This is a genomic window from Collinsella sp. TF10-11AT (assembly GCF_003437565.1).
Classification (GTDB): domain Bacteria; phylum Actinomycetota; class Coriobacteriia; order Coriobacteriales; family Coriobacteriaceae; genus Collinsella.
Window position 1 is genome coordinate 1 of record NZ_QSQW01000012.1, and the last position, 57,043, is coordinate 57,043.

The window sequence follows — 57,043 nt, forward strand, 5'->3', positions numbered from 1 at the left end:
GGGCTCCTGTCGTTTCCGTGCCCCTGGATTGGGTCATAGTGTCTGTCCGTCCTCTACCTGCGGCGTTGTCTTGCTCCGGATGCGGCAGTTAGGGACGTTCCTTTTCTGCCGGCAGTCTGGGACATTCCTTGAGGTAGTCGTTGGGGACGCTCTTGTTTGACCAGTCGTTTAAGAACGTCCCCAATGACTATCTCTCCGCCCCCGTGGGATCGGGGGTCGTCTACCGAATGGTTGATGCGGCGGCCCTGCGGCCATGTCACACTCAGAGGTGGCCTGACCCAACCCGGAAGGAGCCTCCATGAGCCTTGACAACGTAGCCCTGCGCGCCACCACACTTGATGACCTGACCGGCATCGCCGCCATCTACAACCAGCTGTGGTGCAACACGCTGCGCAACCGCGGCGACGTCGAAGCTGCCGATTTCTGCGCGCGCTTTAACATCGCCATGCAGCTGCAGCGCTCCCCCATCGCGCTTGTCGCCGAGGCCGAGGGCCGCATTATCGCCGCCTGCTGCATCGGCATCTTCGAAGACGGCAAGCCGCGTACCAACCCCACGTGGGTACCCTGCTACGACGAGATGTTCGCCCAGGCAACCGAGATGGCGAAGACCGCCGACGCCAAGCTCGAGGGCTCGCTCTTTGGCGACAGCCGCGAGAAGGCCACGGCCGACCGCTTTGCCGCCACGGGCAATGAGTATGCCCAGGGCCAACTCAACCTCATCATCATCGTGCCCGAGTGGCAGGGCAAGGGGCTCGGCCGCGCGCTCATCGACCTTGCGCGCGCCGAGCTCGCCCGGGCAGGCTGCACCAAGTTCTTCCTGATGAGCGACTGCAGCTCCGACTGGCAGTTCTACGAGCACCTCAACATGAAGCGCATCTTGGAAGATCACAGCCAAGACACCGGCGACGGCTTTATCGTCTACATGTACGGAGGCGACACGCAGGATTAGCTTGAGTGCCGCCTCACGGGCTTTCTCCAAGACAGCCCAAAGCAATCAGCCACGCCAAAAGGGACATGCCAAAAAGGGACAGGTTTATTTTGGCAGGTTTTATCTGGGTAAACGCCAACCGCCGCGAGGAAGTTGCCTTCCCTCGCGGCAGTCTTCTAGCAGCCAAAACCAAGTGAGTAGACTTTTTGCAGGAGGCCGAGCACACCCCGAATCGCCACAGCGCTGACCTGCGGTTTTATTGAGCACTTGTCGTGATATGCTCGGCAGATCCAAAAAAGCCTACTCACTTGGTTTTGAGGCGCTCCAGATAGGCGAACAACCGCCGCGAAAGGGATCCGATCCTCTTCGCGGCGGTTGTTCGCGCTGGTTTTGAGGCGGTTTTGCCCGCTTGCTACTCGCTGCAGCGGGCAGCGATGACAGTTCGCACCATGCCGGCGCTCATAAGGCAGGCCCCCGACGACTACAGCAGCACACGCAATAATCTGACAGTATCATTTGCCATAATCTTGCAGTAGTGTTTTCCATAATCTAATAGTGGCCCAGTTCAGAGGCGTTATTGGATAGTGACATATAACCGTTTTAGAACGTCCCCAACGACTGCCCGGGAGCGATAACAGGTATTATCTGGTCAAACACCAAAACCACCACAAAGGTGCCTGTCCCCTTTGTGGTGGTTTGGAGCTCTCCTCGGCGGAATGCTAGACTGGCGGCGTATACATTCGCGCCAAAACACGGGTCGCATGCAAGAAAGGAGATGCCATGGCGCCTATCGCACCGCTCAAGATGCTCGTCGCTCCTGCCGCCAAGACCATCGCCCGCCTGAGCGACTCACTCACCTACGAAGATATCCCCTGCGTCGTCGAATCACGCGAGGACAGCTGCCCCTACCTGGGCCACGTCCCCTACTTTGCACCCAAGCTCGCATCTGATCCCGAGCAGCGTGAGCAGTAATCCAAGATGCATCTAGCACCGCACAACTCGCGGCGCTACTGTTTTGGTGCAAAGCGACCTGTCCCCCTTGCGCCAACGCCGGGATTGTCGATGCTGCGGCCGCGGCGCGATATGAGGCGCGAAACCTCGCCCAGCAACACGCCGATCACCACACCCATGAGGATCGGCAACTTTGACATCTCGGCGGGCGAGCTGTTAAGCGGCACGGTTGTCGCAACAATCGAAAGCACGAGCTCTACCACCGGCACCGCAAGCGCTACCGCAAGCACCTTGCCCTCGAAGAGCGCGCGAAACACACGCGGGCGGTCGTCGTATTTACGCAGGCGCCAAAACGCCGGGAACATCGGGATATAGCTCATGAGCAGAAAGACGACGTTCATCGAGAAGAAGACCCAAAAGACGTCGGAACCTTCACCCAGCGGAATCTGAAGTAGCAGCACCAAGCTGGCAAAACAACCGTTAATGAGTGCCGAGCCGTTGGGCATGCCGGTCTTCTTGGACACCAGCGCAAAGGGACGCGGCATGTTGCCATGGCGCGCGGCATAGCTCGCCACGTTGTTGACGCCAAAGCTCCAACAGATCATGTTGGCAAACAGCGTTACCAGAAAGGCCACGCCCACGACCATCGTCAGCGGGTGAGCGCGCCCCACCATGGCGGCAACCGCGTCCACAATGCCCGAATCGAGTGAAAGCTGCTCGGTGGGAACCGCGGCTCCAATACCGATGCCACAGATAATGTAGATCGCCGCGATGGCAACGCCACCGGCGATAACCGCCTTGGGGATATCGCGCGATGGGTTCTTCATCGTGCTGGCAAAGGTCGCGACCACCTCAAAGCCCATAAAGTTGAATAGGATGATTGAAAGATACGTCAGTGAGTTAGTGTCTCCCAGATCGGGGACAAAGGTCTTAAACGACATATCGTTGGCAAAGCCGTTGTTGCAGGCAAACCAGATGCCGATGATTCCCACCACGGCGGTAATGAGCACCTTGATGACGGCGCCGCCATCCATGACCCAATCGGCCTCGGCCACCGGCTGCATTGCCATGACCGTGACGCCCCACACAAAGGTAAGCTCGATGGCAATTCGGACCCCAAGCGAAAAATCGATGCCCCATACCGCATTGATGACACTGGGAAACATGCAGGCGATACTTGCCACCCACAGTGGAAAGTTGACCCAATAGCACCAGGAGCAGCGGGCGCCCCAACGGTCGCCCAAGCCCAGACGAACCCAATCGTACAGGCCGCCCTCGGAATCGAACGCCGTACCGAGCTCGGCCACCACCAGGCCATAGGGAAGCAAAAACGTAATGATGAGGAAGATCCACCAGAAGAACTGCACGTTACCCATGGCAGATGCCGGAGCCGCCGCCTCGATGGTAAAAACGACGCAGATAACCGAGAGGATGACCTCGAACAGGGAGAACTTTTTACCTGCCACGGCACGCTCCCCCTACAGCAAAAAGGATGGCATCTGTACCGAAGGCGCAGCCCAAGGTAGGGTTGCAGGCCGCGTCACCGGTGCAGGTGCCATCCCAAAGAGAAGAGAGGATGCAATTGTTGGACCAACGCTCGCGGAACAGGCGCGTGTAGATAACGATACGCTGGTACATAGATACTCCGATCAAAACGGTCGCGCTCGCAACCGGAAACTATCAGCAATTGAAGACGCGTCTGACCTGGGAAATTCAAGCGAACAATTGGCCTAACCCGCAATAAATCCCAGATCAGACGCGTACTCAATCAAAGAGGCGGACACTCCGAAGTGGAGGCAACGGAGTGCCCAAAGAAAAACCCAGCCGACCAAGACATCGAATAAACCGACCATCAATGCCCCGAGATGGTCCGATTCACCGACCGTCCGATTGATCGGCTGGGTTTCTGAGGTGCGGCAGATTCCCGTGAAAGAGGAGCGCCGCGTACTTTGGTACGCAAGCGACGAATGAACGGGAAGGTGCCGTGCCTCGGGAAGACAGACAATTACGCGGACGGCTCCTGCTGAGTAATGCAGTGGATGTTGCCGCCACCGAAGACGACCTGCTCGGACTGAACGCCGACGCACTTGTAGACACCCTCGCCCCAGACCTCGTCGTAGATCTTCTGGAGCGTGTCGACGGCCAGCTGGTCGTTCTCGTCGCCGTACTGCGGGACGATAACGCCGTGGTTGGTCACGAGGTAGTTCATGTAGGAGGCGATCAGCGGCTCGTCGGGGACGCGCGGCTCGGCGTTCTCGTCGGCGTCGATGGTGTCGCAGGAAGCCTGGTCCATGAACAGCGGGTTCACGGGCATGCAGAGCTTGTAGACCTTCATCTTGCGGCCCTTGGCGTCGACGGCGTTGGAGAGGGTCTCGTAGGCAGCGTGGCACTGCTCGTAGAACGGATACTCGGGATCGTCGGTCCAAATGCAGGCCATGACGCCCGGCGCGATGAACGTGGCGACGTCGTCGATGTGGCCGTTGGTCTCCTCGGGGTCGATGCCCTCCTTGACCCAGATGACCTTCTCGACACCCAGGTAATCCTTGAGGTGCTCGTCCATGTAGGCGCGAAGCTCCTCGCTCCAGGGCTCAAACTTCTTGTGGAACTTGGGCCAGATGGACTCGGGATCCTCTTCCTCCTCGAGCACTGCAGAGCAGGTGCGGCCCGGGGAAAGCAGGCACTGGTCGGTCACGACAAGGGTGCCCTCGCCGTCAACGGTGATGGAGCCGCCCTCGAGGATCATGTCATCGGGACGATAGCGGCGGCAGCCGGAAAGCTCAGCCATCTTAAGGGCGATCTGCTCGTCCTTGTCCCACGGGAAATAGAGGCCGTCGACGAGACCGCCGTAGGCGTTGAAGTGCCAGTGGTTGGCGCGCTTCTCACCCTTGCCGTTGATGACGTAGGTGGCGGCGGTGTCGCGGAACCAGGCGTCGTCGGTGGTCATCTCGATGACGGTGACGTTCTCGTCCTCCTCGAAGACGGCCTTGCAGTTGGCATAGTCGACCTGGTTGGCGCACATGGTAACCGGGGTGAACTCGGCGATGGCGCGGGCGATGGCGGCATACTGCTTCTGAGCCGGCTTGGCGCCGTGGGCCCAGGTGTCGGTGCGGTGGGGCCAACCCATCCACACGCGATCCTGCGGGGCGAACTCAGCGGGCATAAAGAAGCCGTCGGCCTTGGGGGTGGACTCGGACTCGGTGATCGTACGCATAAGATATCCTCCAAATCGAACGATCGCTTGCTGCGGGCGGGTTACCCGCAGCCTAAAACCAAGAGATGGTAGGCGCCCGTTCCCCGGCAAGGGTCGGGGCGCCCGGCGCCGGTTTTCACGGAGTCGCACCGGCAAGCGACGACGTAACCAAGTGCGCGGAGACAAAACGCACGAAGGATACGGAAGAGAGATTGGGGTGGGCGGTGGTTACCGGAGCTATCGCTCACACCCACCCCGGGGAATGGTTAGCAAACCTGTCGCTTGGGCACGTCTCCGAAGAGGCTAGAGTGCCCGGAGTCGGGAGCGACAAGCCCGACGAAGCGCGCGTTGGTACACGAGGAGGGTTGGAGCCCCAGAACCGGGTGCTCTAGTTCTCCTCGGCCTCGGCGGCCTCCTCAGCGAGACGCTGAGCTGCCAGCTCGGGAGTGAGGCCCTTGTACTCGGTCTCGCGGCCCTTGGCGCTGACGACGCGGACAACCTCGCCGATGAGCAGAAGCACGATGAAGATAACGATCATCGGGAGCTTGTCGCCAATCTCGGCGGCGGAGAGCGGCACCAGCGTTGCAACGATGGCCAGGATCAGCTCGATGCAAGGGATGGCCAGCATGACCTTCATCATGGCACCCTTAAACGGGAACGTGAAGATGCGCTCGCGGTCGGGGTCGTTCTTGCGAAGGTTGAGGAACGCCGGGAACATCGGGATGTAGGTCAGCAGCAGGAAGACGACGGAGGTGCCGAAGAGCATCCAGAAGACGCCGTTGGAGATGGCGTCGATGGGAACGAGCTGCAGGCACAGCACCAGGGAGGCAACGACGGCGTTGACCAGGTTGGCGCCGTTGGGCATGTCATCATCCGAAATCATCGAGGCGAAGACCTTGGGCATGTTGCCGTGCTCGGCAGCGTAGCGGGCGACGGAGTTGACGCCGAAGGACCAGGCGGCCATGTTGGCGAACAGGGTGATCAGGAAGGCGATGCAGATGACCCTGAAGATCATGGAGTCGCCCACCATGGTCTGGACTGCGACAATCATGCCATAGTCGGGGTCGATGGAATCGGCCGGCACAGCAGCGCCGATGCCAAAGCCAGCGAACAGGTAGATCACGGCGATGGACAGGCCACCGACGATGATAGCCTTGGGGATATCGCGAGCGGGATCGGCCATGTCGTCGGTCATAGTGCAGATGACCTCGAAGCCCATGAAGTTAAAGATGATGATCGACAGGTAGCCGAGAGCGTTGGTGTTGGTGAGCTCGGGCAGGAAGGTGGCAGCGGACATGTCGTTCGCAAAACCGTTCTCCATGGCATACCAAATGCCCAAAGCGCCAACGATAACGGCGACGGCGACCTTGATGATGGCGCCACCGTTAAGGACCCACTCGGAGTCGGCCGCCTTGGAGCGGCCCATGAGGTAGACGATCCACACAAAGGCAAGATCGATACCCATCTTGGCGATCAAGTTGAACTCGACGCCAAAGACCATGCCCAAAATGTCGGGGAACATGGTAGCCAGCGAGGCGATCCACAGCGGGTAGTTGACCCAGTAGTAGTACGAGATGCGGGCGCCCCATTTGTCGCCCAGGCCATCGCGTACCCAGTCGTAAATGCCGCCCTCGCCGTCATAGGTGGTACCGAGCTCGGCGACAACCATGCCGTAGGGAAGCAGGAAGGTCAGGATCAGGAAGATCCACCAGAAGAACTGCTGGTTGCCAATGGCAGCAGCAGGAGCGGCGGCCTCGCAAACGAAGACGACGCAGATGATGGTCGAAATGACCGTCAAGAAGGAAAGCTTTTTCTTTCCGTCGCTCATGATGAGCTCCTTCGCTCAGTCTTGGACAGATCCGAGGCCCTAAGGTATTAAGGCAATTGCTTGGGCCTCGGTGAGCGGGCGACAGGAGACGAGCATCCGCCGCCCGCAAACGTGCTTTTAGAAGCCTTGAGGCTTAGAGCTGCTCGAGAGCCTCGAGAGCGGCGTGGAGCTCAGCCTTGGCGGAGTACTCGACACCCTCGTCGTTGAGCGGGGTGCGCTTGCCCAGGGCGGCAAGGAGAGCACGGATGGAGTGCTTGCGGTTCTCGGCCTCGACCCAGCACAGGGAGCGCTCGGGATCGTCCATGACTTCGTCGACGACCTCCTCGTTGCGGGTGGCCGGCAGGCAGTGCATGAACTTGGAGTTGGGGCCGGCAAAGTTCATCATGTCCATGGTGACCTGATACTTGGGATAGAACACGTCCATGTAGTTCTCGCCCGAGACCTCCTCGTCGTACAGGCCATACCACACGTCGGTGTAGATGAAGTCGGCGCCCTTGATGCACTCGATGTCGTCGGAGATGACGACAGAGCCGCCGGAGACCTTGCAGTTCTCCTCGGCGATGGCCATCATCTGCTTGCCGAACTCGGCGCGCTCCTCGACGGTGCCAACGTGCAGGCCGCCGTCGGGGATCTGGTGGCCCTTAGGTCCAAACTGGACAAACTTCATGCCGACCTTGGAGGCGATGAACATGAGGGAGACGCAGACCTGGGTGGCGTCGCCGATGAAGGCCAGGGTGCAGTCCTCGATCTTCTTGCCCTCGGGGAGGTTCTCGAGCATGGTCATGAGGTCGCCCATCTCCTGCGTGGGATGGTTGAACTCGGACATGCCATTGATGACGGGCACAGCGGAGCCCTCGGCGAGGCCGACGACGTCCTTGTGACGGTCAACGCGAGCCATCATGATGTCGAGCAGCGAGCCCATAACGCGAGCGGTGTCGCCCAGGGACTCGTGACCGCCGAGCTGGATGGTGCCAGGGCCATAGAACTGAGCATGGCCGCCAAGGTCGGTCATAGCGGTCTCGAAGGAAAGACGGGTGCGGGTGGAGACCTGCTGGAAGATCATGCCAAGGCTCTTGTTGCGGAGCAGGTGCGGATAATAACCGTCAACCTTGATGGCCTTCTTCATTGCCAGGCCAAGATCCTCGATAGCCAGGATCTGCTCTTTGGTGAAGTCGTTGGTGTCGATGAAATCCTTAGGCAGTGCCATGTCGATTTCCTTTCCGCCGGTCTTGCCGACTATTACTATGAGACGCTCGAACATCACGCCTCGTGTTGACAAGACCATCATTCACCCGTATGCAATTTTTACCTAGTTTATTCGGGATTAAAGACCGTTCACGGAGTTACACCCCCTCTAAACCAATATAAACCCGCAGGTAGCGAGCTTGCAGGGGGTTTACTATCTGGAACCGCGAACGGTATATCGCTATGCTGTAACTCGGCGCCTAATCCGCAATGAAACGATGGGTTGAGGCGTCTATATCCCGCAAGATATACAGGGCTCGGCCATAGACGAAATGAGATGGGACGGTGGCAGATGAACACTCTGATGTTCTTCTATACCCTAGCGATACTCCTGATTTGTATTGTGACGGCAGTGCTTTCGCTTGCCGCCTATGCCTCGTCTCGTCGACGGTTCTTTATCTATGGCAGCGGCGTATTTATCTGCTATGCCATCGAGATGACCGAGATTTTCTTTTTCGAATACACGCTGCAAAACCAGAGTTTTCCGGCCAGCGACTATTACTCAATTACCATGCCTGTGTTGCGGACCCTTGTGGCGACCGCTTCACAAGCTTTTATCTGGCTCATTGCCATGGACTTGCTCGACAAACATTCAAAAAAGCAGTTTGTTATTCCCGTCGCAACGTTCTTCCTGAGCGAGCTGCTGATCATTGTCGCTGTCCCCTACGGCCCCATGCATCAATGGCTCTACTACACGATACGTCAGGCATTCCTTGTATTTGTGGGGCTCTATATCTTTTGGACGGCGCATAAAAGCACGCAGGTCGAGCTTAAGGCGCGCGTCAACAATCAACGAAAGCACCTCATTATCGGCGCCATTCTGGTCGGTTGCATCGTTGCCGAGGATTTCTACAACATCCTTGTTGTTCCCATGAGCCTGGCACCCTCCTGGCTGCAGCTGTACCTATCCGAGCGCAACTTTAGCGAGAACATCTTTGCGTGCTACTTTGCGATTCTGCTGATTATCTATGCCTATCACGTGCTTTCGATTCGCATGCGGGAGGCACCCGAGGAAAAGAACGTCAGCGATCTTGATCGACACATCGAAGAGCAGATGCCCTTCTACCGCAACGCCTACAAGCTCTCCAACCGCGAGACCGAAGTCATGCGCCTGGTTGTGCTGGGCAAATCGAACCAAGAGATCGCCGACGAGCTATTCCTTGCCGTGGGCACCGTCAAGACCCACATCCACAACATCCTGGTCAAAACCGAGCAGCAAAACCGCACGACGCTGATCCTCCACTTCTGGAAGCGATAACCTACCAAAAAGGGACAGGTTTATTTTGGCAGGTTTTATCTGGGCAAACGTGAAGGCCGTCGCGAGGGAACTGCTTTCCCTCGCGACGGCCTTCTAACAGCGAAAACCAAGTGAGTAGGCTTTTTGCAGAAGGCCGAGCACGCCCCAAATCGACACAGCCCTGACCTGCGGTTTTATTGGGCACTTGTCGCGGTGTGCTCGGCAAATCCAAGAAAGTCTACTCACTTGCATCTGAGGCGCACCAGAAAGGCAAAAAACCGCCGCGAAAGGGGTCCGAACCCCGTTCGCGGCGGCTGTTCGCAGTGGCTTTGCGATGGTTTTACCCGTCTGCTACTCGCTGTAGCGGGTGGCGATGGCAGCTTGTACCATGCCGGCGCTCATGAGGTACGTTACCAGGAAGTAGCCACCATAGGCCGCCAGGAAAATCGCGCAGGTGAGGCCCACGGTGCCGGCGATGCTTATATCGCCGAATACGCTCACCAGCTCGATGATCACCTTGAGCGCCACAAAGGAGTGCGCCAAGCCCACTGCCAGCGGGAACAGGAAGAATACCGCTTGCTGCGCCATCACCGAATGACGAATCTGGCGGTCGTCACAGCCGATCTGTGCCAGCACACGATAGCTGCGGCTGCCGTCGGCCACATTGGAGAGCTGCTGGATCGATAGGATTGCCGCGCACGCAACGACCAGTACAAAGCCAATGTAGATGGCCAGATAGCTAATCATGCCGTTCATCTGCGCTGCTTGCGTGTACATCTCGGAACGCGTGATGAAGACTCCCCACGACCCCGGCTCCTTGCCGTCAACGAGCAGATTATCGAGCAAGGTGTATTTAATGCTCTCGTCTGCCTCGGTCGTATCCATACCCTGTTTGTAATTAACGAGCAGATTACTGGAATACGGCTGCAGATTAAGCTGGGACAGCAGTTCATCGGCTACGACCACGGTACCGGGATTGCTGCCCATCGCCGAGTTGGCGATGGCCGCCGTGTCCTCGTCCGACTTATCGGTTGCGGGCTTGAGCTCATGCCCGCCCAAGGTGAGGGTATGGCCGCCGGCCATGTATTTGGTGTACAGGTCGCCCAGCTCACCGCCCATATCACACGTGAGCAAATACTGGTCGCGGCCAATGCTCACCGGCTCCTCGCCCATCATCTGGCGCAGTTTGTTGTACTGGCTCGCCGGCGTCACATACAGACCCATCGCATCGGCGTTGCTTCCCTCGAGCGCCTTGGGAAGCTTTTCGCCCATGGCCTTGCACATCTCGCCCGCCACCACCGAGGGGCCCGAGCCGCCAAGCGGGTAACTCAGATACGAATCGATCTGCACATGCTCACCGGCAACATCGGCGATATTGACCTTTTTGCCGGTCTCGTCGTTGTTGTCCGCCGACTTGCGCTCGCCATGCCATGCAGCGTACAAATCGACCGTTGCATCGGCCAGCACCATGCGATCGGCCTCAGACGGATTGACATACTCCTTGTAGTAGTCGAGCGTTTCGGGCGTGTAATAGACATACGTCTGAGACACGTCAACAGGGTTATAGCGCTCCAGGTTTTCGTTCATCACATTGGCAATAGACATACCGCACGTCACCGAGGTAATGGCCAAAAACAGAATCATCGCGATGACGCCCATCGAAAAGCACACCGTGTTGACCTTGGCCGCAAGCTGGCGCACGGTAAACATGTTAAGTCCGCGCCAATACACGCCGCGCAGGCTCTGCAACAGCTTGATAAGCATGCCCGAGAGTCCCCAGAACAGGGCAAAGGTGCCCACTGTAACCATAGCGGTCGTAATGCCAAACTGGTTCATAGCCTCTTGCAGCTTGCTGTCCGTCGCGGTTAGCGGGAACCCATCACGTAGCAGACGGTAATAGGCCACGCCCACAAGCACCACGCCCACGGCAAAGATGGCAATCGCGATCCAGGGGTTGCGTGTCTTGATGCTCTCGTTGCGACGCTCGGCACCCATAAGCTCGATGAGTTTGGTACGACGCACGGCGCGAAGGTTCAGCAGTAGCGTGAGCACAAACATCACGAGCATGCAGGCAAGGGTCAGGTTGAACGCATGCGCCGAGAAGAAAAAGTGGAAATTGGCAATCTGCGTCTTAAAGAGCGAGGCCGTAAAGAACGTCATGAGCTGGGAGAGCCCCACGCCCAGCACAATGCCGGCAACAAAGGCCACGACCGATACTATCACGGTCTCGAGCGCCATGATCGTGGCGACGCGCCCGCGCCCCATGCCGAGCACCTGGTACAGGCCAAACTCCTTCTTGCGGCGTTTCATGATGAAGTTATTGGCATACACCATCAAAAAGGCCATGACACCGGCCAAAAAGTACGTCAGGTAGCCGAGCATGCTGCCCATAACCTGCGCCAAGCCCTTTTCATCGATTCCGGCGATGTCAACCTGCATCGAGATGGTGTTAAAGGCATAGAAGACCGTGACGCCCAGGGTGAGCGTCAAAAGGTAGACGAGATAGTCGCGGCCGGCGCGGCGGACGTTGCCCCAAGCGAGTTTACAGAGCATCGGAGCCCTCACCGCCCATCATGGCAACGACCTCCATAATGCGGTCGAAAAACTCTCGGCGGTCGGTGTCGCCGCGGCGCAACTCGGTGAAGATTTTGCCGTCGCGAATAAACAGTACACGACTCGTGTAGCTGGCGGCAAAGCTGTCGTGCGTGACCATGAGCACGGTAGCGCGTAGGCGGCGATTGAGGGCCTCCAGGCTCTCGAGCAGCAGGCGAGCGCTCTTGGAATCGAGGGCGCCGGTGGGCTCGTCGGCCATGATCATGGTGGGATCGGTGACGAGCGCGCGAGCCGCGGCAACGCGCTGCTGCTGACCGCCGGACATCTGATAGGGATACTTGTCGAGCACCTGACTGATGGACAGGCGCGCTGCCACATCCTGCACGCGGGTCGAGATCTCTGCCGAGTTTGTGCGGGCGATGGTGAGCGGCAGGGCGATGTTCTCGCGCGCCGTGAGCGTATCGAGCAGGTTGGAGTCCTGGAAGATAAAGCCCAGTTCCTCGCGGCGGAACTGCGAGAGCTTGGCCTGCTTCATGCGCGTCACGTCCTGGCCGTTGATGCGGATCGTGCCACTTGTGGCGCTATCGATGGTCGACACGCAGTTGAGCAACGTCGACTTGCCCGAGCCCGAAGCGCCCATGATGCCAACAAATTCGCCGCGGTTGACGGTAAAGCTGACGTCGTTGAGCGCGCGGGTCACGTTGCCCAGCGCTCCATATACCTTTTCGAGATGCGCGACCTCCAGTACCGGGGTCGCCATGTGCGTGGTTTGCATACCGAGTCCTTTCTTGCGATTAGTCTACGGCATCTATAGTCGCAAGAAGCCGAGTCGGCTACCATCGATATGACTTACGCTTGCCTTACCGTTGTGTAAGGTACGGGTAGCTAGCCTGTCACGTGTTGATGTTGAGAGAGGACTCCTGTTGAAGACTGTTCATGTTGCCGCCGGGATCATTCGCAAGGAAGGATCCGACGAGCTGCTGGCCGTGCAGCGCGGCTACGGCGACATGCAAGGACTTTGGGAGTTCCCGGGTGGTAAGCTCATGCGCGGCGAGTCGCCCGAGGACGCCGTACGCCGCGAGCTTATGGAAGAGTTGCAGGTAAAAGTCACCAACCTGCGCGATTTCTACACCGTTGAGTATGACTACCCCGATTTTCATCTCTCCATGGAGTGCTACTACTGCTCGCTCGCCGATGAATCCGATGAGCCTCAGAAGCACGACCGCCAGCTCGATATCCGCTGGATTCCGCGCACCTCGCTTGCCACCGTTGAGTGGATGCCCGCCGACAAGGGGCTCATTGATGCCCTGATTGAGCTGAAGGAAGACCGGCTTGAGGCAAGCGCCGCCGATGACGCCGCGCCCAACACAGCCGCCAAACCCAGGCGCAAACCTAAGCGCCGCAGCAAAAAGCGCCCCAAGCCCGGCCTGCTGGACGGCATCGATACCTCGGACCTCTCCGCTGACGAGCGCGAACTGGTCCGCCGGCGCGCCGCCATCAAAAAGTCCATGAAGGGCAACAAGCGCGCCAACACCAAGCCCGAGCTGCTCGTACGTCAGCGCCTACGGGCCGCGGGCCTTACGGGCTATCGTTTGGAATGGAAGGTACCCGGCAAGCCCGACATCGCCTTCCCCGGCCGCAAGATCGCCATCTTCGTCAACGGCTGCTTTTGGCACCGCTGCCCCAAGTGCAACCCGAGCCAGCCCAAGCGCAATGTTGATTTTTGGGAGGCAAAGTTCCGTCGCAACGTCGAGCGCGACCGCGCTGCCGTGGCGGCACTCACTCAAATGGGCTGGACACCCATAACCATCTGGGAATGCGAGCTCAAAAAAGACCGCATCGACGCCACGATGGAAAAGGTCATCGAGCAGGTACGGGCTGCAGAGCCGCAGCGCTAACAGCGAGCATTCACACGCCCCACACAGGCGAGCCACATCCACGTCACAAACCTTAGAAAGCCCTTAAGCCCAAAACCTTTCAAGAGTGTTACTCAATAGCCTTGACCTGCGGTTTCATCGTAACACCAAACCAGGTTAAGCCTTTCTTTAGCGCTTCTTTGAACGGTCCGCTGCATAATACTGCCAACGCACGGGACCTAGCAGCACACCCTGTGCGCAACCTTTTGGTGGACATCGAGGAGGCCGCATAAGCATGCATTCTTCCAATGACGCAACACAGCAGCCATCCCTAACACATGCAGACCTTTTCTCCTTCCCCCCGACACAGAGAAATGGCCTCCTCGACTCCCCCACCACAAAAGCAAAACGCTCAACCGACCAGAACCTCAACTTGCGAGCATCGTTCGAAAAGCTCCAAGCATCCCTAAACAAGGCGTTCCCCGAACAGGCAAGAGCAATCTAAGCCCATCGCGCTTTATACTGATGCCATGCGAAACATGGATCACATAGAATTGCACCGCGGAGGACGCGAGGAAGCGTTTCCCGAGACCGCCGATGACTGGCCCTATATTGCCGAACGCGCAGAATTCGCTCGCTATCCGGGCAATTCCGTCCCCTGGCACTGGCATTCCGAAGTTGAGCTTTTCTACATGGAGCAGGGAGCGATTGACTATCGAACGCGCGCGGCTCATGAGCACGTACGCTTTGAGGAAGGGTCCGCCGGCTTTATCAACGGCGGCGTTTTGCACAGCACGCTGCAATCACCCAATTCGGCACCAGCCATTCAAATGTTGCATATCTTTCAGCCGTCGATGCTCGGCGATCCCGCGGGACGCCTTCAAAAGCGCTATATCAATCCTTTACTGCAATGTCGAGGCGTCGATGTGCTCAAATGGTCGCCCACCAACCCCGACGATATGCCCTTTATCGATTTGCTAAAGAGTTCCTTTAACCACGACCTTCAACGGCCGCAGAACGAGATGGCGCTTCGGAATAGCTTGTCAGAGCTCTGGATTCAGATTTACGCCAAGGCCGAACCGCTCTTTTCCTCCGACAACGCCTCTTGGATGACCAACCGCGACGTACAGTTCAAGGCAATCCTGGACTATATCCGCGCGAACTATGCAGCCGCTATAGATGTGCCCCAGATGGCATCTGCAGCCGGCGTAAGCGAAAGAGAGTGTTACCGCATTATCGAAGCTTGCGCAGGAACGACCCCGGCGGCATATCTGCGCGCATACCGCGTAAACCGTGCTTGCGAACTTTTGACACACACCACGCGAACGGTCCAGACAGTCGCGCGCCAATGCGGCTTTGCGACAGCAAGCCATCTTGGCCAGGTATTTAAAGAACAAATGGGATGCACTCCTTCGAGCTATCGAGCAGCGAGGCAGAATCTCGATAGCACCAGGCAGAAATCCCGCTAGCCTTTCTTCTGTCACCGCATCAAACTTGCAGGCAAACAACAGAGAGGAGCAATCATATGAAGCACTTTGACCATATCGTATTTGACGTTGATGGGACATTGGCAGATACAGAAGAAAGCGTTCTATCATCGCTTGTCCAGATTGTCCAAGAAGAGACCGGCAAAACGCTCCCCCGACACGAGCTTGAATTTGCCCTCGGCATACCCGGCAAGGATGCCCTTGAGAAACTTGGAATCTACTCGCAGGCAACGTTGGATCGCTGGTGCCAAGTTGCCGCCAGCTTTAAAAGCACCATCAGCGTGTTTCCAGGTTTGCTTGAAGTCATCGCAACACTCGCCGATAGCGGCTGCAAACTTGGCATCGTCTCCTCACGTGCGCGCGACGAATACACAAAAGAAATTGCACCCCTTGGTTTCGATAAGTATTTTGAGCACATCATCCTTGTCGAAGACACAACCGAACATAAACCCGCACCCGCACCCATGCTCGAATATCTCCGGCGTACGGGCGCGAATCCTGGCAACGTCGTCTACGTTGGCGACACCGTCTACGACGAACAATGCGCAACTTCGGCAGGGGTCAGTTTTGCCAGAGCGGCATGGGGATCACACCAAGACATCCCAAACGCCACCTACAACCTCAAAACCCCCAACGACCTACTAACCCTAACAACCAAATAACCCACGCGTCCCACCCTTTCAGCCCCAACACCACAAGGGCGATTGAGCAGAACGGCTTGGGCGGGTCCCCGTACTTAGTTTCCAAAATCATTCCGCAGCGCGAAGGCTTCTTATTATTTTCCGCCCTAACGCCACAAGGGCGACGACCTCGAGTAGGTCAACCTGGGAGGGACGAGGGCTTAGTTCCCCAATCTTTCCGCAGGGGGCAAAAAGCCTCGCCGCACGAAGTGCGCAGCGAGGCTTTTTGCATGCCCGAGGACGATTGGGGAACTAAGCCCCCGTCCCTCCCCGGGATATGTAGCGAGTCGGAGTACCCTTGCTGTTACTCTGCCTTGCCCACAGAGTTGAGGTTGGTCATGCGGATCTTAACCAGCTCGGTGATCTCGCGCATGCCCTCCTTGGCCGGCTTCTTGGGATCGAAGCAGGCGGGGTTCTCGGCCATGTAGGCCATGAAGCCCTTGGTGAAGGCCTGACGCAGCTCGGTAGCGTAGTTAACCTTGCAGATGCCGTTCTTCACGGCCTCGGCAACCTGCTCATCGGGCACACCGGAGGTGCCGTGCAGGACCAGCGGCACGTCGACGGCGTCGCGGATGGCCTTGACCACGGACTGCTCGATGTGCGGATCGCTCGTGTACACGCCGTGGCTGGTGCCAACGCCAATAGCGAGGGAGGTGCAGCCAGTGCGCTCGACGAACTCCTTGGCCTCGGCAGGATCGGTGTAGGGGCTCTCGCCCTCAACCGCGGGACCGTCGTCCTCCTTGCCGCCGACCTTGCCGAGCTCAGCCTCGACGGGCACGCCCATGGCGCGGCCAGCATCGGCGACGGACTTGGTCAGGGCGATGTTGTCCTCGAAGGACTCGTGCGAGCCGTCAATCATAACGGAGGTGTAGCCCGTGCGGAAAGCCTGCATGCAGCGGTCATAGCCATCGCCGTGATCGAGGTGCAGAGCGACGGGCACGGAAGCGCGCTCGGCGGCAGCCTTGACCATGCCGTAGAAGTAGTCCAGACCAGCGGTCTTGATGGTGCCCGGGGTGGTCTGCATGATGACGGGGGACTTGGTCTCCTCGGCAGCGGCCAGAACGGCCATAACAAACTCGAGGTTCTCGACGTTGAACGCGCCGACGGCGTAGTGGCCGGCCTGAGCGTCCTTGAGCATCTTTTCGGTGGTAACAAGTGCCATGAGCGTTTGCTCCTCTCCCTCGCCCGCATCTGGACATCGGGCGTAGTTGTTCACAAGGCGTTTTACCTTGCGTTTTGCTGCGCTCATTGTATGAAATTCAGCGGCTTTGCACGTGCGAGATATTGTCATCGCGCGAGGTTCAACCTTCATTTTTGAAAAGCAAACGGAAGGGATCGAACCCGAGCGCGCGTGTTCGATATTGAGTTTTGAGCCTTGATCGTCTTTCTTTTATAGAAAAGATAAGTAATCGAAAGGTATTTTCTTACTCAAAAAGAAAATGAACGAAAATAGAGTCAACACAATTCCTGCAAATTTCAGACGATGATGGAGCAGATATGGCCCACGCAACAACCCGAGCTTTCGCCGACGAGCGTCGTTCCGCCATCATGGAGATGCTCGATCATAATGCCTCGGTGCAGGTAGCAGAAATCGCCCAGACCTTTGGCGTGTCCTCCGTCACCGCCCGAGCCGACCTGGACGCGCTCGCCGAAGCAGGCAAGCTGCGCCGCACGCATGGCGGTGCCGTATCGCTCCACAAACGCCTGACCGTTTCCACGCAGGATCGCCGCATCAATGTCAACGTCGCCGCCAAGCAGGCCATCGCGCAAAGCGCCATTGAACTCGTCGGCAATGGTGACACTCTGCTCGTCGACTCGGGCACCACAGCGCTCGAGTTCGTCCGGCTCCTCGACCAGCGCGATGGCATCACCGTCATCACGGCCGACATTACCATTGCCGATTACATCGACGAGAGCATGCCCTTAGTCGATGTCGTCATGCTGGGCGGGGCACTGCGCAAAGGCCATCGCTATCTGCACGGCCCACTTACCATGCAGGCGCTCCAAATGGTCCACGCCGATCTTGCCGTCATGTGCCCTGGCGCTTTTGTTCCCGGCTGCGGCTTTACGACCGACTTTCCGCAGATGGCCGAGACCAAAGCGGCTATGGTCGGTGCCGCTCGTCAAAGTGTCGCCCTCATGGACGCCAGTAAGGTCAACGGACGTGGCATGTACCGCTTTGCCGAGCTGACCGACGTCAACGCCATCGTAATGGACCGTGACCCCGATCACGCCGTCGCCATCTCAATCGCCGAGATCGCCGACGACACCCGCCCAAATCTCGTCATCGCCGGCGCTTAAACAAAAACCACCACAAAGGTCTCCTTTGTGGTGGTTGAGCATCAGAAGTGAATGTGTCGCTACTTGGACAGCTCGTCGGCGAGAACCTCGATCTGAGCGCGCGAGGCGTCGTTGAGCGAACCCAGGACGGTCACCTTATTCTGCGTCAGCGTGATGTCTTTCATACCCTCGAGCTCCTTGGTCATAACCTTAGCGGCGGCAGGTGCCCAGGAACCGGCCTCGACGAGCGCCACGGTGCGGTTCTGGTAGGCATGCTCGGCGAGCGTGTGGATGAAGGTGCTCATAAACGGGAAGATCTCGCCCTGATAGGTGATGGAGGCGAGCACCAGACGGTCATAGCGGAACGCGTCCTCAACGGCCTCGGCCATGTCGTCGCGAGCCAGGTCAAAGACGGAAACCTTCTGGCCGCGAGCCTCAAGCGCAGATGCAAGCTCCTCAACGGCAGCCTTCAGATGGCCGTAGACGCTCGCGTAGGCAATGGTGATGCCCTCGTCCTCGGGCTGATAGCTCGACCAGGTGTTGTAGGTGTCGAGGTAGTAGCCCAGGTTCTCGGTCAGCACGGGGCCGTGGAGCGGGCAGATGATCTGGATGTCCAGATCAGCGGCCTTCTTGAGCACGGCCTGCACGAACTTGCCGAACTTACCAACGATGCCAAAGTAGTAGCGGCGAGCCTCGCAAGCCCAACCCTCGGGATCCTCGATGTCGTTAGCGCCAAACTTGCCAAAGCCGTCGGCACTAAAGAGCACCTTGTCGGTAGACTCGTAGGAGAAGATCACCTCGGGCCAGTGAACGTTGGGGGCGCCGACAAACGTTAGGCTGTGACCGCCCAGATCGAGCACGTCGCCCTCTTTGACGACCATCTTGCGCTCGGGGTAGTCGGTGCCAAAGTAGTTAACCATCATGCGGAAGGCGCCCATGCTTGCCACAATCTGTGCCTGGGGATAGCGCTCCATAAAGGCGGCGATGCCGGCGGAGTGATCGGGCTCCATGTGATGGATGACCAGGTAGTCGGGCGTGCGACCGTCGAGTACAGCCTCGAGGTTACCGAGCCATTCGTCGACAAACCCGCCATCGACTGAATCGGCGACAGCGATCTTTTCGCCCAAGATAACGTAGCTGTTGTATGCCATACCGTTCTCGGACACATCGTACTGGCCCTCGAACAGGTCAATGTCGTGATCGTCGACGCCAACGTAGCGGATATCCTTGGTGATCTCCATCAGGCAAAGCCTCCTAGATAGACAAAAGAGCCCGTCTATCATAGCACTCGGCTGCATCCCAACAGCTATCTGCCGGCATCCTTACCGATTGTTATTAAAATGCGATAAATCGCCGTTTACCAGCACAAACTATGAGCGCGGTATCGCCGTGCTATGTCGAATGATGAGCTGGCCGGGAATACGAATGGCAACGGTTTTGCCCACCGTACCCGCCTCGGGAACCGCATGCTCAAACACCTCGCGCCCACGCTGATGCAAGTCGAATCGAACGGTCGTGAGCTCGTTGTGTGCTACAAAATCATCGAGCGAATCATCGACGCCCACCACGCTCACGTCCTCGGGCACGCGCAAGCCGCTATCGCGCAGCGCGGCGATGGCACCGTTTGCCATTTGGTCGTTTGCCGCGTAAATCGCCGTCATGGTGCGGTCGTGCTCGGCCAGATATCTGCCGGCTTCGTATCCGCTGTTGGCAGACCAATCGCCCTCGAGCGGCGCCTGCGGCTTAATGTGCTTACGCTCGAGTGCATCCTGCCAACCGGCGCGACGAAACCGCTCGTCGACCGAGAACGACGGGCCGCCAATATAGCGAATCTGATCGTGTCCCAGCTCAAACAGGTGATCCATAAGCAATAGCGAGCAGCCGTAATGGTCGGAATCGACTGTGGTCACGCGCGGATGCGCGTACATGGTAACGATGACCGTGCCAATGCCCGGCAACGGATCAAACGTCTCAAAATCGGGTGCCATGCGACTCATGCCGATAATGATGCCGTCCACGGGCAGCGCGGCCATACGACGCGTGGCCTCGGCAAGCGAAAACTCCTCGGTCTTGGACATCTCGACCAGCGTGATGGCGCAATTATGCTCGCGAGCAGCGCTGGCGATGCCGTCGATCATTGAGAGGTTGCCAAACTTGGTGACATCGTTGACGCACAGGCCGACCGAATGGTAACGGCCGTCGCGCAGCGAGCGACCGGCATAACTCGGACGAAAGCCGAGCTCTTGCATAGCGGCCTGCACGCGCTGGCGCGTCTGCTCGTTGACGTTAGGCAAACCGTTGGCGACGCGCGAAACCGTCTGCTGCGAAACGCCAGCAGCGCGGGCGACGTCGGCCATGGAGACCGGACGCGTACCTGTATCGTTGGACGGGCGCCTTGCCACAGGATCACCTTCACCCTTGCGAGATCTGAATAGCGTGAATGCCGGCCTGGGCAGAAACACGCCCTGCACCGAGGCCCGCTATCGTCGGACGCATGTTAACGTACTCTACTTTTTCTATCTGCATCTTTTCTGCTTTATAAGTCCATACGACAGTACCGTTCACGGCTGTATTTCTACCGATTACCAGATTCTCAAAAAGTGACAAGCGATGTGTTATGAGTACGTTAACATAGCCCGTAACGTGCGGTATCGTGGACACTTGGTTCATGCCGCTTCAAGTTGTTAACGTACTCATAACGACGCAAAACTCACCCGTGCGCGCCAAGGAAAGGACTCCCATGACCACCCCCGACGAAAAGACACTCGCCACGCTCACCAAGCTGTTTGAGGAGGAGTTTGGCCCCATCGGCGACCGCCAGGTTCTCTATGTGCACGCGCCCGGCCGCTCCGAGATCAGCGGCAACCACACCGACCACGAGGGTGGCCACGTTATCGCCGGCTCGCTCGATGTCGCCGTTGACGGCATTGCCGTGGCGACCGATTCCAACAAGGTTCGCGTCGCCGACGAGGGTTATCCTACGTTTGAGATCACGCTCGACACGCTGGATATTCAAGAGTCCGAGAAGGGCACGTCCGCAAGCCTCGTGCGCGGTATGGCCCACGAGGTCGCAGGTCTCGGCGTTGAGCCCCAGGGCTTCGACTTTGCCTTTACCTGCTCCGTCCCCTCGGGTGGCGGCCTTTCTAGCTCCGCCGCTGTCGAGGCGGCTTACGGCCGCGCCATGGAGACGCTCTGGGGCGCGCCCGCCATTGAACCCGTCGCACTCGCCCAGATGAGCCAGCGCACCGAGAACAACTACTACGGCAAGCCCTGCGGTCTGATGGACCAAGCTGCCGTGTGCCTGGGCGGCCTCGCCTACATGGACTTTGAGGACCAGGCTCAGCCTAAGACCCAGAAGCTCGAACTCAACTTTGAGGATCACGGCTATGCGCTCGTGCTCGTCAAGGTCGGCGCCGACCATGTGGCAGCCACCGACGACTACGCCGCTGTTCCGCGCGAGATGCAGGACGTCGCCGCCGAGTTTGGCAAGGCACGCCTGTGCGAGGTAAACGTGGCGGACTTTGACGCCAAGCTCCCCGAGCTGCGCGCCAAGCTGGGCGACCGCGCCTGCCTGCGCGCCGTTCATTACTGGTACGAGAACGGCCTGGTCGATAAGCGCTGGGCGGCCCTGAACGCCGGCGACATTGACCAGTTCCTGGTCCTGACGCGTGAGTCCGGCGCCAGCTCCGCCATGTACCTGCAGAATGTTGTTGCCAAACTGGGTGCCGAGCAGCCTTCCATGTACGCGCTTGCTCTTGCCGAGCATGTGCTCGACGGCCGTGGCGCCGTTCGTATCCACGGCGGCGGCTTTGGCGGTACCATCCAGGCCTTCGTGCCGCTCGATCTGGTCGACACCTTCATTGCCAAGATGAACGGCTGGCTGGGCGAGGGCTCTGCCCGTCACTACGCCATCTCTGACAAGGGGGCTTACGCGGCATGGCTGTAATGACTGACGTGCGAGAGGCCGCGCAGAACCTGATCGAGTACGCCATCCACCGATCGATGATCGGCCAGGACGACCGGATCTGGGCATACAACACCATTTTGGAGTGCATCGGCGCCACGGGCCCCGCACTCGACATGGCTTGGGCACTCAAGACCGAGAAGATTTCGCTCTTGCACCCCGATACACTCCCCGACTTTGACCTGGAGGGCACGCTTGCCGCGCTTTCCGAGGCCGCCGTTACCAACGGTGCCGCCGAGGACACGGCGTCAGGCCGCGACCGCATCGCCATGCGCATCATGGGTGCGCTCATGCCAAGGCCTTCGGTTGTAAACGAGGAGTTCAACGGACGTATGGGCGTCAACGAGCCCCGCGCCGCAACCGACTGGTTCTACGGCCTGTGCTGCGACGCCGGCTACGTGCGCCGTGCCGCCATCGCGCGCAACATCAAATGGAGCACCCCCACCAACTGGGGTGACCTGGAGATCACCATCAACCTGTCCAAGCCCGAGAAGGACCCACGCGATATCGCTGCCGCCGGCGCCGCAAAGAACACGGGCGAAAAGTACCCCGCCTGCCAGCTGTGCATCGAAAACGAGGGCTACCCGGGACGCTCCGCCGCAGCCGACGGCGGCGCCCACCCCGCTCGCCAGAACCTACGCGTTATTCCCATTCAGCTTAATGGCGAGCGCTGGGGCTTCCAGTACAGCCCGTACGCCTACTTTAACGAGCACTGCATTGCCATGAGCTCCGAGCATCGTCCGATGCACGTCGACCGCAAGGGCTTGACCTGCCTGCTCGACTTTGTGGACCTGTTCCCGCATTACTTCATCGGCTCCAACGCCGACCTGCCTATCGTGGGCGGCTCGATTCTGTCGCACGACCACTTCCAGGGCGGCGCGCACGAGTTCCCCATGATGCATGCCGCCGAGGTCTCGCAGTTTAGCATGCCCGGTTTTGACCAGGTCACCGGCACTGTGCTGCAGTGGCCGCTCTCGGTGCTGCGCCTGCGCTCGCATGACCGCGCTCAGCTGCTCGACGCTGCCGAGAAGATTATCCTCGCCTGGCGCGAGTGGACCGACGAGTCTGCGGGCGTTATCGCGCACACGGCCGACGGCGTAGCGCACAACACCGTGACGCCCGTCATCCGCCGCGTCGACTCCCGCGGCAACGCCGGCGGCGAGATTTACGAGGCCTACCTGGCGCTTCGCTGCAATATCACGACCGACGAGCATCCGCTGGGCGTTTTCCACCCGCATGCCGAGTATCACCACATTAAGAAGGAGAACATCGGCCTGATCGAGGTTATGGGCCTGGCTATTCTTCCGCCGCGCCTGGTTCCCGAGCTCGGCGCTGTCCGCGAGCACCTGCTGGCAGCCAAAGCCGATACCAGCTACGACCTTGCCGCAGCGCTCGAGGGCGACGACCTTTGCCGCAGCCATGCCGCGTGGGCCGAGGACGTCTATGCCCGCCGCGCCGACGAGCTTACGGCGGACAACGCCATCGACATCCTGCACGAGGAGGTCGGCGTAGTGTTTGGCCACGTGCTCGACAACGCCGGCGTCTTTAAGTGGGACGAAGCCGGCCGCGCCGCCCAGCAGCGCTTTATCGACTCACTGTAATGATCCCTTGGGGACGGAGGAAAACGGACTATTTCGTCTTCAAGACAACGGCGCCCGCCGGCAACATCGCCGACGGGCGCCGTTTTTGAGTGTAGTCATTGGGGACGTTCTTAAACGACTAGTCAAACAAGAACGTCCCCAACAACTAATGACTCGAGCGTGGAAAATCCCCCACTTTGAACTCGTATGGGCACCAAAAGCGGGAGATTATCCACGATCATTCTATTAGGAGTCGCAACCGCTACAACTCTACGACCTCAACGTTGCTGTAGATCTCGTCCCAGCGGTCCATGATCAGGTGGCCGGTCTTGGGATCCATGGCGTTGAGCTTACCGCAGGTATTGGCGGTCTTGAGCACCGTGACGTCGTCGGCACCAGCAGCAATGGCATGCGCAAAACCGGCGATGGTCGAGTCGCCGGAACCCGTTGCGTTCACAGCCGCAATCGCGGGCGTCTTGGCGCGAAACGCGCGACCCTCATGGAAGCCCACCGAACCGGCAGCGCCCATCGAAACGACAACCCAGGGAATACCGGCAAAGCGGCCATCGGCGGCAAGCGCCTCGCGCAGGGCATCGACATCATCGGTCGTAAAGGACGTACCCAGTAGGCCGTTAATCTCGGTCAGGTTGGGCTTTACGAGCTCGGGCTTAGCGTCGGACTCCAGCGCTGCCTCCAGCGATGCACCCGAGGTGTCGAGCAGCACCTTGGCGCCCGCCTCCTCGGCGATCTTGACGAGCTCGGCATAGTAGCCGGCATCGACGCCACGCGGCAGCGAGCCCGAAAGCGTCACAACGTCCGCCTTCGCCGCGAGCTCGGCGAACTTGGCCGTAAAGGCCTCGAGCTCGGCCGGGGCGATCTGCGGGCCGCTCTCCAGCAGCTCGGTCTGATTACCCTCGTGCAGAATATTCAGGCAAATGCGCGTCTCACCGGCGATGGGCACAAAGTCGTTCTTGACGCCGTCGGCATCCATAAGCTCGGCCATATAGGCACCCATGTGGCCGCCAAGCAGACCAGTCGCGAGCACGTCGTCTCCCAGTTGCAGCAGCACACGGCTCACGTTGAGGCCCTTGCCGCCAGCGGTCTTTTCGGGCGTGACGCGGTTAACGTCGTCAATGATCAGCTTGTCGAGCTGATAGCGCGTATCAATCGACGGGTTCATGGTGACGGTCAGAATCATATTGAACTCCTGTTCCGGGGCGGCATGACCCGCCCCAAACATACGATAACTCGTTAAAGGATCTCGATCTCAAAACCGCGAATGACGGTCTCCCCCGGCTTGGCAACCAGGCAGCCACGCTTGTGCTCCAGAATATCGTCCTCATCGGAGCAGGTAGACAGGCCGCCCCACGGTTCCACGGCCACAAAGTCACCCTCGGGCTTGCTCCACACAATCAGGTATGGCATATCGGGGAACGTCAGGCGCACGCCCTTGTCCTCGGTTTTCTTGGTCAGCGTAACCACGCGGCTCTCGAGCACGTCAAAGATGGTCTCCGCGAAGTCGAAGAGTTCGTGGGCAAGCGGCAGGTTCTGGTCGATCATGGGGTTCTTACTGCGATGCTCAACATCAATCAGGCCCGTCGAGGGAACGGCAGTACAGAGCTCGGCGGCCTCACGCTGATCAAAACGAAGCTCATAGTCGTCATAGGACTCGTCCTCGTCGAGCGGGCACTTAAAGCCGGGGTGGCCACCCACAAAGAACGGCATGTCCTCGGTGCCCTCATTGGTCACCTCGTACGACACGGCCACCTTTGCCGCATCGATCGTGTAACGAGCAACGATCTTAAACGGATACGGGTACTGCTCGAGCAGCTCGGCATGGTCGGCAGAGCTTAGGCTCAGTGCAACCATGTTGTCGCTCTGTTCCTCGAGCTTCCACTCCTGTTTGCGCGCAAAGCCGTGGCGGGCGAGCCTAACCTCGCGGCCGCCCATGGTCATTGCGTGACCGTCGCGAAGGCCGCCGCAGATCGGGAAACAAATGGGTGCCTGGCCCGACCAGACCGCCGGGTCACCCTGCCACAGGTACTCACGGCCGTTGGCCGCAATAGAAGTGAACGATCCGCCAGCCGTGCTCAGTGCTACGCGGATAGAACCGTTATCAAGAACAAACTCCATAGGAGCCTTCCCTTTCTTACGACAGCCCGCCAAGTCAGTGGGGCTGATAGAAAACCGGCCCGCGCCCCCTCACAGAAACGCGAGCCGTCAATTGAAAAGCTGCAGAATGCCGGGGGCCGCCAAAACGAAGCACTCAAGCCAAGCAAGCAAACGTGTTATCGGAGCAACTTGCCATACCAGAACGCTTCGCAACAACAGCGGTAACCCCACAGGTCACTCAGACATCAGCGAGAAGCCAGCTGGCGAGGCAAGGTGCCGTGAAGCGAGACGGCATTGACCTTCTGGTCATGCCGTCGAAGCTGAGCGGCAGATTGCCCGCCAGATGGCTTCGCAGCGTCGACCGGTCCGGCGTTTGTTAAAACGCCGGAACCCCCTTAGTCGTGATACTCGCCGCGGTCCCACTTCTCGAGGAACTCGTCAAAGAAGTGCGGGTCAGCCTGAGCCTCGGCGTCGGCCTTATTGCAGGCGTCGATCTTGGCAATCAGGGCATCGTGCTCGGGAGTCTTCTCGTAGGGCTCCTCCAGGAAGGCAAGCATGATATCGGCCATCAGGAACTCGCCGGTGATCTTGCCGCCAAAGCCCACGATGTTGGCGTTGAGCTCGCGACGGGCATACAGGGCAGAGGTCATGTCGCGAACCAGGGCGCAGCGAGCGCCGGGAACCTTGTTGACGGCGTTGGTGATGCCGATGCCGGTGCCGCACAGGGCCACGCCAAAGTCGGCCTTGCCGCTGGCAACAGCCTCGCCCACGGCCTTACCGTAGATGGGATAGTGCGTACGGGTGTGGCTGTAGGTGCCGCAGTCGAGCACCTTGTAGCCAGCCTGCTCCAGGCGGTCGGCCAGATAGATCTTCTCGTCCGTAACGATATGGTCGCAACCGATTGCGATGGTCTTCTTCATCAGAACGTCCTTTCGTCTGAATTCACAAGTTGAGATAGAAGTTCGAGTTCTCGGTGGCTCTCGTTAGGCCATCTTGTTGAGCATGTCGACACGGATCTGGTGACGGCCGCCGGCGTACTGGGCGCGCAGGAACTCGCGGGCGATCTTCTTGGCGACCTCGGTGCCCACAACGCCCGGGCCCATGGTGACCATGCGCGAGCCGTTGTGCTCGCGGGTCATGTAGGCGGAACGCTCGTCGGAAATGTTGGCGACGACCATGCCCTTGATCTTGACGGCGGCCATATAGGAGCCGACGCCGTACTTATCGAATGCGAAGCCCTGGGAATCCTTGTGCTCCAGCAGGTCCTTGGCAACGGCGGTCGCGGAATCGACAAAGTCCGCAGCAGGGGTCTCGGAATAGTCGACGACCTCGTGACCGTCAGCGATGAGCATCTCCTTGATGGACTCCTTCATCGACATACCGTCGGCATCGGAAGCGATTACAACCCTCATGACATCCTCCTTGAGAGATACGCAGGTGCGTAGTTTCTGTTTGGAAGTGTTGAATCGCGTTCAGGTCCGGGCATCTGAATGTGCGGTTCTTCACTGTTCATGTTTATTTGAACACATTCGAACATAGGTTGCAACCATTATTTGTTTAACTTTGTTCTTTTTTGAACAAATACCGTTTACGGTTGATTGCCGACCGTTTGAGCCCGGCGCAGACGTAGCGACCATGTGTTCAACAAACAAAAGGGCGGCCGAGAACGTGTCTCGGCCGCCCTTCTTACGGTTGATCTTCCAAAGATCGCTTTGCCGCCTACTCAGACTGCCCGCTCTTCTTGGCATGTTTGGACGGAGCGCTCAGAAAACGTCCCGTTAAATAGTTCGCCGGGCCGGAAATATCGATCCCCAGCAGCGTGTGCCCCAGCCACAGAAACGCCGCGAGCACCAGCAATGGAATAACGCACGAAGTCACAATCATCACGATGACGCCTTCGATCAGATCGGTCACCTGTTGCACAATCTCATCGGTCATCTGTTTGGCGCCGTTGGTCACCGACGCGACAAGACCCGAGGCACCGTCGGCAAGCTGCTCAAGCACGTTCTTGGATTCTGTGGACTCGGACTTTTTCTTGCTCGTTTTGGAGCTATTGCCGTCTGCCGCACCCGCAGCGTCGGCCGCCTTTTGCTCGGCCGCTTCGATGCTCACCCGATACGTCTCGTCGACCTTTTGCGACACCCATACGCTTGCAGGCACCAAGGCCATGCCGATCACGGCAACCACCAGCACGCGGGTCGCCACGCGGCGCAGGACAGCGCTCGTGCTCCAGCGTCCGTGAATGCCAAGCGAGACCGCAAAGAGCACCAGCGCAAACGGGATTAAGATGCCCAAGCCAACCGACCACAAAATCGTGAGCAAATATTTCTCTAGGTAGAGCACGGCAAGCACGATGCCCAAGTTACCCGAAAGCTGCGCGAGCTGCTCGGCAACCGGCGTTCCCGTATCACCCGGCAGCGCGGTAATGCCCGCAGACAGCGCCACGCACGAGGTCGTGAGCGCCAAAACGTTGCCCTTCTTTTGGTCGATGACCTCGATGGTGGAGTCCCATGTTTTGGTATCGGCAAAATGCGGACGAGCCACAAAGCCCGACAGCAGCGCCAGTACCACGAGTGCAACGATAAAGCCAATCTGCAGCTTTTTGTTTGCGCACACGACATCGGACAGGCTGGGCTGCAGCTCGGTTACCGTCGTGTGCTCGGTTATCTGGACAGGACGCCCATGAGCCATCTCGTGCGCGTCTCTTTTTTGTATTGACCCGTTATCCGGCATTTGGATGCCTCCTCATTCCGGCCTGTATTGCGGTGGAAAGTATACCCACCCATCGAAAAACCGAACGGGAGGGCGTGCAGAAGCTCCATAACGCTGCTAGTCGAATAGTGCCATTTCAAAACTATGCCGGTTTACTACGATAAAACCGATAGGACCGACCACATTTGCTATTAGCAGAAAATGACAAGCTTTCTACCTGCGGCTTTGATAACGCTGCTCTTTCCATAGTTGAAAGAATGCGATTCATCGTAGTAAACCGGCATAGTTTTGTAACCGACAGACCGAGTCGGCACCGCAGCAAACCTAATGACCCGGTTTCTTCCATCCTCAAAGGATCGAATGCATGGCAGGAGTGTCCCAAACTGCCGGCAGATAAGGAACGTCCCCAAGTGCCGGGTAAACAGAAAAGCCCTGCCGCGGGTAGCGGCAGAGCTTTTGGAAGGGGACTTGGTTGTGAGAGCTCGTTAGGCGAGCTTAGCCTCGAGTGCGGCGATGCGCTTATAGGCATCGATGGTAAAGCGGGTCTGCTTCTCCAGGATCATGGTGGTCATGAGAGTGTCCTGAGCGTGAGCCATGATGAAGGTCATCTCCATCTCGCCGCCGCCGGCCTCCTGCGAAAGCAGCTTGGTCTGCGTGTCGTGGGCGCCGATAAGTGCATCGCTGGCATCCTTGTGCAGCTGCTCGGCCTTCTCAAAATCACCCTCGCGAGCAGCATCGAGCGCTGCAAGCAGATCGGTCTGGGCGTCGCCCGCGTATGCGACAATCTCAAATCCAACCATCGAGATTTCTTCTTTGGTTGCCATATTGCGTTCCTTTCACATATGAACCAACGGAGAGCATCGCGTCCGGGCATACGCGCTGCGCTGTGTATGGCAGGAACATTAACATTCAAACAAAAAAGAACAGCGCAAAACGTAATTTCGAGCTATGAACGGTTGCTTTTCACCCGTGAACGGTTTTTAAACCAATCTGAACATTCTCAAACACAATTAGCGGCAACCCAAACAGGTCCGCACCCTAGCGTATATCGCGCACCGTATCGCCCTCGACGAGCACACCCGGAAACAGCATGTGCTCCACACCGGGTGCAGCGCCCTCGGCGCCGGCAATCTTGTCGACCGCCCACATGCCGACGCGCTTGTTGTCAAAGCGCACCGTAGTCAGGCGACGATCGGGCACGATATCGCCCAAACTATCGTCAACACCCACCACGCTTACGTCCTGGGGCACGTGCTTCCCGCGCGACTCGAGCCCGCGAATGCAGCCGTAGGCCATGGCATCGTTGGAAGCATAAATGGCTGTGCAGTTCGAATCGTCCGCAAGCACCTGGCCGGCGGCATATCCGCTCTGTGCCGTCCAATCGCCACGGACGAGTCGCGGCGGCTCAATACCATGCGCGCGCAATGTCTCGCGCCAGCCCTCCTCGCGACGCATGCCCGAAAGCGAGCGCTCGGGGCACGAGATAAAGTGCACGGTCTTGTGCCCCTGCTCCAGCAGGTACTCGACCACCTGGCGCGAGCAATCGAACTGGTCGTTATCGACTGTTGAACAGAGCGGGTGCTCCAGCATGGTAACGAGCACCGTCTGCATACCGGGCAGCGGCTCGAAGGTGCCAAAGTCCGCCGGCATGCGATTCATGATCACAACCATGCCATCCACCGGCAGCGCGCTCATGCGCGACGATGCGCTCTCGAGGGTATACGGATGCCCGTCTACTTTAGTGAGGGTGATGGCATAGCCATGTTTGTCGGCCGCGGCGGCAAAGCCCTCCATACGGTCGAGGTTGCCGGTGCCGGTAATGTTGAACATGGCGACGCCGACGGTCTTAAACTTGCCGCGGCGCAGCGATCGACCGGCAAAATTGGGGCGATACCCCAGCTCGCGCATGGCGGCGCGCACGCGCTCCTTGGTCTCGAGGCGCACGCTGGGCGAATCGTGCACCGTACGCGAGACTGTCTGCTCCGAGACGCCCGCGAGACGCGCCACGTCCTTAACGGAAACCGATTTTTTAACAGCGGCCATAGGTCGATCTTTCTATGTCAACGATGCCATTGAAGACATCCTGCGCAGTCATTTTGAACACCTTTAAGTATATCCAACGCCTCCCCAACGATACGCTTACCACCCAAAACCTACCGTTCACCGACAATTCTGCTTCCCCGAGCGGCTTTTGTCGCCCAAATGTTAACGTTGCCATTGTGCAAACACAGAGCCACCGGGCGGCTCAAACGTTTACGCGCAAGGAATCGACGGTCCACAGGCACAAGGGCCACCGGTTCGCGTCTTTTTTTGTGCCGCAAAATGGCAACGTCAACATTTTGGCAACCGAACGTCAAAAGCTACCATCGTTGCTAACCCACCGACTCTTAGGAGCATTGCATGGAGCAACTCATCGCCATCATCGAAAAGGGCCAGCCCTTTTTCAACGCGATCGCCCGCAACAAGTACCTCAAGGCGATCCGCGACGGCTTTATCTCCGTCATCCCCATCATCATCTTCTCGTCCATCTTCTGCCTGGTAGCCTCGGTCCCCAACATCTGGGGTTTCTACTGGCCCGATGACATCAACAACGCCCTGTGGAAGTGCTACAACTACTCCATGGGCATTCTGGCCATCGCCTGCGCCGCCACCACGGCCAAGCACTTCGCCGACGCCCAGAACCGCGATCTACCCAAGAACAACCAGATCAACTTCATCTCGTGCATGTGCGCAGCCATCATCGGCTTCTTGCTCCTTTCGAGCGACACGATCGCCACGGATGCTGCCAGCGGCTTCAACACCACCTACCTTGGTTCCAAAGGCCTGTTGACCGCCTTTATCGCTGCGTTTGTGACCGGCATCATCTACAAGTTCTTCATTAAGCGCAACATCACCGTCAAGATGCCCGAGCAGGTTCCGCCCAACATCTCGCAGACCTTTAAGGACATCATCCCCTTCTCCGTCTGCATCACCGTCTTTTGGGTCTTTGACATCGTCTTCCGCGCTGCCTTTGGCTTCTGCTTTGCCCAGGGCGTCATCCAGGTGTTCCAGCCCCTGTTCACCGCCGCCGACGGCTATATCGGCCTCGCTGTGATCTACGGCGCTATGAGCCTCTTCTGGTTCGTCGGCGTCCACGGCCCCTCGATCGTCGAGCCCGCCATCGCCGCCGCTCTCGTTGCCAACATGACCGACAACCTGGCTGCATTCCAGGCCGGCGAGCACGCCACCGCCGTCCTGACGCAGGGAGCCCAGTACTTCGTCGTCTGCATGGGCGGCACCGGCGCCACGCTCGTCCTGGTCTTTATGTTCTGCTTCCTGGCCAAGTCCCAGGAGATGCGCGCCGTCGGCAAAGCAGCCATCGTCCCCGTGTGCTTTGCCGTCAACGAGCCGCTGCTGTTCGCCGCGCCTATCGTGCTCAACCCCGTCTTCTTTGTCCCGTTTGTCTTTGCCCCGATCGCCAACATCTGGATCCTCAAGGTCTTTATCGACTTCTTGGGCATGAACGGCTTTATGTACACCCTGCCCTGGACCGTCCCCGGCCCCATCGGCACCATCATGGGCCTGGGCTTCCAGCCGCTCGCCTTTGTGATGCTCGCCATCATCCTAGTCATCGACTTTGCCCTGTACTACCCGTTCTTCCGTGCCTATGACGCCCAGAAGTGCGCCGAGGAGGCCGAGATCTCCCAGGAGGAGCTCGCCGCCAAGAACGCCGAGAAGGCCGCCAAGCTCAACGACGCCTTCCAGGGCAAGGCCGATGCCAAGAGCGTTGCCGCCGGTGCCGCAGCCGAGGCCGTGAAGGCCGACGCCCCCACCGCTTCCACAGCACCCGCTGCCGAGGCAACGACCGCCAGCGACCTCAACGGCAAGCGCGTGCTCGTGCTCTGCCAGGGTGGCGGAACCTCGGGCCTGCTCGCCAACGCGCTGGCCAAGGCTGCCAAGGAGCGCGGCATCAATCTGGAGACCGCTGCCGAGGCCTATGGCAACCACGTCGACATGCTCCCCGACTTTGACCTGGTCGTCCTGGCCCCGCAGGCCGCCAGCTACCTGGCCGACCTGCAGAAAGACTGCGAGCGTGTGGGCAACAAGTGCGTCGCCTGCCGCGGTAAGCAGTACATCGAGCTCTCCCAGAACGGCGACAAGTCTCTCGCCTTCGTAAGCGAGCAACTCTCGAAGTAAGTAACGCTCAGGGCCAGCCGACCATCCAAGACCGGCTGGCCCTTCGATTTAGACGATTGGATCATCATGTCCGTTAACCCTGCTAGCGTCACCAACCCGCCTGCGCAGTTTCCCGAGGACTTTGTCTTTGGCGGCGCCACTGCTGCCTACCAGGTAGAGGGCGAGACCCGCACCCACGGTAAGGGCAAGGTCGCCTGGGACGACTTCTTGGAGGCCCAGGGCCGCTTCTCTCCCGATCCCGCTTCCGACTTCTACAACCAGTACCCCGTCGACCTGGAGCTGTGCGAGGAGTTCGGCATCAACGGCATTCGTCTCTCCATCGCCTGGAGCCGCATCTTCCCCAATGGCACCGGCGAGATTAACCCCGAGGGTGTCCAGTTCTACCACGACCTCTTCGCCGAGTGCCACAAGCACCACGTTGAGCCGTTTGTCACGCTGCATCACTTTGACACGCCGCTTCCCCTCTTTGAGAAGGGCGACTTCCTCCACCGCGAGACCATCGACGCCTTTGTGGACTTTGCCACCTTTTGCTTTAAGGAGTACGCCGACCAGGTAACCTACTGGTTCACCTTTAACGAGATCTGGGCCGACGCCTCCAACACCTACATCGAGGGTACCTTCCCCGGCGGCGTCAAGGCGCATCTGGCCGAGGCTTTCCAGTGCGAGCACAACATGATGCTCGCCCACGCCAAGGCGGTACTGGCCTTCCACAACGGCGGCTTTAAGGGCAAGATCGGCGTCATTCAGTCGTTGGAGTTCAAGTACCCGCTCAACGAGAACGACCCCGCCGACATCAAGGCCGCCAACAACGAGCACGTACTGCAAAACCAGTTCCTGCTCGACGCCACCTTCCGCGGCGACTATGCCCCCGACACCCTCGAGTGCGCCAACCGCCTGGCTGCAGTCTCCGGCGGCACCATCGAGATCCGCGAGGAGGATCTCGAGATCATGCGCGAGGCAGCGCTCTACAACGACTACCTGGGCGTTAACAACTACCAGTGCCGCTTCCTCAAGGCTTACGACGGCGAGAACGACCTGCACCACAACGGTACGGGCGAGAAGGGCACCGGTCGCTGGCGCGTCAAGGGCATTGGCGAGCATGTGAACAAGCCCGGCATCCCCACCACCGACTGGGACTGGATCATCTATCCCGAGGGTCTGTTCGATCTGCTCGTCTACATTAAGCAGCGCTACCCCAACTACAAGCAGATCTTCATCACCGAGAACGGCATGGGCTACAAGGACCCCTACAAGGACGGTTTTGTGGACGACCAGCCGCGCATCGACTACATCGAGCAGCACCTGCGCTGGTTGCTCAAGGCCATGGAGGTGGGCGTCAACGTGGGCGGCTACTTCCTGTGGAGCCTGCAGGACCAGTTCTCCTGGACCAACGGCTACAACAAGCGCTATGGCTTCTTCTACGTAGACTTTGAGACCCAAAAGCGCACGCCCAAGGCGAGCGCCTACTGGTACAAGCACGTGGCGCAGACCCGTCGTCTGGACTAGTGGCTTGCGACGAGCGGCATTGCCCCACTCACATAACTTGTCCCCATTTCTCAGCCGGGGGCGGCACGTCACACGGCGCGCCGCCCCCGGCCTTTGTGTTTGGGCGGACCGGGAGCCGTTTGTCTCGATCTGTAACATCTGACCCGCGGTTTCGGCCCCAACTGTTACAGATCGAGATGAACACACAGGGCAATCCTCTCAGTCTCAATCTGTAACATCTAGCTAAGTTTTTGGGTCCTAGTTGTTACAGATCGAGATGAACACACGAGCCAACCCTCTCAATCTAAATCTGTAACAACTAGCTTGTGTTTTCGCCCCTAGCTGTTACAGATCGAGACAAATAAAATAGACCGGGCTGACAATCTCAGCCGCATGCCCCCTTTTTGGCCGCATTCCACCGATCAGATAAAGATCGTCATATACAGAGGTAGATATATCCTATGCCCTTCAGCCCTGAGCTGTTTTGGGTGAAGAACTATCTCTTCTCCGACTCGTCGTTCGAATCGTCTGCCGAAATCGTCAAGCGAGATTGTTGAATACGATTTGGAAGATTTAACTTCAACAGGAGTGACCCGCGGTTTTCCAGCCGCGTCTTCAAAGCCGCGCGAAACAAGAAAATCAATTTCACGCGTTCTGGGCCGACTCCCCTCTGTTTTGGAAGGCTCCTGCCAGCTGTAATAAAAAAGCGAATGCCCCAGACTCTTAAGCTGCTGCGCCACGATGTTCTCGATTAGCATTCCTTTATTAATTGAAATTCTTCCAAATTGAATGTCTCTATGAACATCCATAAGGTCCGGACCATCATCAAACGCCAAGCTCACGAGCAATCCCGTGTCCGCCATATAGCATTTAAGCGAAGACGCGTCCTCGTGCAAGCGGTAACCCACGCTCGGATCGCTGCATAAATAGCAACGGTTAATCAGTCGCGCATCCTCAAGCCAAATTAACGCCGACTCATATGTCTCAAAACGGGACCCCTTCTCCAAGCTGTCAAATTTGAACCGTTTATTTGCCGCAGATAATTGACCCGGAATATCGTCATAAACCGCCCGCGCACGTCTAGCGTCCGAACCTCCAAACTTGGCAATGTCCTCCCTGTACAGTGCGATAATCTGCCGTTTAACCCTGTCGCATCCTCTAAAATCATTCTCTGCCACAAAGGAGTCGACCGACTGAGGCATACCACCGACAAGCATATACTCATCAAATAATCTCATGCACGTCGCATGAACGCCGTCCGGAAGCGCGGTCCGAGATTCGCGCGCTTTACGGATCTCTTCTGCATAAAGATCTTTTCCGGTCGCCCAAAGATACTCCTCAAAATCGAGGGGCTCGAGAGGGATTCTTTCTTCCTCTGACGGTATGACAATGCTATCGACATTCTTTTTGATGGAGACAAGAGAGCCTGTCTCGATGTAATCAAATCTGCCGTCTTCTACAAGATGCTTTATGTATTCGCGCGCGATGGGAAACCGCTGCACTTCATCAAAAATGACCAGCGACTCTCTCGGTTCGAGGGCCTTACCATACTGCAGCTGAAGCATGCGTAAAAAAAGATCGACATCTTCACGATGGTTCAGAAATATATCGAGCGTGGCTTTGCTAGCAGCCGAAAAGTCAATGTACAGATAATCCTTGTATTCATTTTGCGCGAAGCACTTGACGAGCGTCGTTTTGCCAACGCGTCTTGCACCCTCAATAAGCACCGCAGTGCGCCCTTGCGAGCGTTCTTTCCACTCCTGCAGACGATCATATGCCTTCCGTTTAAACATAATCTCACCTCAGCATAATTTACGTGCTAGTTTACAAAAATACCGACCTTCAGATATATCTAATAATACAAAAATACCGAGCTTTAAATGAGCTTATAGCTACAAAAATACCGACCATTGCATTGGCCGAAACACGCAATATCTCCCGCGGCACTCGCTAGCAAATGACCTGCGTGTGCTCCTCGATGGCGGCGCGGTCCTCGTCGGCAATATCCGGCTCGCACACCACAGCGTCCAAATTGTCCAGGCGGCAGAAGGTGTAGAAGTCGCGCTTGCCGATCTTGCTAGAGTCGGCGATCAGATAGCGCGAGTCAGCCTTGCTAAAGGCGAGCTGCTGGATGCGGCCCTCGTCCATGTTAGACGTGGACACGTCGCCGTCCAAAATGCCATTAGCGCCGATAAACGCCGCATCGATGCCCAGCGCGCGCAAGGTGTCCTCGGCCATGGGGCCCACAAAGGCGGCGGTGCGACGGCGATACATGCCGCCCACGAGGCACAGGTCGCAGTCTTCGCGCGCCTCGAGCAGGTTAAACACCGAAAGCGAATTGGTCACAATGCGCAGGCGAAACGTCGGCAGCATCGAGGCCATCTGCTCAACCGTGGTGCCCGTGCCCAAAAAGATGGTCGAGCCCTCCTCGATAAGCTCCACAGCACGGCGCGCAATCTGCAGCTTTTCCTCGGCATGCTTAGTGCGCTTTTCGCTGTGCGAATACTCATGGCGCAACATAGCGTGCGGACGGCCCTGTGCACTGCGGGCTCCGCCGTGCACGCGCTCAATCTCGCCTAGGCTCGCAAGTTCTTCGAGGTCGCGGCGAATCGTCATGTCCGAAACGCCCAACGCATCCGAAATCTCTTTGACCGAGACCGTGCCCTGCTCCTCGAGCAGCTGACGAACCTTATCCTGTCGCTCTGCCTTAATCACGATGAATCCTCGCCGTTCTTTGCGCGCATATCATTCAAACAGTAACGAACAAATTGTATCAGACTCGTACGCGTCAAAAATGAACGCCCGCACAGCTCCAATCATCACTTTTTTGAGAAAAATACCCCCAGCTTTAGTGGGGTGTAGTGATAATCTCGCCTGTTCGCGCTACAGTTTGTCGGAAATACCTCGATGTTAGGAACCAAATGATCACTTCCGAGCTTTTCGGCACCGCGCCGTGCGGTACCCCCGTTCATCGTTACACCCTCGACGGGCCCGAGATCTGCGTTCGCATTATGGACTATGGCGCCACGGTGCTTGGTATCGATGTGCCCGACATTCCCGGCAACGTGCGCGATGTGGTGCTGGGCTTCGATAAGCTCGAGGATTACTTTGACAACCCCGCCTGCTTTGGCGCGACCATCGGCCCTGTGGCAAACCGCACCGCTGGCGCCACGATCGCCATCGACGGCACGGACTGGCATATGCCCGCCAACGAGGGCGCCAACAACCTGCACAGCGACCTTGAGCACGGCCTGCACAAACGTGTGTGGGATGTTGAGCTCGACGAGGTCCATAACGCCGTGCGCATGACCACCTCGCTTAAGGATGGCGAGCTGGGCCTGCCCGGCAACCGAACCTTTACGGCCGTGTTTACCGTTACGCGCACCGGCGTCTTCCGCATCGATTATGGCTGCGAGAGCGACCGCGCCACCTACGTGTCCATGACCAACCACACGTACTTTAACCTTGCAGGCCATAACGCCGGCATGGACTGCGAACATTTCTTTGTCGCCAACGCCGCCCACTACCTGCCCATTAACGAGCAGAACATCCCCACCGGCGAGATTGCTCCGGTCGAGGGAACACCGTTTGACTTTCGCGAGCTGCGCCCCGTCGCGCCTGGCATGGAGGCCGACGATCCGCAGATTAAGCAGGCCCGTGGCTACGATCACTGTCTGTGCATCGATGGCTATCAGTACGGCCGTAATCTGCGCCGCGCGATGCACGTCGAGGAGATGTGGACCGGCCGTGAGCTGGACTACTACACCACCGCCCCGGGCGTGCAGCTCTACACCGGCAACTGGCTGGGCGACGAGCACGCCAAGGACGATGCCAACTATGGCTGGGGCGCCGGCTTTGCCCTCGAGGCCGAGATGTACCCCGACACGCCGCACCAGCCGCTATTCCCGCAGGGCATTGTGGGCCCGGGTCACCCCTACAGCAATGTGATCGAGTACCACTTTATGAGGCATTAAGCCCACAACGCGACATATCGCACACCAGCGCCCGCCGGCACCACCGCCGGCGGGCGTTTTTTCATCTTTTGGGCTCATTTTTGCTGTGACTGTATGGGTGACATATCAAAACTATGTCCATTTACTACGTTTAGCCCGGGATGCTCGACCATGCACCGATTTTTGTTAAATTCGCGAGCCGTCTACCTGCGGTTTTGTTTTTCTCAAATCCGACATGCTCGGCGATAGCCGATCAAACGTAGTAAATGGACATAGTTTTTGGCAGGCGGCATCGCGCGTATCCCTCGCAAGGGCAAAATAATCCGGTTTCCTCCGTCCCCAAGGGATCAGTTGAACAGATTGCCGATGGGGTCGGGGGCAGAACTGGGGAGATAGCGGATTTCTAGCTCTATACCGAGTGCTTGCAGCTCTTTGAAGGCAGCGACGTCTGCGTCGTCTACGGCAACTGCAGGCGTTATGGGGCGCTTGCCTTCCCCTGCTTGCATGTGACCGATGCTGATCTTGGTGATCGGCACACCACCCTTAACCAGCGCGAGCGCATCGGCGGGTGAGGCCACCATGATCAGAATCCATTGACGCGGCGTTGCGGTATGAATGATGTCGATGGTCCTTTGCACCGAGAAAAACCGCATCCACACGCCTTCTGGCGCCGCGACCCTCATAGGCGCCCACTTGCGCGAATCCGCCGCAATCTCGTCGTTAACGATTAGGACGAGGTTGGAACCAACCGCCTCATTCCACAGCACAACGTCTTGCCCGTAAATGAAACGGTCGTCGATGCGTGTGAGAAGAATCTTGGGTTGAGCCATCGCTGCCCCATTCTGTTTGAGACCCGTAAGAGCAAGACATCGCGTCTCCAATATTAGTGCATTTAAAGTGAGAAAAGCCGTCAGAACACTTGCGCGGATGTGCGATGTCCCGTATCATAGACAGCCGTTGACGCCTCAGTTGCGTCACCACATGGCCGCCAGCGTAGCTCAGTTGGTAGAGCACCGCTCTCGTAAAGCGGGGGTCACCGGTTCGAGCCCGGTCGCTGGCTCCATTGCACAAGATAGCCGCCTTCGGGCGGCTTTTTTGTTGCCGATTTTGAGTGCGCACGCCAATCCAGACCACAGAGCGCCGACAACTCCCCCTACTCAAAACGGAAAACCCCGCCAAACGTGATTTCCCTAGGGAAAAAACGCTTGGCGGGGTCCTGGCGTGTTTTCCCTAAGGGGATCACGCCATCAGACGAGCAGCTCAGCCGAGCAGTTCGCTACTCCTCCCAGTAAGCATCTGCAAGCAGCTTAAAGCAGATCTTCTTGACCGGCTGCGCGCCATCGCCCGGGAACTCGAGCGTGGGCATGTGAGGCTCGCCGGCAACAAACAGCGCAAACTTGTCGTCAGCAAGATCGCCGGCGATCGAGGCGTCGGAATCGACCAGATCGTAGTCGTCCTTCTCGTCAAACTCCTGGACCAGCGTCAGGCTGCCCGTAGCGACCTTAAAGGCCTCACGACCCTCAACATCAATCTGCAGGTCGTGATAGCGCTGATGCGTCTCATAGTGAGCCTCGGCCTCGGGACGCGTCGTGGGAGCCATGACGTTCGCAAAGACCTTGTCGCCCAGAATCGGATGGCTGCCGACCTCGAGCTTCGCCGGATCGTTCTCCTCGAGCCAGTCGATCAGCACATCGAGGCCCTTGAGCATTCCGCGGTATTCCTCGATATCGCCCAGTGCACCGTAAATCATCTAAATCCCCTCTCGGATCGTTTCTTTGGCGGCTACTCGGCAAACGCGTTACCGACGCTGTTGCCACCCACATACGTCTCGACCAGGCTAAGGTCGGGATTGAACACGACGAAGTCGGCGTCGCGCCCCGGCATAATGCTACCGCACTTGTCATCGGCTCTAACCACAAGCAAGCAACCGATGCCGGGGCCGACGCCCAAGCTCTTACAGCTCGGTCACGACAACGCCGTTGTAGACCTCGTCCCAACGGTCCATGACCAAGTGGCCAGTCATGGGATCCATGGCGTTGAGCTTGCCGCAGGTGTTGGCGGTACGCAGCACCGTCTCATCATCCGCGCCGGCTGCGATGGCGTGCGCGAAGCCGGCAATGGTCGAATCGCCAGAGCCCGTAGCGTTAACGGCAGGGATATCGGGAGTCTTGGCGCGGAACGCACGGCCGTTATGGAAACCCACGGAACCGGCAGCGCCCATGGACACGACGACCCAGGGGATATCGGAGAAGCGGGCATCAGAGGCGAGCGCGGCGCGGAGCTCGTCCACATCGTCGGTGGTAAAGTTCGTACCCAAAAGGCCGTTGATCTCGGTCAGGTTAGGCTTGACCAGCTCGGGCTTAATTTCGGACTTAAGGGCGGCCTCGAGCGAAGCACCCGAGGTATCGAGCAACACCTTGGCACCGGCGTTCTCGGCAATGCCCGTGATCTTGGCGTAGTAGTCCGCCTCGACGCCGCGGGGCAGCGAACCCGAGATGGTGACGACGTCGGCCTTGCCCGCAAGCTCGGTAAACTTGGCGGTAAAGGCATCGAGCTCCTCGGGGGCAATCGTCGGGCCGCTCTCGAGCAGCTCGGTCTGGTTGCCGGCGTGAAGGATGTTGAGGCAAATACGAGTCTCGCCCTTGATGGGTACAAAATCATTCTTAATGCCGTTGGCATCCATGAGCTCGGCCATGTAGGCGCCCATGTGGCCGCCGAGCAGACCGGTTGCCACAACGTCGTCGCCCAGCTGATCCAGGACGCGGGCCACGTTAAGGCCCTTGCCGCCGGCGGTCTTTTCGGGCGTCACGCGGTTGACGTCGTCGATAATGAGCTCATCGAGCTGATAGCGCGTATCAACAGACGGGTTCATCGTAACGGTGAGGATCATTTTTAGCTCCTTATCTCGCAGGCTCCTTGTGCCTCGCGATACGAGTCGACAAAACGGAATTACAGAATCTCAATCGTGAACGAGCGAACGACGGTCTCCTTGGGCTTGGCGATAAGGCAGCCGCGCTTGTGCTCAAGCACGTCATCCTCATCGGAACAGGTCGAGAGGCCGCCCCAGGGCTCAACTGCCACAAAATCGCCCTCGGGCTTACTCCACACGATGAGGTACGGAAAGCCCTCGAAGCTCAGGCGAACGCCCTTGTCCTCGCCCTTTTTGGAAAGCGTGACCTGACGACTCTCGAGTACGTCAAAGATGGTCTCCGCAAAATCGAAGAGCTCGTGCGACAGGGGCAGCGTCTTTCCCACCATGGGGTTCTTGGAGCGCTTGTCCACGTCAATCAAGCCAGTCGAAGGGACAGCGGTGCAAAGCTCTGCAGCCTCTTCTTTCTCAAAGCGCAACTCGTAGTCCGTATAGGCCTCGCCCTCATCGAGCGGGCACCTAAAGCCGGGATGCCCACCGATAAAGAACGGCATGTCCTCGGTGCCCTCGTTGGTAACCTCATAGGAGACGCGCACGGTATCCCCCTCAAGCGCATAACGAGCGACAAGCTTAAACGGGTACGGATAATCGCTCAGCAGCGCGGCGTTATCCTCCGAAGCCAGGCACATCGCCAGCTCGTTCTCGCTCTGGCTCAGCAGCTTCCACTCCTGTTTGCGCGCAAACCCGTGGCGAGCGAGCTTCACATGATGCCCGGCAAACGTCATGGCGCTACCATCACGCAGGCCTCCGCAAATCGGGAAGCAAATCGGTGCCTGGCCGGACCACACGGCGGGATCACCCTGCCACAAGTACTCGCGACCTCCAGCCTCAATCGAGGTAAACGAGCCGCCGGCCGTGGAGACCTTGATAGAAATCGAATCGTTGGAGAGAGCGTATTCCATTGTCCATCCTTTCGAACAACTGCTTTTTGCTCGCAAGAACCCGTCTCGGCCCTGACCAAAGGACAAACCCGCACGTTCATCGATGCGTCCGGTATCCCAGCCATGCAACGGGGTACCATACAGACATTGATGCAATTACAGCTGAAAGGCCTTCTTATGCGAACCATCATCCTTTATGCCTCACGCCACCACGGCAATACGAAAAAGCTCGTGGACGCCATCGTCGAGGCGCACCCCGAAATCGATACCCTCGACGTGAAGTCACTCGGTAAAAACGAGTACCCCGACCTGCACGAATACCATCTGATCGGCGTCGCCACGGGCATCTATTACTCCGAAATCGACAAGGACATGGCACGTGTGCTCACGAACGTGCTGCAGCCGCAGGACAAGGTATTTGGCCTTATGACCTATGGTGGCAAAAACAAGTGGTACGGCAAGGATATCGATGGCATCTGCCGCATGAGGCAGGCCATCTTTATGGGTGTCTACGGCTGCCCCGGCTTTGATACGTGGGGGCCGTTCAAGCTCGCCGGCGGCGTCCAGAAGGGACACCCAACTGCCGAAGAGATTAAGGGAGCCGTCGATTTCTTCGACAAAATCGAAGATGAGTACGGCGATATCATCGTCGAAGAGTACGCCAAGCGCGAGAAGCGTCTAGCATACGAAAAGGAGCATCCTGCAGGAGGCCTGGTGGCCGGCGTTAAGCGCACGGCAAAGAAGATTGCTAACAAGCTGTAACTGTGAAGGTGCTTTTGAGCGTTTAACCCATACGGCGGGTCCGAGCAGATTCGGGCCCGCCGTCTTTTTCTATCGTTACTCGGTAAAGGCGTTGCCGACGCTCTGGCCGCCAACATACGTCTCGACGAGGGTGAGCTCGTGGTCGAACACGACAAAGTCGGCGTCGCGACCCGGCATGATGCTGCCGCACTTATCCTCGATGTGCGCGGAGCGTGCCGGCACCTCGGTTGCCATGCGAATGGCGATATCGGCGCTGGCGATGCCCCAGTCGACGATGTTCTTGACACCCTGGGCAAGCGTGAGTACCGAGCCGGCAATGCTCTTGCCGTCGGCGAGCCAGCACAGGTTGTCCTTCATGATGACGTCCATGCCGCCGCTGGTGTAGCTGCCCTCGGGCATGCCGCCGCAGCCCAGGCAGTCGGTGATGAGTACCGTGTGCTGCCAGCCCTTGGCCTGCAGCAGCGCCTTGATGGCGGCAGGGTTTACGTGCTTGCCGTCACAGATGATCTCGGCGTAGGTCTCGGGCGTGGACATGGCAGCACCCACGACACCGGGCTCACGGTGATGCAGCCCGCGCTGGCCGTTGTAGGTATGCGTAAAGCAGCTGGCACCGGCGTTGATGGCGGCGATGCACTCATCGTAGGTGGCGTCGGAGTGACCGATGCTGGTCACCACACCCTTGGCGTTCAGAGCAGCCGCATAAGCAGCGGCACCGTCGCGCTCGGCCGCCATGGCGCTCTTAACGATGCGACCACCCGCAGCCTCCTGCCACTGATCGAAGACCTCCTCGGAGGGATCGATAAGATAAGCGGGGTTCTGCGCGCCCACGTGCTTCATGGTAAAGAAGGGGCCCTCCAGGTAGATGCCCTGAATGCGAGCACCGCAGAAGTCGGGGCCGCGACCCTCGTCCGCCTGAGCGATGGCGGCGCAGGCGTCCTTGATCTGCTCGACGCCATCGGTGAACGTCGTGGGCAGCCAGCTGGTGGTACCGCGACGGGCGAGCTCAGTCGAGCTGATATCGATGCCCTCGGGATCGTTATCAGTAGTTGAGTGGTTGTAGAAGCCATGGATGTGAGTATCGACCATACCCGGTGCGATCCACGATCCCGTGTAGTCCTTAATCTCGCAAGAGGGCTCGTCGGCCTGCCAGGTGCCAAAGACGCCGTCCTCGACCATAAGATAGCCGCCCAGTTGCGGGCCTGCCGGCAAGAAGAACTTGTCAGCCTTAATTGCGTACGTGCTCATATGCACTCCTTGCTTCTAAAGCAGTTGACTGTGGTGATGCTTATACCCAGCTCACGTAAAACAAAAAGCGCCCGCCCGCCGTTATGAGCGGACGGGCGCCCTTACAGGGGGGACGCGATTAAGCGGTGAAGGGGTGAATCGTCACGCCCTTAACCACGCGGTTGACCGTGCCGGTGGGGCTCGGCGTATCGGGCGTGTTGCCCACGCGCACGGAGTTGAGCAGGCTGATAGCCTGGGCAAACATCACGAACGGCAGGGCAAGGTAGCCCTCGGGAAGTGCCTCGTAGCCCTTAAAGGTGAAGGACTCACCCTCATAGACGGTGGCACCTTCCTGCTGAACGGCGATGGTGTGCTGAGCGATCTCGTCGCCACCGATCTCGTTGAGGATGTCGATGTCGTACTGACGGGTGTAGGCGTCGTTGTTGACGAACACGAAGACGAGCGTCTTATCGTCGACGAAGGACTTAGGTCCGTGACGATAGCCCATGGAGGTGTCGTAGGAAGTAGCGACCAGACCGTGAGCGAGCTCGAGGATCTTGAGCTGGCTCTCCTGGGCAAGGCCACCGAAGGAGCCAGAACCCAAGTAGGTCACGCGGTTGAAGTCGCCAGCCAGGTAATCGGCGATCTCGGGCTCATGGGAGATGACCTCCTCGCCCATCTTGGCGATGGTCTCGACCCACTCGGCCTTCTGCTCGTCAGAGGCAGTGTCGAAAATAAGGGTGGAGAGCAGGGTCATGCAGGAATAAGAACCGGTCATGGCGAAGCCCTTGTCGTTGGCGCGCGGAATGAGCAGCGTCAGCGCGTTGGGATCATCGGCAGACTCGACGGCGAGCTTGCCCTCGGGAGCGCAGGTGATGTTGAGGAACTTGACGTTGTGGACGAGCTCCTTGGCAACGGCAACGGCGGCAAGGCTCTCGGGGCTGTTGCCAGAGCGGGCAAAGGAAACCACGAGTGTGGGATCCTCGGCGCGCAGGAAGTCGCGCGGGGCGCTCACGATGTCGGTCGTGGCGATGGGCTTAAAGTCGTAGAGATCAGTGTTGCCAGCGTGACGCAGGTACGGGGCGCAGGTATCGCCAACGTAGTCGGACGTACCGGCACCGGTGAAGACAACGGACAGACGGCCCTCGCCCATAGCGCGAGCCTCGGCCAGGAAGGCCTCGATGGCCTCCTTGTTCTCGCGATAGATGTTGAGCGTATCACGCCAAAGCTCGGGCTGCTGAGCAATCTCGGCCGTGGTGATCTGGGCGCCGAGCTCGGTGAGCTCCTCGACACTCTTCTCGAACATTTCTAATACCTCTCTCTAGAAGTAATCCTCTGACGTGCAATTATACACTTCGGTTGGTTATCTGGTAGTAACCAGTTAAATACAAAGAATCATCATATGGAAACGGTGCAGACACTAATCGCTACGCTGGTGGTAAACCTTGTATTTAAACTGATCGGCACGAGCAACCGAGAGCGTATACTCCACAACCTCGTTTGACTCGTTATACGTAGTCCTAACCAAATCGAGCACAGGCGAGCCCTCGACGATTTCCAAAAGGTGGGCATCGGTGGGGCGGGCTATGCTCGCATAGAACTCCTCTTCGGCCACGCGTATTTTTTGCTTAAAGTCTTGCTCAATCACATCGTAAAGCGGCTTACGCTCCAGCAGCGGTCGCTTTAGGGACAGAAATTGACGAACCGGTAGATAGCTACGTTCGACCATCATGGGCATGTTGTCGGCAGAACGAAGGCGCTTAAGCTTAAAAATGCGATCACCGATACGCAATCCCATATGCTCGGCCAGATTCTTATCGGCCTCCATCTCGCAAAACTCGAGAATCGTGGTCTCGGGGTCGCGACCCATCGCGCGCATCTGCTCGGTAAAGCTGTAGGACTGCATAAGATTGGTTGCCTTTGCCGAACGGTCGGTCACAAAGGTACCGCGACCGTGCTGCCGAACCACCAGTCCTAAACGCTCCAGTTCCTGCAGAGCCAGGCGTACCGTAGTGCGCGAGAGACCATAGCGCTCCGAAAGTTCGCGCTCGGAAGGAATCATGTCACCGGCGCGATATTCATGGTCAATCTTTTCGGTCAGAATATCGACCAGCTGATCGTACAGCGGTTGCTTACGCGCTCCGATCGCCATCCTATCCTCCCTTTTGCTCGAATTCGGCTAACTACCTAGGGTGTTAAGCATTATCAGTCCGCAACACCCGAATCATCAAGAAAACAAAAGCCGCGCGCTCTTTCGAGCACGCGGCTTTTAACATACACATGGCTTAAGGGGTCGGGGTGTGAGCCGCGTAGGGACACACCCCTCAAGCTAGAGCCTTACCAGATGCTCGGCCAGAGACCAAGCGGGCCAGCGCCCAGGATGCCCAGGACGAAGAGCAGCAGAATGCCCTTGGTCGGGGTCCAGCTGTGCTTAGCGAACATGTAGTAAAGCAGCAGCGTAAGCATAAGCGGGACGAGCTTCGGGACGATGGTGTTGAGGGTGTCGGCAACAGAGAAGTTGACCGGATCCTCGGTGACGGTGCCGTAGGTAACGGACTCCATGCCGTTGCCCAGATCGGTGACACCGCACTCAACAGCGTTGCCGTCGGCATCGGAAGCGGTGAGGGCGTTGCCGTCCTCATCGGTCATGGCGATGGTACCGGCCTCAGCGGTCTCGGTATCGATGCCCTCCATACCGGTGAAGTTCTCGGCCTCCTTCTCGGAGACGATCACGGTAGTAGCGGAGAGGCCACGGGTGGTGCCGTTGGGGATCTGGAGGTTGATCTGGGTGCCACCCATGGTGACGACCAGGCAACCGACGACGAAGACGCCCATGATGGAAGCGGCACGCGTGAAGGCCTGCATGTTGGCGGTCAGAGCGTCAATAGCGCTGGTGCCAAGCTTGTAGGACCAGTTCATGAGCCAGAAGCGCAGAGCGAACTGGACGACGTTGAAGATCACCAGGAAGATGATCGGCGCAGCGGCGTTGCCGTTGATGGCCATGTTGGAGGTGATGCCGGCCGTGATAGGCACGAGCGTCAGCCAGAACAGGGCGTCACCGATACCACCGAGCGGGCCCATTGCGGCGACGCGGACGGCGCGGATCGTGGGGATGTCAACCTTGTTCTGCTCGAGCGAAAGCACGATACCCATAACAAAGGTGACGAGGAACGGGTGGGTGTTGAAGAACTCCAGGTTGTGGCTCATGGAAGCCGCGAGGTCGTTCTTGTTGGTGTGGATCTTCTCCAGACCGGGGATGATGGAGTAAAGCCAGCCAGCGGCCTGCATGCGCTCGTAGTTGAACGATGCCTGCAGGAAGCAGGAGCGCCAAGCCATCTTGTTGAGGGTCTTCTGGTCGAGCTGCGGAGCAGGAGTGAGATCCTCGTAGTGCTCCGGGATCACATACTCATTAGATGCCATCTTCGAAGTCACCTCCGTCAGAAACAGCTGCACCCTTCAGCTCGGTCTGCTGCTGGAAGTCCCAGAAAGCGATGCCGAAGCCGATGAGAGCGAGGATGAGCAGGGCAGGGGTTGCCAGAGAATCGTTGGCAACGGTGATGAGCGCGAGGCCAAAGCCCATGAGGAAGAAGCCCCACATATCGCGGTTCATCATAACCTTGAGCAGGACGGCGAAGCCGACGAAGCGCATCATGCCGCCTGCAGCGGACAGACCGGTCTGCAGCCAAGTCGGGATGGCGGAAGCGATGGTCTGACCGATGGTAGCGCCAGCGATGAAGAACAGGGTGACGACGACAGCGAAGATCAGGCCGAGCAGAGCCATGGCGAAGTAGTTCAGGCGCTCGATGCCCTTGGTGTCAGCGTTATGAGCCATGTTGTCCGCGGAGGACATGAGGGGCGACATAAGCGTGAAGACCAGGGTAACGCCGAGCTGACCAAGCAGAGCGAACGGAATGGCGAGGCCGACTGCCGCGTTGGGCTCGAGGCCCGTAGCGATAGCGAGAATGGCTGCCATGATGCCGCCGATGACGGCGTTAGGCGGCTGAGCGCCTCCGATCGGCATGTTGCCGATCGTCATGAGCTGATAAGTACCACCCACGAGAAGACCGGTGTTGAGGTCGCCAAGGATAAGACCGATGACGGCGCCGGTGACGATGGGCTGATAGAGAGACTCGAGGAAGTTGAACTGGTCGATTGCCGCGACGAACGTGACGATGAAGACCAGAGCGACCTGGATGATCGAGTATTCCATCTTGCTCCTCCTTTCAAAATGTATGTACGCACTTTGGATTTCACGTACAGAATGTCAGGGTTTCATTCCTGACAGCGTGGATCATGAGGATTACGAGAAGAGCTTGCTCGTGTCCTCAACAGGCGTGCTCGGAACGCGCCTGATCTCCAACTCCACCCCCAATTCCTGCAGCTCTTTAAACGCAGCGACATCCTCGTCGTTAACTGCGACGGAGGTGGCGACTTGGCGCTTTCCTTCCGACATGTGCATGTTGCCGATGTTTACCTTCTTTATAGGCACACCGCCCTTGACGAGCGTAAGCACGTCTTCCGGTGTTTCGGCCACGATGAAGATCTTCTGGCGCGGGCTCGCCTTGCCAATGACGTCGATGGTCTTCTGCAGGGAGAAGAAACGCGTAGCGACGCCGGCGGGAGCGGCCATCTTCATGAGGTTCTGGCGCATGGTGTTGGTCGACACATCGTCGTTGGCGACGAGGATGAGGTTGGAGCCCAGGGTGGAGTTCCACTGGGTAGCGACCTGACCATGGACCAGTCGGTTATCGATGCGGGTAAGAAGAATGTTGGGTTCTGCCATGTTGATCAGCTTCCTTTCGTTATTTGCTGACGACAGTTACTTGATCTCCTGAATCGCGTAACGCGAAACATCTACGACGGCACCGGATCGGACTTTGATCTGGACCTTTTCGCCTTCGATGCCCTTGACGGTTCCGTAGATACCGCCGGCGAAAAGAACCTCCTGACCCGGCTTGAGCTCCGTGTGCAGCTCCTTGAAGTACTTCTGCTTCTTCTTCATGTTGATTTGCGACCAGATGGTGTAAATCAAGCCCATGACGACAAGCAGGCCTAAAAGGGCAACCGAGGAGCTCAGGACGTTGGCTCCGAAATCGGCCATTAGATGCCGTCCTCGTCGCCGAAGATATCCTCTTCCTCGGAGCCGGCAACGGATGCGACCGTCTGGGCGGTGATGCCCGTCTGGCCAACGGTCACGGCCTGCTCGCCAAGCTCGGCGAGCGTGGCGTTACCGCGGAGGAACAGAAGCTCAATAACCATGGGAAGGTTGGTGCCAGTCAGAACCTCGACGTTGTCGACATCCTGGGCAATCATCATCGACTGATTGAACGGAGTACCACCGAGCAGGTCGGTAAAGACGAGCACGCCATCGCACTCCTCGCGCATGGCGGTAATAGCGGCGCGGAGATCCTCACCGTAGGAAGCAGCCTGGTCGCCCTCAAAAGGAACCACGGTAAAAGCGGGCTGGTCGCCGGCAACCATAGCGATAGCGCTTGCGAGGCCGGGTGCGAACTGTCCATGACCGGTAAGAATAAAGCCAACCATTCAAATTTCCCTTCCGAAGGTGTGTACGATCTGAGTCCGATGATGTTCGGAAGCCAACGGGCAATCGCCCTTAAAGCTTCTTGGAAAGCGTTCTTTGAGAACCAGTGGTCTCTCAACTGGTAGTAACCACGTGACGTGTTGTTGTCACTATATCACCACAGAAGAGGTTGCTTTCGTTGATTCATACAGTAAAACGTTTTTGCACCGTTCACGGTAAAAAAACGACCGTTTACCGCTCGTTAACACTTCTACCTGCGGTTTTGAAACCGTATCGAAATACTTTGACGAAAGATCGGAACCTTTTCTGTGTCTAAACAACGCAGGGTGGCTAAAAATGGCGTGTAGAAAAATTGCAGGTCATTGTGAAGATTTGTGAATTGGTCTTTTTGACTTAATACCAGTTAGAACCAGTTTAGAAATTATCGGTGAACGGTAGTTTTCGACCGTTCACCGATTATTTGCAATCGTTTACGGCCGTTTTCCCGGATGAATTGAGGATACCCGATGAAGCACTTGCACGGGCGCAAGTCCTATCCTAGTGGTTTCGGTAACAAAATGCCCGCTAGAACGTTGTCGTTCTAGCGGGCTTAATCAGGTAGATCGGTTAGCGCGCAGTAGTGCAGACAGATCTTACGCAAACAGGCCGTAGATGCTGATGTTGGCCTTGGCATAGAGGCCGTTAGCATACTCGGTCCACTTGGAGCTAGCGCTTGAGGCCTGCGAGGAATACTGCTGGTAGGCGGTGTAATAGGCGGTCATGGCCTGCTTATAGGTAGCGCTATCGGCCGTAAAGGCATCGTCAGCGAAGGCCTTGGCATAGGTGCTGTCGGCGTCCTTCCAGGTGCCCTTCTCGCTATCCCACTCGTCGCCGGCAAGGTTGATGATGTAGTCGGCGTAGTCCTTGCTCGCGGTCTCCTCGTTGCCGTCAGCAGGCTCGGTCGGGGCGGTTGGCATGCTTGCGGAGCTATCGCCGACCTTCTTCTTGTAGAGCTTCTGCAGCGTCGCGGACTGGCGGACGATCTGCTTGGCCTGGTCCTTGGACACGCCGTACTGTTTTGCCATGGTCTTGTAGTCGGAGGTGCCGATGGAATCCTCGGCGTACTTCTTCATCTCCTTAGAAGAGACGGTAATGCCCTCGTCCTCGGCAGCGTCGAGCAGGATCTTGTTGCGCACATAGGACAGGATGACGTCGGCAGAAGGAGCGGTGTAGTTGCCGTCGTCGTCCTTGACGGTGTCGAGGCTGTACTGGCTCTCGATGGCCTCGCGCGCGGTGATGTCGCTCTTCTTGCCGTTGTAGCTGTAGCTCGCCACGGTCGAATCGAGCTGGTCCTCGGTCAGGGTCGCCGAGCCGACGCCCTTGCCGCCAAAGCCGCCGTTGCCGATAAAAAAGCCGACCACAGCAGCGATCACGACAGCGACCACAAAGGCGGCGATCATCGTCTTCTTGTGCTTGGATGCATGGTCGTCCGCTTCGGCGTCAGTTTCGTCCTCATCCTGGGCCTCGGGCATCAGATTCTCGTCAGCGGCATCCGCGGCAATCTGAGCCTCCAGTCGGGCGTCCTCCTCCTCGGCCGTCGTGCCGGCGGCAATGTGCTCGGCAGACGTACCGGCGACCAGGTCGATCTTCTCGTCCTCGTCACCGTCGGGGCCTTCGCCGCGCTCGATGATCTGGATGCCGTCGATCTCGTCCTTCTCGTCCTTCTTTTGAATCAGACCCATATCGGTTACTCCTTGTTAGGAAACATAGTCCCCAATAGAATACGCCCGACAGAGCGCCGGGCGTATTGATTCTTAGGTTATACGCAAACACTTAAGTACTATTTAGGCGTTTGCAGTGTGCATGCCTTAGGCCAGGTGCGCGATAATGGCATCGGCAAAGGCCTGCGTACCCACAGCGCCCTCGACGGAGCCGGTCTGGGCACGACGCACGTCACCGGTAACCTGCTCGCCCTCGTCGAGCGTGGCAGATACGGCCGCACGGATGCGATTGGCGGCATCGTTCTCGCCCAGGTGATCGAGCATCATAGCAGCAGAGAGGATCTCGGCCGTGGGGTTGGCGATATCCTGACCAGCGATATCGGGCGCGGAGCCGTGCGTGGCCTCAAAGATGGCGCAGTCGGCACCGATGTTGGAGCCGGGGGCCATCCCTAAGCCGCCCACCAGGCCGGCGCACAGGTCGCTCACGATGTCGCCGTACAGGTTGGGCAGCACAAGCACATCGAAGTCATTGGGGTTCTGGACCAGGCCCATGCAGGTGGCGTCGACGATCTTGTCGTTGAACTCAATGTCGGGATAGTTGGCGGCCACCTCGCGCGCCACGCGCAGGAACAGGCCGTCGGTCGCTTTCATGATGTTGGCCTTGTGCACGGCCGTCACCTTTTTGCGGCCGCAGCGGCGGGCATACTCAAAGGCATACTCCACAATGCGGCGGCTCTTGGCGATGGAGATGGGCTTGATCGAGATGGCGGAATCCGCGGCGAAGGCCTTCTGGCCCGAGCGCTCGACAAGCTGCGAGAGCTCCTCGACCTCGGCAGCGCCCTCATCGAACTCGATGCCGGCGTAGAGATCCTCGGTGTTCTCGCGCACGATAACCAGGTCGACATCGCGGAAACGAGAGCCGTCGCCCGGCTGCGACAGGCAAGGGCGCACGCAAGCGTACAGGTCGAAGTGTTTGCGCAGGGCCACGTTGACGCTGCGGAAACCCGTGCCGACCGGCGTGGTGATGGGGCCCTTGATGGCAACCTTGGTCTCGGCGACCGCATCGAGCACGTGCTGGGGCAGCGGCGTGCCAAACTCGTCCATGACGCCGGCACCGGCCTCCTGGACATTCCAATTGATCTGGACACCGGCGGCCTCGACCACGCGGCGCATGGCCTGCGTAATCTCGGGACCGATACCGTCACCGGGAATCAGGACTACATCGTGCGCCATAATCTGTTACTCCTCGTTTTCGGCGTCGTCAGATTTTTTAACGCTAGCACGCTTCTTCTTTTTGGAGAGATCCAGGCCAAAACGTTTAACAAGCATTTCGCAAATCTCGCTCGAACGGGCCTTGAGATAGCTGCCCTTGCCGTTCTCGGCATCGAACTTAAGGCGCAGCGCGAGCTTCTCGGCGACCTCGGCGTCAATCTCGCCCTGACCAAACTCGTACAGGCAACCGAGCATGTCGCGATACTCGAGGTCACCGTGGTAGCACTGGATGGCCTCGTCCAGGATGGACCAAGCCTCGCGCGAACGCTCGACACTCGTAGCGCCCCACACGCACAGCAGGCGGAAGGCGGCATAGCGCAGCGTGGAGGAAATCTCGTCGAACAGTGCGGTCTCGGCGCCCTCAAAGGCATCGCCCAGCTGCTCGGGGCAGGTGGTGGCGAGCGCCGTCAGGGCATCGAGGGCCTCCCAGCGGGTCTGAGCCTCGGGGCGGTCGAGCGCCTCGATCAGCGCGGGCACGCAGGGCACGACGCGCTGCGGATCGCGCTCGGCAAGCAGGTGCAGCACGCGGGCGGCAAACTGGCGGATACGGCGCGTGGGGCAGCCGAGCTCCTTGACCAGGCGGTCGACGGCGTTCTCGTTCTCCTCTGCCAGCTGGAGCTGTGCCAGCTCCTCGTCGGTGAGCTGTTCGTCTTTGTTTTCTGCCATAGTTACCTCTTTTTACTTTTTCTTAGCGTGCTTGCCAGCACCCTTGCTGTCATCGGTGACCGAGATGAGCTGTCGATCGGCCGCGCCATTGCGACGCGCACGGCGGCGTTCCTCAGCGTCGCCCGCGTCGGCGGCGGCGCGATGAGCCTTGTTGACGTTAAAGACCTCGTCGTGCTTGCGCCACGGGCCAACGGACTCGCCAAAGCTCATCTTAAGACCGGCGATAAAGCCGCCGAGCCAGCCGATCGGCGCAAACTGCACCAGCGGGAACAGCGAGAACACCCAGGTCAGCAGGACGACTGCCGCCGCTCCCGCAAAGTTGGCAATCCAGTAGTCGCGCTTGGTGATGACGCGCTTTTCGCACGCCCACTGGCCGCACAGAAAGCCGATGTAGATCGCAAAGAGAAAGAGCGCCAGCGCAAGCACCACGAACGTCCAGCTCATGGGCGCTACTCCCCGTGATGGTGGCCACAGCAGCACTCGTGGCCGTCGTCATGACCGTGGCCGCCGCAGCACTCGTGGTCCTCGCCGTGATGGTGGCCGCAACCGCACTCATGCTCGTCGCCGTGCTCGCCGCAACCGCAGCCGTCCTCGTGGGCACCGTGCTCCTCGGGGCGATACTGCGACCAGTCCAGACCGGCGGCGATGGCGTCGGCCTCCTCCTTGTAGAGGACCGTGATGGCCTGGGTGCCCAGCTTGGCGCCACCGATAGCGTCGAGCATGTCGTAGAGCGTAAAGGCCACGTCGGCGCCGGGCAGCGCGAGCTCGCGGTCGTCGGCGTAAGCAAGGGCCAGGCGCAGGTCCTTAATGAAGTGCTCGACCATAAAACCGGGCTTGTAGTCGCCGTCGAGCGCCTTGGGAGCCAGGCTCTCCATGGCGCCGGACTTGCCGGTACCGCCCAAGATCATCTGGCGGGTCTTCTCCAGGTCAAGGCCGCTCAGCTCGGCAAATGCCATGGCGTCTGCCATGCCGACCATGCAGGCGCCCAGCGACACCTGGTTGGCGAGCTTGGCAGCCTGGCCCTTGCCAGCGCCGTCGAAGCAGCAGATGTTGGCCGCAAAGGTGGCAAGGATGTCGCGGACTGGGGCGATATCGTTCTCGGTGGCGCCCACGATAGCCGTGAGCGTGCCGGCGATAGCACCAGACTCGCCGCCGGTGACGGGGCAGTCAAACGCCATGCGGCCGGAAACCTGGGCGGCCTCGGCAATGTCGCGCGCCAGCTCGGGCGAGCTTGTGGTGAGGTCGATCAGGACCGCGCCGGGCTTAGTGCACGCGAGCAGGCCGTCGCCCGCCAGGTAGAGCTCCTCGACCTCGGAGGGATAACCCACCATGGTAAAGACGACGTCGGCGTTCGCCACGGCATCTGCCGGCGTATCGGCCCAAACGGCACCGCGCTCGATAAGCGCGGCGGCCTTGGACTTAGTGCGGTTGTTGACCGTGACGGGATAGCCGGCATCCAGGATGTGGCCGGCAATGGGGGCACCCATGATTCCGGTGCCGATGAATGCGACGGAGAGCTTGTTTGCCATGAAACCTTTCCTTTTGGGTTGGGTGTTATTACCAGGTTGAATACTCGGTGCCAGCGTTGGGCTGTGAGTCGAGGGCGATTACGGACGCAGCGCTTGCCTACTGGCCGCGCACGCGGCGGGCGATGCGGTCGGAAAGCGACGCCTTGTCGGCGCGGTTCTTACCCCAAAACGCGCAGGCCACCATGCCGGGGCCCACGTGCGAGCCGATGGTAGGACCGACGGAGCTGCGAATGATCGTGACGTCGGCGCAACCCTCCTCCTTGCGGATGGCGGCTTCGAGCCAGTCACCGTCTTTCTCGGCATCGGCCGTCATGATGGCAATGGGCATGGTACGGTCAGGCACGTAGTTCTCACGGAACGACTTGAGGATGGACTTGAGCGCCTTCTTGCGGCCGCGGTTGACGCCGATCAGCGACAGCGAGCCGGCCAGGTCGTAGGACAGCTCGGGTTTGACGTCGAGCTTTGCCGTGAGCTGTGCCGCCGCGGGCGGAATGCGGCCGCCGGCAGCCAGCGCGTCGAAGCTCTCGAGCGTAAAGTAGCCGTGCACGTAGGTCTTGGCCTCGTTTGCCCAGTCGACCAGCTGCTTGGCGGTGAGTCCCGCCGAGCGTTGACGGACGGCCTCGAGCGCCAAGAGCTCGCCGGTCGCGCAGGGCAGGGCGTTGTCGACCACGTACAGCTCAAAATCGGGATACTCGGCGCGCACGGCGTCCGCCGCCTGGCACGCGGAGTTGTAGCTCGACGACAGCGCCGAGGTAAAGCACAGGTAGACCGTAGGCGTGCCCTCTTTGGCGCACTCGGTAAAGAACTCGATATAGCGACCGAGCGACACAGCCGAGGTGGACACGCGGGCACCGGCGCGCATACGGTCGTAGAACTCCTTGGGTGTGATGCTCGACCAGATGTCGTCCGTGCGCTCTTCGCCATCGATAATGAAGGGGAAACCCAGGATATCGACATCGAGGTTCGCGGCGACCTCGGGGCTAAAGTCGCAGCAGGTATCGACGACGATGCGGCAACGGTCCGAATGACCGGCGGATGCGGCCTTGTCCATCAAAGCGACTCCTTACGTAAAAAGGCGGCCACCCGCATGGGATGGCCGCCAGCCGTTAACTCATGCAAGTTAACGTATTTTACTCGTCAAGTGTTTCGATGCGGGGCTTGATGATGCCATATCCACCATTCTTACGGTGATACACCACATTGATAAGGCCGGTCGTCGCGTTCTCGAACACGTAGAAGTCGTGACCGAGCAGATCGGTCTGCACCAGCGCCTGCTCCTCAGTCATCGGAGTGACGTCGATAACCTTCTCGCGGACGAGCAGGTCGTCTTCCTCCTCGGGCAGCAGCAGGTCGGCCAGATCCTCGACGCGCTCGACCGGTGCGACATCCGCGGCGCTGGCACCACCCTGGCGGTTGTCCACGACCTTAGTCTTGAACTTGCGCAGCTGGCGGGTAACCTTATCGGCGGAGAGGTCGATGGCGGCATACATATCTGCGCCGTGCTCGGCAACGCGAATCACAGAGCCGCGGGCACGAACCGTGACCTCGACGATTGCCGGGTTGGGGTTCGAGGGGTTCTTCTCATAACGAAGCACGACGTCGACTGTCATGGGCTCGATATCGAAAACCTTGAGCGCCTCGCCGATCTTCTCATCCACATGCGCACGCAGAGCATCGGTTACCGTCGTCTTGCGTCCAGAAACCTTGATATCCATACGTGGCTCCAATCTGCCTCGGGGACTTACTGTACTGGCTATGTACCCATTGCCGTGCATTTAATCACGCGGATTCCTAAAGACCCGAATAACGATTGCTTAATACCGCATACCGAAGTCTCGCACTTTTCTGTGGCAAAGTGCGCTATGGGAGGGCGTCGGCGACTTTGTATTTGGTCCCGAAAATTGGCTTTGACCTGCTGGTTTTATAGGGATAAAAAAGCCGGGCTCCCCTATTGGGGAAACCCGGCAGTGCGTGTTGAAACCGTGAAGAGGCGTCCTTTCCAACGTATAGGAGACACCACCCCTAGCAATAACTAGCTATTAAGTTTGTTAATGTCGTCGTCGGTGATGGTGCCTTCCTGGCTGGACGATTTGTCCTCGGAGGATGCGGTCTCATTGTTGGAATCGGAGGACTCGCTGCCGGAAGACGTGGTCTCACTGGACTCAGAGTCACCCGGCTGCACGTTAGCGCCCGAAACCGTCTTAGTGGTGAGGTCGTAGGGCATCCTGCCATACCAGACAGAGTGGACCGCCTCGAGCGTGCCGTCGGCCGTAATACCGTCGAGGGCATCGCTCACGGCACGGCACAGTTCGTCATTGGAC

The 57,043-nt window shown here is 58.7% G+C and carries 53 protein-coding genes and 1 tRNA gene (1 of these 54 cut by a window edge); 14 read left to right on the forward strand and 40 right to left on the reverse strand.

The genetic code is table 11. The annotated features are described in order from the left end of the window. Positions 1–298 precede the first annotated feature (298 nt). Positions 299–949: a GNAT family N-acetyltransferase gene (locus DXC99_RS08170; RefSeq protein ID WP_117583527.1), complete on the forward strand. Its 651-nt coding sequence runs from the start codon at positions 299–301 to the stop codon at positions 947–949. A gap of 759 nt (positions 950–1,708) precedes the next feature. Beyond that, on the forward strand, positions 1,709–1,900 hold the full coding sequence (locus DXC99_RS08175) for a hypothetical protein (protein WP_117629864.1): 192 nt from the start codon (positions 1,709–1,711) through the stop codon (positions 1,898–1,900). Between the two features lie 35 nt (positions 1,901–1,935). On the opposite strand, the gene DXC99_RS08180 is transcribed toward DXC99_RS08175, so the two are convergent. From DXC99_RS08180 to ptcA, 5 genes are all read right to left on the reverse strand, one after another. Next, positions 1,936–3,345: an APC family permease gene (locus DXC99_RS08180; protein WP_117629865.1), complete on the reverse strand. Its 1,410-nt coding sequence runs from the start codon at positions 3,343–3,345 to the stop codon at positions 1,936–1,938. Next, positions 3,335–3,517, reverse strand: coding sequence for a hypothetical protein (locus tag DXC99_RS10300; RefSeq protein WP_147327489.1), 183 nt, complete (start codon positions 3,515–3,517; stop codon positions 3,335–3,337). Before DXC99_RS10300 ends, DXC99_RS08180 begins: the two co-directional genes overlap by 11 nt. Before the next feature lie 367 nt (positions 3,518–3,884). Beyond that, positions 3,885–5,090, reverse strand: coding sequence for an agmatine deiminase family protein (locus DXC99_RS08185; RefSeq protein WP_089572369.1), 1,206 nt, complete (start codon positions 5,088–5,090; stop codon positions 3,885–3,887). Between the two features lie 367 nt (positions 5,091–5,457). Continuing rightward, on the reverse strand, positions 5,458–6,897 hold the full coding sequence (locus DXC99_RS08195) for an APC family permease (protein ID WP_117629867.1): 1,440 nt from the start codon (positions 6,895–6,897) through the stop codon (positions 5,458–5,460). Positions 6,898–7,030: 133 nt separating this feature from the next. Further along, entirely contained in the window at positions 7,031–8,104 is a 1,074-nt protein-coding gene (gene ptcA / locus DXC99_RS08200) for a putrescine carbamoyltransferase (RefSeq protein ID WP_117583532.1), read from the reverse strand. A 330-nt stretch (positions 8,105–8,434) separates the two neighbouring features. On the opposite strand from ptcA, the gene DXC99_RS08205 reads away from it, so the two are divergent. Beyond that, positions 8,435–9,400: a response regulator transcription factor gene (locus tag DXC99_RS08205; protein ID WP_158551685.1), complete on the forward strand. Its 966-nt coding sequence runs from the start codon at positions 8,435–8,437 to the stop codon at positions 9,398–9,400. 330 nt (positions 9,401–9,730) lie between these two features. Here DXC99_RS08205 and DXC99_RS08210 read toward each other — a convergent pair whose 3' ends face one another. Both DXC99_RS08210 and DXC99_RS08215 read right to left on the reverse strand, forming a co-directional pair. Further along, complete coding sequence (locus DXC99_RS08210) at positions 9,731–11,932, reverse strand: FtsX-like permease family protein (RefSeq protein WP_117629869.1); 2,202 nt, start codon at positions 11,930–11,932, stop codon at positions 9,731–9,733. Continuing rightward, positions 11,922–12,707 (reverse strand): ABC transporter ATP-binding protein, encoded by a 786-nt coding sequence (locus tag DXC99_RS08215; RefSeq protein WP_006234847.1) that lies wholly within the window; start codon positions 12,705–12,707, stop codon positions 11,922–11,924. The genes DXC99_RS08210 and DXC99_RS08215 overlap by 11 nt, the downstream gene beginning before the upstream one ends. Positions 12,708–12,855: 148 nt before the next feature. On the opposite strand from DXC99_RS08215, the gene vsr reads away from it, so the two are divergent. The 3 genes from vsr to DXC99_RS08230 all read left to right on the forward strand — a co-directional run bounded on the left by vsr (position 12,856) and on the right by DXC99_RS08230 (position 15,937). Further along, entirely contained in the window at positions 12,856–13,830 is a 975-nt protein-coding gene (vsr, locus tag DXC99_RS08220; RefSeq protein ID WP_117629870.1) for a DNA mismatch endonuclease Vsr, read from the forward strand. A 497-nt stretch (positions 13,831–14,327) separates the two neighbouring features. Next, positions 14,328–15,257, forward strand: a complete 930-nt coding sequence (locus DXC99_RS08225) for an AraC family transcriptional regulator (RefSeq protein WP_158551686.1) — start codon at positions 14,328–14,330, stop codon at positions 15,255–15,257. 56 nt (positions 15,258–15,313) lie between these two features. Beyond that, positions 15,314–15,937: an HAD family hydrolase gene (locus DXC99_RS08230; RefSeq protein WP_117629872.1), complete on the forward strand. Its 624-nt coding sequence runs from the start codon at positions 15,314–15,316 to the stop codon at positions 15,935–15,937. 322 nt (positions 15,938–16,259) lie between these two features. On the opposite strand, the gene DXC99_RS08235 is transcribed toward DXC99_RS08230, so the two are convergent. Continuing rightward, positions 16,260–17,117 carry a class II fructose-bisphosphate aldolase gene (locus DXC99_RS08235; RefSeq protein ID WP_117629873.1) on the reverse strand — a complete coding sequence of 286 codons (858 nt, stop codon included), beginning with the start codon at positions 17,115–17,117 and terminating at the stop codon, positions 16,260–16,262. A 335-nt stretch (positions 17,118–17,452) separates the two neighbouring features. Here DXC99_RS08235 and DXC99_RS08240 point away from each other — a divergent pair, with 335 nt between their 5' ends. Beyond that, positions 17,453–18,256, forward strand: coding sequence for a DeoR/GlpR family DNA-binding transcription regulator (locus DXC99_RS08240; protein WP_117629874.1), 804 nt, complete (start codon positions 17,453–17,455; stop codon positions 18,254–18,256). A 59-nt stretch (positions 18,257–18,315) separates the two neighbouring features. On the opposite strand, the gene DXC99_RS08245 is transcribed toward DXC99_RS08240, so the two are convergent. Together DXC99_RS08245 and DXC99_RS08250 are read right to left on the reverse strand one after the other, a co-directional pair. Further along, a complete protein-coding gene (locus DXC99_RS08245; protein ID WP_233505704.1) occupies positions 18,316–19,476 on the reverse strand; it encodes an FprA family A-type flavoprotein in 1,161 nt (386 codons plus the stop codon). Between the two features lie 129 nt (positions 19,477–19,605). Next, positions 19,606–20,592 carry a LacI family DNA-binding transcriptional regulator gene (locus DXC99_RS08250; protein WP_117629875.1) on the reverse strand — a complete coding sequence of 329 codons (987 nt, stop codon included), beginning with the start codon at positions 20,590–20,592 and terminating at the stop codon, positions 19,606–19,608. Positions 20,593–20,975: 383 nt separating this feature from the next. Here DXC99_RS08250 and DXC99_RS08255 point away from each other — a divergent pair, with 383 nt between their 5' ends. Together DXC99_RS08255 and DXC99_RS08260 are read left to right on the forward strand one after the other, a co-directional pair. Next, positions 20,976–22,181, forward strand: coding sequence for a galactokinase family protein (locus tag DXC99_RS08255; RefSeq protein ID WP_117629876.1), 1,206 nt, complete (start codon positions 20,976–20,978; stop codon positions 22,179–22,181). Continuing rightward, positions 22,172–23,800: a UDP-glucose--hexose-1-phosphate uridylyltransferase gene (locus DXC99_RS08260; RefSeq protein ID WP_233505705.1), complete on the forward strand. Its 1,629-nt coding sequence runs from the start codon at positions 22,172–22,174 to the stop codon at positions 23,798–23,800. The genes DXC99_RS08255 and DXC99_RS08260 overlap by 10 nt, the downstream gene beginning before the upstream one ends. Before the next feature lie 241 nt (positions 23,801–24,041). On the opposite strand, the gene DXC99_RS08265 is transcribed toward DXC99_RS08260, so the two are convergent. The 7 genes from DXC99_RS08265 to DXC99_RS08295 form a co-directional block, all read right to left on the reverse strand. Further along, a complete protein-coding gene (locus DXC99_RS08265; protein WP_117629913.1) occupies positions 24,042–24,977 on the reverse strand; it encodes a hexose kinase in 936 nt (311 codons plus the stop codon). Between the two features lie 53 nt (positions 24,978–25,030). After that, positions 25,031–25,912: an aldose 1-epimerase family protein gene (locus DXC99_RS08270; RefSeq protein ID WP_117629878.1), complete on the reverse strand. Its 882-nt coding sequence runs from the start codon at positions 25,910–25,912 to the stop codon at positions 25,031–25,033. Positions 25,913–26,286: 374 nt separating this feature from the next. Next, positions 26,287–26,811, reverse strand: coding sequence for a galactose-6-phosphate isomerase subunit LacB (gene lacB, locus DXC99_RS08275; protein WP_006234831.1), 525 nt, complete (start codon positions 26,809–26,811; stop codon positions 26,287–26,289). A gap of 63 nt (positions 26,812–26,874) precedes the next feature. Then, on the reverse strand, positions 26,875–27,303 hold the full coding sequence (lacA, locus tag DXC99_RS08280; protein WP_006234830.1) for a galactose-6-phosphate isomerase subunit LacA: 429 nt from the start codon (positions 27,301–27,303) through the stop codon (positions 26,875–26,877). A gap of 307 nt (positions 27,304–27,610) precedes the next feature. Then, complete coding sequence (locus DXC99_RS08285) at positions 27,611–28,624, reverse strand: hypothetical protein (protein WP_147330253.1); 1,014 nt, start codon at positions 28,622–28,624, stop codon at positions 27,611–27,613. Positions 28,625–29,088: 464 nt separating this feature from the next. After that, positions 29,089–29,427, reverse strand: a complete 339-nt coding sequence (locus tag DXC99_RS08290) for a PTS lactose/cellobiose transporter subunit IIA (protein WP_089572387.1) — start codon at positions 29,425–29,427, stop codon at positions 29,089–29,091. Positions 29,428–29,641: 214 nt separating this feature from the next. After that, the gene (locus DXC99_RS08295; protein WP_117629880.1) at positions 29,642–30,646 is read right to left on the reverse strand and encodes a LacI family DNA-binding transcriptional regulator; all 1,005 of its coding nucleotides are present in this window, start codon (positions 30,644–30,646) and stop codon (positions 29,642–29,644) included. Positions 30,647–31,003: 357 nt separating this feature from the next. Here DXC99_RS08295 and DXC99_RS08300 point away from each other — a divergent pair, with 357 nt between their 5' ends. Then, on the forward strand, positions 31,004–32,779 hold the full coding sequence (locus tag DXC99_RS08300; protein WP_117629881.1) for a lactose/cellobiose PTS transporter subunit IIB: 1,776 nt from the start codon (positions 31,004–31,006) through the stop codon (positions 32,777–32,779). A 66-nt stretch (positions 32,780–32,845) separates the two neighbouring features. Then, positions 32,846–34,285, forward strand: a complete 1,440-nt coding sequence (gene lacG, locus DXC99_RS08305; RefSeq protein WP_117629882.1) for a 6-phospho-beta-galactosidase — start codon at positions 32,846–32,848, stop codon at positions 34,283–34,285. 401 nt (positions 34,286–34,686) lie between these two features. On the opposite strand, the gene DXC99_RS08310 is transcribed toward lacG, so the two are convergent. Together DXC99_RS08310 and DXC99_RS08315 are read right to left on the reverse strand one after the other, a co-directional pair. Continuing rightward, positions 34,687–36,057, reverse strand: coding sequence for an ATP-binding protein (locus tag DXC99_RS08310; protein ID WP_117629883.1), 1,371 nt, complete (start codon positions 36,055–36,057; stop codon positions 34,687–34,689). A gap of 157 nt (positions 36,058–36,214) precedes the next feature. Further along, entirely contained in the window at positions 36,215–36,979 is a 765-nt protein-coding gene (locus DXC99_RS08315) for a DeoR/GlpR family DNA-binding transcription regulator (RefSeq protein WP_233505706.1), read from the reverse strand. 206 nt (positions 36,980–37,185) lie between these two features. Between DXC99_RS08315 and DXC99_RS08320 the strand changes: the two genes are divergently transcribed. After that, on the forward strand, positions 37,186–38,238 hold the full coding sequence (locus tag DXC99_RS08320; RefSeq protein ID WP_117629884.1) for an aldose epimerase family protein: 1,053 nt from the start codon (positions 37,186–37,188) through the stop codon (positions 38,236–38,238). A gap of 326 nt (positions 38,239–38,564) precedes the next feature. Here DXC99_RS08320 and DXC99_RS08325 read toward each other — a convergent pair whose 3' ends face one another. Continuing rightward, on the reverse strand, positions 38,565–39,047 hold the full coding sequence (locus tag DXC99_RS08325) for a PTS sugar transporter subunit IIB (RefSeq protein WP_117629885.1): 483 nt from the start codon (positions 39,045–39,047) through the stop codon (positions 38,565–38,567). A 157-nt stretch (positions 39,048–39,204) separates the two neighbouring features. On the opposite strand from DXC99_RS08325, the gene DXC99_RS08330 reads away from it, so the two are divergent. Beyond that, a tRNA-Thr gene (locus tag DXC99_RS08330) sits at positions 39,205–39,280 on the forward strand. A gap of 213 nt (positions 39,281–39,493) precedes the next feature. Here DXC99_RS08330 and DXC99_RS08335 read toward each other — a convergent pair. From DXC99_RS08335 to DXC99_RS08350, 4 genes are read right to left on the reverse strand one after another with little or no spacing between them, the layout of a single operon-like run. Further along, positions 39,494–39,967, reverse strand: coding sequence for a YhcH/YjgK/YiaL family protein (locus DXC99_RS08335; RefSeq protein ID WP_117629886.1), 474 nt, complete (start codon positions 39,965–39,967; stop codon positions 39,494–39,496). Between the two features lie 32 nt (positions 39,968–39,999). After that, entirely contained in the window at positions 40,000–40,134 is a 135-nt protein-coding gene (locus DXC99_RS10585; RefSeq protein WP_255413312.1) for a hypothetical protein, read from the reverse strand. A gap of 37 nt (positions 40,135–40,171) precedes the next feature. Next, on the reverse strand, positions 40,172–41,107 hold the full coding sequence (locus DXC99_RS08345) for a hexose kinase (RefSeq protein WP_117629887.1): 936 nt from the start codon (positions 41,105–41,107) through the stop codon (positions 40,172–40,174). 59 nt (positions 41,108–41,166) lie between these two features. After that, the gene (locus DXC99_RS08350; protein WP_117629888.1) at positions 41,167–42,048 is read right to left on the reverse strand and encodes an aldose 1-epimerase family protein; all 882 of its coding nucleotides are present in this window, start codon (positions 42,046–42,048) and stop codon (positions 41,167–41,169) included. A gap of 156 nt (positions 42,049–42,204) precedes the next feature. Between DXC99_RS08350 and DXC99_RS08355 the strand changes: the two genes are divergently transcribed. Then, entirely contained in the window at positions 42,205–42,789 is a 585-nt protein-coding gene (locus DXC99_RS08355; RefSeq protein WP_229026464.1) for a flavodoxin domain-containing protein, read from the forward strand. A gap of 75 nt (positions 42,790–42,864) precedes the next feature. Here DXC99_RS08355 and nagA read toward each other — a convergent pair whose 3' ends face one another. The 16 genes from nagA to DXC99_RS08435 all read right to left on the reverse strand — a co-directional run. After that, positions 42,865–44,034 (reverse strand): N-acetylglucosamine-6-phosphate deacetylase, encoded by a 1,170-nt coding sequence (nagA, locus tag DXC99_RS08360; RefSeq protein WP_117629890.1) that lies wholly within the window; start codon positions 44,032–44,034, stop codon positions 42,865–42,867. Between the two features lie 118 nt (positions 44,035–44,152). Then, positions 44,153–45,319 carry an SIS domain-containing protein gene (locus DXC99_RS08365; RefSeq protein WP_117629891.1) on the reverse strand — a complete coding sequence of 389 codons (1,167 nt, stop codon included), beginning with the start codon at positions 45,317–45,319 and terminating at the stop codon, positions 44,153–44,155. Between the two features lie 114 nt (positions 45,320–45,433). Continuing rightward, complete coding sequence (locus DXC99_RS08370) at positions 45,434–46,165, reverse strand: GntR family transcriptional regulator (RefSeq protein WP_117629892.1); 732 nt, start codon at positions 46,163–46,165, stop codon at positions 45,434–45,436. Between the two features lie 185 nt (positions 46,166–46,350). After that, positions 46,351–47,433, reverse strand: a complete 1,083-nt coding sequence (locus DXC99_RS08375; protein WP_022094609.1) for a PTS system mannose/fructose/sorbose family transporter subunit IID — start codon at positions 47,431–47,433, stop codon at positions 46,351–46,353. Further along, complete coding sequence (locus tag DXC99_RS08380) at positions 47,423–48,223, reverse strand: PTS sugar transporter subunit IIC (protein WP_089572403.1); 801 nt, start codon at positions 48,221–48,223, stop codon at positions 47,423–47,425. Before DXC99_RS08380 ends, DXC99_RS08375 begins: the two co-directional genes overlap by 11 nt. Before the next feature lie 90 nt (positions 48,224–48,313). Then, positions 48,314–48,796: a PTS N-acetylgalactosamine transporter subunit IIB gene (gene agaV / locus DXC99_RS08385; RefSeq protein WP_089572404.1), complete on the reverse strand. Its 483-nt coding sequence runs from the start codon at positions 48,794–48,796 to the stop codon at positions 48,314–48,316. A gap of 36 nt (positions 48,797–48,832) precedes the next feature. Beyond that, positions 48,833–49,114, reverse strand: coding sequence for a preprotein translocase subunit YajC (gene yajC, locus DXC99_RS08390; RefSeq protein ID WP_089572405.1), 282 nt, complete (start codon positions 49,112–49,114; stop codon positions 48,833–48,835). Further along, positions 49,114–49,557, reverse strand: coding sequence for a PTS fructose transporter subunit IIA (locus tag DXC99_RS08395; RefSeq protein WP_055310428.1), 444 nt, complete (start codon positions 49,555–49,557; stop codon positions 49,114–49,116). Before DXC99_RS08395 ends, yajC begins: the two co-directional genes overlap by 1 nt. Positions 49,558–50,187: 630 nt before the next feature. Then, complete coding sequence (locus tag DXC99_RS08400; RefSeq protein WP_117629893.1) at positions 50,188–51,276, reverse strand: hypothetical protein; 1,089 nt, start codon at positions 51,274–51,276, stop codon at positions 50,188–50,190. A gap of 126 nt (positions 51,277–51,402) precedes the next feature. After that, a complete protein-coding gene (locus tag DXC99_RS08405; RefSeq protein WP_117629894.1) occupies positions 51,403–52,488 on the reverse strand; it encodes an isocitrate/isopropylmalate dehydrogenase family protein in 1,086 nt (361 codons plus the stop codon). A 6-nt stretch (positions 52,489–52,494) separates the two neighbouring features. Next, positions 52,495–53,193, reverse strand: a complete 699-nt coding sequence (locus DXC99_RS08410) for a HEAT repeat domain-containing protein (RefSeq protein ID WP_117629895.1) — start codon at positions 53,191–53,193, stop codon at positions 52,495–52,497. 12 nt (positions 53,194–53,205) lie between these two features. Beyond that, positions 53,206–53,637, reverse strand: a complete 432-nt coding sequence (locus DXC99_RS08415) for a hypothetical protein (protein ID WP_117629896.1) — start codon at positions 53,635–53,637, stop codon at positions 53,206–53,208. A 5-nt stretch (positions 53,638–53,642) separates the two neighbouring features. Continuing rightward, complete coding sequence (locus tag DXC99_RS08420; RefSeq protein ID WP_117629897.1) at positions 53,643–54,722, reverse strand: NAD(P)-dependent oxidoreductase; 1,080 nt, start codon at positions 54,720–54,722, stop codon at positions 53,643–53,645. A 97-nt stretch (positions 54,723–54,819) separates the two neighbouring features. Continuing rightward, positions 54,820–55,773 carry a DegV family protein gene (locus DXC99_RS08425; protein WP_117629898.1) on the reverse strand — a complete coding sequence of 318 codons (954 nt, stop codon included), beginning with the start codon at positions 55,771–55,773 and terminating at the stop codon, positions 54,820–54,822. 79 nt (positions 55,774–55,852) lie between these two features. Continuing rightward, on the reverse strand, positions 55,853–56,437 hold the full coding sequence (gene hpf, locus DXC99_RS08430) for a ribosome hibernation-promoting factor, HPF/YfiA family (protein ID WP_035137685.1): 585 nt from the start codon (positions 56,435–56,437) through the stop codon (positions 55,853–55,855). Between the two features lie 317 nt (positions 56,438–56,754). After that, positions 56,755–57,043, reverse strand: the final stretch of a protein-coding gene (locus tag DXC99_RS08435) for an ABC transporter substrate-binding protein (protein WP_233505709.1). Its footprint extends 737 nt past the window's final position; the window shows 289 of its 1,026 coding nt (coding positions 738–1,026); its start codon lies off the right edge, out of view; it ends in the stop codon at positions 56,755–56,757.

What these genes read in the sequence shown, in the direction of transcription:
- DXC99_RS08230 (WP_117629872.1), top strand. Translation starts at nt 15,314, where the DNA reads ATGAAGCACTTTGACCATATCGTATTTGACGTTGATGGGACATTGGCA.
- DXC99_RS08225 (WP_158551686.1), top strand. Translation starts at nt 14,328, where the DNA reads ATGGATCACATAGAATTGCACCGCGGAGGACGCGAGGAAGCGTTTCCC.
- DXC99_RS08365 (WP_117629891.1), bottom strand. Translation starts at nt 45,319, where the DNA reads ATGTTCGAGAAGAGTGTCGAGGAGCTCACCGAGCTCGGCGCCCAGATC.
- DXC99_RS08375 (WP_022094609.1), bottom strand. Translation starts at nt 47,433, where the DNA reads ATGGCATCTAATGAGTATGTGATCCCGGAGCACTACGAGGATCTCACT.
- hpf (WP_035137685.1), bottom strand. Translation starts at nt 56,437, where the DNA reads ATGGATATCAAGGTTTCTGGACGCAAGACGACGGTAACCGATGCTCTG.
- yajC (WP_089572405.1), bottom strand. Translation starts at nt 49,114, where the DNA reads ATGGCCGATTTCGGAGCCAACGTCCTGAGCTCCTCGGTTGCCCTTTTA.
- DXC99_RS08425 (WP_117629898.1), bottom strand. Translation starts at nt 55,773, where the DNA reads ATGGACAAGGCCGCATCCGCCGGTCATTCGGACCGTTGCCGCATCGTC.
- DXC99_RS08260 (WP_233505705.1), top strand. Translation starts at nt 22,172, where the DNA reads ATGGCTGTAATGACTGACGTGCGAGAGGCCGCGCAGAACCTGATCGAG.
- DXC99_RS08350 (WP_117629888.1), bottom strand. Translation starts at nt 42,048, where the DNA reads ATGGAATACGCTCTCTCCAACGATTCGATTTCTATCAAGGTCTCCACG.
- DXC99_RS08240 (WP_117629874.1), top strand. Translation starts at nt 17,453, where the DNA reads ATGGCCCACGCAACAACCCGAGCTTTCGCCGACGAGCGTCGTTCCGCC.
- DXC99_RS08410 (WP_117629895.1), bottom strand. Translation starts at nt 53,193, where the DNA reads ATGGCAGAAAACAAAGACGAACAGCTCACCGACGAGGAGCTGGCACAG.
- DXC99_RS08170 (WP_117583527.1), top strand. Translation starts at nt 299, where the DNA reads ATGAGCCTTGACAACGTAGCCCTGCGCGCCACCACACTTGATGACCTG.
- DXC99_RS08245 (WP_233505704.1), bottom strand. Translation starts at nt 19,476, where the DNA reads ATGGAGATCACCAAGGATATCCGCTACGTTGGCGTCGACGATCACGAC.
- lacB (WP_006234831.1), bottom strand. Translation starts at nt 26,811, where the DNA reads ATGAAGAAGACCATCGCAATCGGTTGCGACCATATCGTTACGGACGAG.
- DXC99_RS08195 (WP_117629867.1), bottom strand. Translation starts at nt 6,897, where the DNA reads ATGAGCGACGGAAAGAAAAAGCTTTCCTTCTTGACGGTCATTTCGACC.
- DXC99_RS08185 (WP_089572369.1), bottom strand. Translation starts at nt 5,090, where the DNA reads ATGCGTACGATCACCGAGTCCGAGTCCACCCCCAAGGCCGACGGCTTC.
- DXC99_RS08335 (WP_117629886.1), bottom strand. Translation starts at nt 39,967, where the DNA reads ATGATTTACGGTGCACTGGGCGATATCGAGGAATACCGCGGAATGCTC.
- ptcA (WP_117583532.1), bottom strand. Translation starts at nt 8,104, where the DNA reads ATGGCACTGCCTAAGGATTTCATCGACACCAACGACTTCACCAAAGAG.
- DXC99_RS08395 (WP_055310428.1), bottom strand. Translation starts at nt 49,557, where the DNA reads ATGGTTGGCTTTATTCTTACCGGTCATGGACAGTTCGCACCCGGCCTC.
- DXC99_RS08285 (WP_147330253.1), bottom strand. Translation starts at nt 28,624, where the DNA reads ATGCCGGATAACGGGTCAATACAAAAAAGAGACGCGCACGAGATGGCT.
- lacA (WP_006234830.1), bottom strand. Translation starts at nt 27,303, where the DNA reads ATGAGGGTTGTAATCGCTTCCGATGCCGACGGTATGTCGATGAAGGAG.
- DXC99_RS08405 (WP_117629894.1), bottom strand. Translation starts at nt 52,488, where the DNA reads ATGGCGCACGATGTAGTCCTGATTCCCGGTGACGGTATCGGTCCCGAG.
- DXC99_RS08290 (WP_089572387.1), bottom strand. Translation starts at nt 29,427, where the DNA reads ATGGCAACCAAAGAAGAAATCTCGATGGTTGGATTTGAGATTGTCGCA.
- nagA (WP_117629890.1), bottom strand. Translation starts at nt 44,034, where the DNA reads ATGAGCACGTACGCAATTAAGGCTGACAAGTTCTTCTTGCCGGCAGGC.
- DXC99_RS08420 (WP_117629897.1), bottom strand. Translation starts at nt 54,722, where the DNA reads ATGGCAAACAAGCTCTCCGTCGCATTCATCGGCACCGGAATCATGGGT.
- agaV (WP_089572404.1), bottom strand. Translation starts at nt 48,796, where the DNA reads ATGGCAGAACCCAACATTCTTCTTACCCGCATCGATAACCGACTGGTC.
- DXC99_RS08345 (WP_117629887.1), bottom strand. Translation starts at nt 41,107, where the DNA reads ATGATCCTCACCGTTACGATGAACCCGTCTGTTGATACGCGCTATCAG.
- DXC99_RS10300 (WP_147327489.1), bottom strand. Translation starts at nt 3,517, where the DNA reads ATGTACCAGCGTATCGTTATCTACACGCGCCTGTTCCGCGAGCGTTGG.
- DXC99_RS08175 (WP_117629864.1), top strand. Translation starts at nt 1,709, where the DNA reads ATGGCGCCTATCGCACCGCTCAAGATGCTCGTCGCTCCTGCCGCCAAG.
- DXC99_RS08210 (WP_117629869.1), bottom strand. Translation starts at nt 11,932, where the DNA reads ATGCTCTGTAAACTCGCTTGGGGCAACGTCCGCCGCGCCGGCCGCGAC.
- DXC99_RS08270 (WP_117629878.1), bottom strand. Translation starts at nt 25,912, where the DNA reads ATGGAGTTTGTTCTTGATAACGGTTCTATCCGCGTAGCACTGAGCACG.
- DXC99_RS08300 (WP_117629881.1), top strand. Translation starts at nt 31,004, where the DNA reads ATGGAGCAACTCATCGCCATCATCGAAAAGGGCCAGCCCTTTTTCAAC.
- DXC99_RS08265 (WP_117629913.1), bottom strand. Translation starts at nt 24,977, where the DNA reads ATGATTCTGACCGTCACCATGAACCCGTCGATTGATACGCGCTATCAG.
- DXC99_RS08415 (WP_117629896.1), bottom strand. Translation starts at nt 53,637, where the DNA reads ATGAGCTGGACGTTCGTGGTGCTTGCGCTGGCGCTCTTTCTCTTTGCG.
- DXC99_RS08370 (WP_117629892.1), bottom strand. Translation starts at nt 46,165, where the DNA reads ATGGCGATCGGAGCGCGTAAGCAACCGCTGTACGATCAGCTGGTCGAT.
- DXC99_RS08295 (WP_117629880.1), bottom strand. Translation starts at nt 30,646, where the DNA reads ATGGCCGCTGTTAAAAAATCGGTTTCCGTTAAGGACGTGGCGCGTCTC.
- DXC99_RS08355 (WP_229026464.1), top strand. Translation starts at nt 42,205, where the DNA reads ATGCGAACCATCATCCTTTATGCCTCACGCCACCACGGCAATACGAAA.
- DXC99_RS08250 (WP_117629875.1), bottom strand. Translation starts at nt 20,592, where the DNA reads ATGGCCGACGTCGCCCGCGCTGCTGGCGTTTCGCAGCAGACGGTTTCG.
- lacG (WP_117629882.1), top strand. Translation starts at nt 32,846, where the DNA reads ATGTCCGTTAACCCTGCTAGCGTCACCAACCCGCCTGCGCAGTTTCCC.
- DXC99_RS08215 (WP_006234847.1), bottom strand. Translation starts at nt 12,707, where the DNA reads ATGCAAACCACGCACATGGCGACCCCGGTACTGGAGGTCGCGCATCTC.
- DXC99_RS08400 (WP_117629893.1), bottom strand. Translation starts at nt 51,276, where the DNA reads ATGGGTCTGATTCAAAAGAAGGACGAGAAGGACGAGATCGACGGCATC.
- DXC99_RS08205 (WP_158551685.1), top strand. Translation starts at nt 8,435, where the DNA reads ATGAACACTCTGATGTTCTTCTATACCCTAGCGATACTCCTGATTTGT.
- DXC99_RS08235 (WP_117629873.1), bottom strand. Translation starts at nt 17,117, where the DNA reads ATGGCACTTGTTACCACCGAAAAGATGCTCAAGGACGCTCAGGCCGGC.
- DXC99_RS08310 (WP_117629883.1), bottom strand. Translation starts at nt 36,057, where the DNA reads ATGTTTAAACGGAAGGCATATGATCGTCTGCAGGAGTGGAAAGAACGC.
- DXC99_RS08325 (WP_117629885.1), bottom strand. Translation starts at nt 39,047, where the DNA reads ATGGCTCAACCCAAGATTCTTCTCACACGCATCGACGACCGTTTCATT.
- DXC99_RS08380 (WP_089572403.1), bottom strand. Translation starts at nt 48,223, where the DNA reads ATGGAATACTCGATCATCCAGGTCGCTCTGGTCTTCATCGTCACGTTC.
- DXC99_RS08320 (WP_117629884.1), top strand. Translation starts at nt 37,186, where the DNA reads ATGATCACTTCCGAGCTTTTCGGCACCGCGCCGTGCGGTACCCCCGTT.
- DXC99_RS08255 (WP_117629876.1), top strand. Translation starts at nt 20,976, where the DNA reads ATGACCACCCCCGACGAAAAGACACTCGCCACGCTCACCAAGCTGTTT.